This is a genomic window from Pseudarthrobacter sp. LMD1-1-1.1, from assembly GCF_040676255.1.
In the GTDB taxonomy this organism is placed as follows: domain Bacteria; phylum Actinomycetota; class Actinomycetes; order Actinomycetales; family Micrococcaceae; genus Arthrobacter.
Genome location: NZ_JBEGHP010000022.1, coordinates 456393 through 513248 on the forward strand (window position 1 = coordinate 456393; position 56856 = coordinate 513248).

Annotated in this window: 49 protein-coding genes, 6 tRNA genes and 1 pseudogene (2 of these 56 running past the window's edge); 26 read left to right on the forward strand and 30 right to left on the reverse strand. The window is 67.8% G+C overall.

Annotated features, from left to right (window positions below; translation table 11 throughout):
* The 3 genes from def to MRBLMD1_RS12655 form a co-directional block, all read right to left on the reverse strand.
* On the reverse strand, positions 1 to 526 hold the 5' portion of the coding sequence (gene def / locus MRBLMD1_RS12645) for a peptide deformylase (RefSeq protein ID WP_307489545.1). Its footprint begins 77 nt before the window's first position; 526 of the gene's 603 nt are visible here — the first part of the coding sequence; its start codon is at positions 524 to 526; its stop codon lies off the left edge, out of view.
* 77 nt (positions 527 to 603) lie between these two features.
* Positions 604 to 1458: a cytochrome gene (locus MRBLMD1_RS12650; protein ID WP_159632145.1), complete on the reverse strand. Its 855-nt coding sequence runs from the start codon at positions 1456 to 1458 to the stop codon at positions 604 to 606.
* A 104-nt stretch (positions 1459 to 1562) separates the two neighbouring features.
* Positions 1563 to 1634: transfer RNA gene (locus MRBLMD1_RS12655), tRNA-Val, on the reverse strand.
* A 360-nt stretch (positions 1635 to 1994) separates the two neighbouring features.
* On the opposite strand from MRBLMD1_RS12655, the gene MRBLMD1_RS12660 reads away from it, so the two are divergent.
* The 7 genes from MRBLMD1_RS12660 (at position 1995) to MRBLMD1_RS12690 (ending at position 4303) form a co-directional block, all read left to right on the forward strand.
* Positions 1995 to 2067, forward strand: a tRNA-Gly gene (locus MRBLMD1_RS12660).
* Between the two features lie 47 nt (positions 2068 to 2114).
* A tRNA-Cys gene (locus MRBLMD1_RS12665) sits at positions 2115 to 2185 on the forward strand.
* A gap of 37 nt (positions 2186 to 2222) precedes the next feature.
* Positions 2223 to 2294: transfer RNA gene (locus MRBLMD1_RS12670), tRNA-Val, on the forward strand.
* 57 nt (positions 2295 to 2351) lie between these two features.
* Positions 2352 to 2424 (forward strand) — tRNA-Gly (locus MRBLMD1_RS12675).
* Positions 2425 to 2457: 33 nt separating this feature from the next.
* Positions 2458 to 2529, forward strand: a tRNA-Val gene (locus tag MRBLMD1_RS12680).
* A 148-nt stretch (positions 2530 to 2677) separates the two neighbouring features.
* Positions 2678 to 2941, forward strand: coding sequence for an antitoxin (locus MRBLMD1_RS12685; protein WP_159632146.1), 264 nt, complete (start codon positions 2678 to 2680; stop codon positions 2939 to 2941).
* 141 nt (positions 2942 to 3082) lie between these two features.
* Positions 3083 to 4303, forward strand: coding sequence for a benzoate/H(+) symporter BenE family transporter (locus MRBLMD1_RS12690; RefSeq protein WP_364400094.1), 1221 nt, complete (start codon positions 3083 to 3085; stop codon positions 4301 to 4303).
* On the opposite strand, the gene zapE is transcribed toward MRBLMD1_RS12690, so the two are convergent.
* Positions 4300 to 5337, reverse strand: a complete 1038-nt coding sequence (gene zapE, locus MRBLMD1_RS12695; protein ID WP_364400097.1) for a cell division protein ZapE — start codon at positions 5335 to 5337, stop codon at positions 4300 to 4302. The two genes, MRBLMD1_RS12690 and zapE, sit on opposite strands and share 4 nt — an antisense overlap.
* Before the next feature lie 215 nt (positions 5338 to 5552).
* Here zapE and MRBLMD1_RS12700 point away from each other — a divergent pair, with 215 nt between their 5' ends.
* Genes MRBLMD1_RS12700 through ybaK form a run of 3 tightly spaced genes read left to right on the forward strand, consistent with a single transcriptional unit; the run spans position 5553 to position 7483 of the window.
* On the forward strand, positions 5553 to 6479 hold the full coding sequence (locus MRBLMD1_RS12700) for a sulfurtransferase (RefSeq protein ID WP_159632149.1): 927 nt from the start codon (positions 5553 to 5555) through the stop codon (positions 6477 to 6479).
* Positions 6480 to 6507: 28 nt separating this feature from the next.
* Entirely contained in the window at positions 6508 to 6960 is a 453-nt protein-coding gene (locus tag MRBLMD1_RS12705) for a SufE family protein (protein WP_159632150.1), read from the forward strand.
* A gap of 10 nt (positions 6961 to 6970) precedes the next feature.
* Positions 6971 to 7483: a Cys-tRNA(Pro) deacylase gene (ybaK, locus tag MRBLMD1_RS12710; protein ID WP_275181235.1), complete on the forward strand. Its 513-nt coding sequence runs from the start codon at positions 6971 to 6973 to the stop codon at positions 7481 to 7483.
* A gap of 24 nt (positions 7484 to 7507) precedes the next feature.
* Here the strand turns inward: ybaK and MRBLMD1_RS12715 are convergent, their stop codons facing one another.
* The 4 genes from MRBLMD1_RS12715 to MRBLMD1_RS12730 all read right to left on the reverse strand — a co-directional run bounded on the left by MRBLMD1_RS12715 (position 7508) and on the right by MRBLMD1_RS12730 (position 13136).
* Complete coding sequence (locus MRBLMD1_RS12715) at positions 7508 to 9283, reverse strand: multicopper oxidase family protein (RefSeq protein ID WP_364400100.1); 1776 nt, start codon at positions 9281 to 9283, stop codon at positions 7508 to 7510.
* Between the two features lie 72 nt (positions 9284 to 9355).
* Positions 9356 to 10240 (reverse strand): SDR family oxidoreductase, encoded by an 885-nt coding sequence (locus MRBLMD1_RS12720; protein WP_364400103.1) that lies wholly within the window; start codon positions 10238 to 10240, stop codon positions 9356 to 9358.
* Between the two features lie 36 nt (positions 10241 to 10276).
* Positions 10277 to 11851 carry a succinic semialdehyde dehydrogenase gene (locus MRBLMD1_RS12725; RefSeq protein WP_364400106.1) on the reverse strand — a complete coding sequence of 525 codons (1575 nt, stop codon included), beginning with the start codon at positions 11849 to 11851 and terminating at the stop codon, positions 10277 to 10279.
* Between the two features lies 1 nt (position 11852).
* Positions 11853 to 13136, reverse strand: coding sequence for an alpha/beta hydrolase family protein (locus MRBLMD1_RS12730; protein ID WP_224025726.1), 1284 nt, complete (start codon positions 13134 to 13136; stop codon positions 11853 to 11855).
* Between the two features lie 233 nt (positions 13137 to 13369).
* Here MRBLMD1_RS12730 and MRBLMD1_RS12735 point away from each other — a divergent pair, with 233 nt between their 5' ends.
* From MRBLMD1_RS12735 to MRBLMD1_RS12775, 9 genes are all read left to right on the forward strand, one after another.
* Positions 13370 to 13861 (forward strand): hypothetical protein, encoded by a 492-nt coding sequence (locus MRBLMD1_RS12735; protein WP_159632156.1) that lies wholly within the window; start codon positions 13370 to 13372, stop codon positions 13859 to 13861.
* Positions 13862 to 13875: 14 nt separating this feature from the next.
* Complete coding sequence (msrB, locus tag MRBLMD1_RS12740; RefSeq protein WP_364400110.1) at positions 13876 to 14394, forward strand: peptide-methionine (R)-S-oxide reductase MsrB; 519 nt, start codon at positions 13876 to 13878, stop codon at positions 14392 to 14394.
* A gap of 201 nt (positions 14395 to 14595) precedes the next feature.
* Complete coding sequence (locus MRBLMD1_RS12745) at positions 14596 to 15963, forward strand: DUF6421 family protein (protein WP_414703689.1); 1368 nt, start codon at positions 14596 to 14598, stop codon at positions 15961 to 15963.
* A complete protein-coding gene (locus tag MRBLMD1_RS12750) occupies positions 15960 to 16709 on the forward strand; it encodes an SDR family NAD(P)-dependent oxidoreductase (protein WP_364400113.1) in 750 nt (249 codons plus the stop codon). Before MRBLMD1_RS12745 ends, MRBLMD1_RS12750 begins: the two co-directional genes overlap by 4 nt.
* Before the next feature lie 42 nt (positions 16710 to 16751).
* Positions 16752 to 17849 carry a threonine aldolase family protein gene (locus tag MRBLMD1_RS12755; RefSeq protein ID WP_159635552.1) on the forward strand — a complete coding sequence of 366 codons (1098 nt, stop codon included), beginning with the start codon at positions 16752 to 16754 and terminating at the stop codon, positions 17847 to 17849.
* 58 nt (positions 17850 to 17907) lie between these two features.
* Positions 17908 to 18600 (forward strand): DUF3000 domain-containing protein, encoded by a 693-nt coding sequence (locus MRBLMD1_RS12760; protein WP_307489570.1) that lies wholly within the window; start codon positions 17908 to 17910, stop codon positions 18598 to 18600.
* 12 nt (positions 18601 to 18612) lie between these two features.
* Positions 18613 to 19947 carry an HRDC domain-containing protein gene (locus MRBLMD1_RS12765; protein WP_364400116.1) on the forward strand — a complete coding sequence of 445 codons (1335 nt, stop codon included), beginning with the start codon at positions 18613 to 18615 and terminating at the stop codon, positions 19945 to 19947.
* Between the two features lie 121 nt (positions 19948 to 20068).
* On the forward strand, positions 20069 to 21346 hold the full coding sequence (locus MRBLMD1_RS12770) for a thiolase family protein (protein WP_159632162.1): 1278 nt from the start codon (positions 20069 to 20071) through the stop codon (positions 21344 to 21346).
* On the forward strand, positions 21343 to 23508 hold the full coding sequence (locus MRBLMD1_RS12775) for a 3-hydroxyacyl-CoA dehydrogenase NAD-binding domain-containing protein (protein ID WP_364400121.1): 2166 nt from the start codon (positions 21343 to 21345) through the stop codon (positions 23506 to 23508). Before MRBLMD1_RS12770 ends, MRBLMD1_RS12775 begins: the two co-directional genes overlap by 4 nt.
* Before the next feature lie 12 nt (positions 23509 to 23520).
* Here MRBLMD1_RS12775 and MRBLMD1_RS12780 read toward each other — a convergent pair whose 3' ends face one another.
* From MRBLMD1_RS12780 to MRBLMD1_RS12830, 11 genes are all read right to left on the reverse strand, one after another.
* A complete protein-coding gene (locus MRBLMD1_RS12780; protein ID WP_364400123.1) occupies positions 23521 to 25092 on the reverse strand; it encodes an ABC transporter ATP-binding protein in 1572 nt (523 codons plus the stop codon).
* 4 nt (positions 25093 to 25096) lie between these two features.
* The gene (locus MRBLMD1_RS12785) at positions 25097 to 25879 is read right to left on the reverse strand and encodes an energy-coupling factor transporter transmembrane component T (RefSeq protein ID WP_364400126.1); all 783 of its coding nucleotides are present in this window, start codon (positions 25877 to 25879) and stop codon (positions 25097 to 25099) included.
* A gap of 10 nt (positions 25880 to 25889) precedes the next feature.
* Positions 25890 to 26786 (reverse strand): ECF transporter S component, encoded by an 897-nt coding sequence (locus MRBLMD1_RS12790; protein WP_224025720.1) that lies wholly within the window; start codon positions 26784 to 26786, stop codon positions 25890 to 25892.
* A gap of 186 nt (positions 26787 to 26972) precedes the next feature.
* Complete coding sequence (locus tag MRBLMD1_RS12795) at positions 26973 to 27998, reverse strand: nucleoside hydrolase (protein ID WP_364400130.1); 1026 nt, start codon at positions 27996 to 27998, stop codon at positions 26973 to 26975.
* Between the two features lie 6 nt (positions 27999 to 28004).
* Positions 28005 to 28982 carry an aldo/keto reductase gene (locus MRBLMD1_RS12800; RefSeq protein WP_364400133.1) on the reverse strand — a complete coding sequence of 326 codons (978 nt, stop codon included), beginning with the start codon at positions 28980 to 28982 and terminating at the stop codon, positions 28005 to 28007.
* Positions 28983 to 28991: 9 nt separating this feature from the next.
* Positions 28992 to 29552, reverse strand: coding sequence for a hypothetical protein (locus MRBLMD1_RS12805; protein WP_224025717.1), 561 nt, complete (start codon positions 29550 to 29552; stop codon positions 28992 to 28994).
* A complete protein-coding gene (locus MRBLMD1_RS12810; protein ID WP_364400137.1) occupies positions 29549 to 30169 on the reverse strand; it encodes a DUF402 domain-containing protein in 621 nt (206 codons plus the stop codon). Before MRBLMD1_RS12810 ends, MRBLMD1_RS12805 begins: the two co-directional genes overlap by 4 nt.
* Positions 30166 to 32139 carry a 1-deoxy-D-xylulose-5-phosphate synthase gene (gene dxs, locus MRBLMD1_RS12815; RefSeq protein WP_364400140.1) on the reverse strand — a complete coding sequence of 658 codons (1974 nt, stop codon included), beginning with the start codon at positions 32137 to 32139 and terminating at the stop codon, positions 30166 to 30168. Before dxs ends, MRBLMD1_RS12810 begins: the two co-directional genes overlap by 4 nt.
* Before the next feature lie 129 nt (positions 32140 to 32268).
* Entirely contained in the window at positions 32269 to 35094 is a 2826-nt protein-coding gene (locus MRBLMD1_RS12820) for an aconitate hydratase (RefSeq protein WP_159632171.1), read from the reverse strand.
* A 166-nt stretch (positions 35095 to 35260) separates the two neighbouring features.
* Entirely contained in the window at positions 35261 to 36622 is a 1362-nt protein-coding gene (locus MRBLMD1_RS12825) for a class I SAM-dependent RNA methyltransferase (RefSeq protein WP_364400443.1), read from the reverse strand.
* Positions 36623 to 36663: 41 nt separating this feature from the next.
* The gene (locus MRBLMD1_RS12830; RefSeq protein ID WP_307489585.1) at positions 36664 to 38640 is read right to left on the reverse strand and encodes an APC family permease; all 1977 of its coding nucleotides are present in this window, start codon (positions 38638 to 38640) and stop codon (positions 36664 to 36666) included.
* 118 nt (positions 38641 to 38758) lie between these two features.
* Between MRBLMD1_RS12830 and MRBLMD1_RS12835 the strand changes: the two genes are divergently transcribed.
* Together MRBLMD1_RS12835 and MRBLMD1_RS12840 are read left to right on the forward strand one after the other, a co-directional pair.
* Positions 38759 to 39433 carry a potassium channel family protein gene (locus tag MRBLMD1_RS12835; protein ID WP_159632173.1) on the forward strand — a complete coding sequence of 225 codons (675 nt, stop codon included), beginning with the start codon at positions 38759 to 38761 and terminating at the stop codon, positions 39431 to 39433.
* Positions 39430 to 40188, forward strand: a complete 759-nt coding sequence (locus MRBLMD1_RS12840) for a potassium channel family protein (protein WP_364400144.1) — start codon at positions 39430 to 39432, stop codon at positions 40186 to 40188. The genes MRBLMD1_RS12835 and MRBLMD1_RS12840 overlap by 4 nt, the downstream gene beginning before the upstream one ends.
* A gap of 24 nt (positions 40189 to 40212) precedes the next feature.
* Here MRBLMD1_RS12840 and MRBLMD1_RS12845 read toward each other — a convergent pair whose 3' ends face one another.
* The 4 genes from MRBLMD1_RS12845 to dut form a co-directional block, all read right to left on the reverse strand.
* Positions 40213 to 40986: a DUF3159 domain-containing protein gene (locus tag MRBLMD1_RS12845; RefSeq protein WP_364400147.1), complete on the reverse strand. Its 774-nt coding sequence runs from the start codon at positions 40984 to 40986 to the stop codon at positions 40213 to 40215.
* Positions 40983 to 41234, reverse strand: a complete 252-nt coding sequence (locus MRBLMD1_RS12850; protein ID WP_307489592.1) for a hypothetical protein — start codon at positions 41232 to 41234, stop codon at positions 40983 to 40985. The genes MRBLMD1_RS12845 and MRBLMD1_RS12850 overlap by 4 nt, the downstream gene beginning before the upstream one ends.
* Before the next feature lie 100 nt (positions 41235 to 41334).
* Positions 41335 to 42048: a DUF3710 domain-containing protein gene (locus MRBLMD1_RS12855; protein ID WP_224025713.1), complete on the reverse strand. Its 714-nt coding sequence runs from the start codon at positions 42046 to 42048 to the stop codon at positions 41335 to 41337.
* A 107-nt stretch (positions 42049 to 42155) separates the two neighbouring features.
* Positions 42156 to 42674: a dUTP diphosphatase gene (gene dut / locus MRBLMD1_RS12860; RefSeq protein WP_364400151.1), complete on the reverse strand. Its 519-nt coding sequence runs from the start codon at positions 42672 to 42674 to the stop codon at positions 42156 to 42158.
* 116 nt (positions 42675 to 42790) lie between these two features.
* On the opposite strand from dut, the gene MRBLMD1_RS12865 reads away from it, so the two are divergent.
* The 3 genes from MRBLMD1_RS12865 to MRBLMD1_RS12875 all read left to right on the forward strand — a co-directional run bounded on the left by MRBLMD1_RS12865 (position 42791) and on the right by MRBLMD1_RS12875 (position 45452).
* On the forward strand, positions 42791 to 43279 hold the full coding sequence (locus tag MRBLMD1_RS12865; protein ID WP_159632178.1) for a DUF3093 domain-containing protein: 489 nt from the start codon (positions 42791 to 42793) through the stop codon (positions 43277 to 43279).
* 129 nt (positions 43280 to 43408) lie between these two features.
* Positions 43409 to 44740 (forward strand): septation protein SepH, encoded by a 1332-nt coding sequence (gene sepH, locus MRBLMD1_RS12870; RefSeq protein WP_364400154.1) that lies wholly within the window; start codon positions 43409 to 43411, stop codon positions 44738 to 44740.
* Positions 44741 to 44864: 124 nt separating this feature from the next.
* A complete protein-coding gene (locus tag MRBLMD1_RS12875; RefSeq protein WP_364400157.1) occupies positions 44865 to 45452 on the forward strand; it encodes a dihydrofolate reductase family protein in 588 nt (195 codons plus the stop codon).
* 44 nt (positions 45453 to 45496) lie between these two features.
* On the opposite strand, the gene MRBLMD1_RS12880 is transcribed toward MRBLMD1_RS12875, so the two are convergent.
* The 5 genes from MRBLMD1_RS12880 to MRBLMD1_RS12900 form a co-directional block, all read right to left on the reverse strand.
* Positions 45497 to 46981: an HNH endonuclease signature motif containing protein gene (locus MRBLMD1_RS12880; protein WP_364400159.1), complete on the reverse strand. Its 1485-nt coding sequence runs from the start codon at positions 46979 to 46981 to the stop codon at positions 45497 to 45499.
* Between the two features lie 109 nt (positions 46982 to 47090).
* Positions 47091 to 47831, reverse strand: coding sequence for a thymidine kinase (locus MRBLMD1_RS12885; RefSeq protein WP_224025707.1), 741 nt, complete (start codon positions 47829 to 47831; stop codon positions 47091 to 47093).
* Positions 47824 to 49050 (reverse strand): alkaline phosphatase family protein, encoded by a 1227-nt coding sequence (locus MRBLMD1_RS12890; RefSeq protein WP_364400162.1) that lies wholly within the window; start codon positions 49048 to 49050, stop codon positions 47824 to 47826. The genes MRBLMD1_RS12885 and MRBLMD1_RS12890 overlap by 8 nt, the downstream gene beginning before the upstream one ends.
* Positions 49050 to 49793, reverse strand: coding sequence for a DUF5998 family protein (locus tag MRBLMD1_RS12895; protein ID WP_159632184.1), 744 nt, complete (start codon positions 49791 to 49793; stop codon positions 49050 to 49052). Before MRBLMD1_RS12895 ends, MRBLMD1_RS12890 begins: the two co-directional genes overlap by 1 nt.
* 41 nt (positions 49794 to 49834) lie before the next feature.
* Positions 49835 to 52519, reverse strand: a complete 2685-nt coding sequence (locus MRBLMD1_RS12900) for a GNAT family N-acetyltransferase (RefSeq protein WP_364400165.1) — start codon at positions 52517 to 52519, stop codon at positions 49835 to 49837.
* A gap of 76 nt (positions 52520 to 52595) precedes the next feature.
* Between MRBLMD1_RS12900 and MRBLMD1_RS12905 the strand changes: the two genes are divergently transcribed.
* Positions 52596 to 55118 (forward strand): DNA gyrase/topoisomerase IV subunit A, encoded by a 2523-nt coding sequence (locus MRBLMD1_RS12905; RefSeq protein ID WP_364400168.1) that lies wholly within the window; start codon positions 52596 to 52598, stop codon positions 55116 to 55118.
* Between the two features lie 147 nt (positions 55119 to 55265).
* Here the strand turns inward: MRBLMD1_RS12905 and MRBLMD1_RS12910 are convergent.
* A pseudogene (locus MRBLMD1_RS12910) lies at positions 55266 to 55445 on the reverse strand (ATP-binding cassette domain-containing protein); the annotation flags it as partial.
* Between the two features lie 69 nt (positions 55446 to 55514).
* On the opposite strand from MRBLMD1_RS12910, the gene MRBLMD1_RS12915 reads away from it, so the two are divergent.
* On the forward strand, positions 55515 to 56033 hold the full coding sequence (locus MRBLMD1_RS12915) for a DinB family protein (protein WP_364400170.1): 519 nt from the start codon (positions 55515 to 55517) through the stop codon (positions 56031 to 56033).
* 55 nt (positions 56034 to 56088) lie between these two features.
* Here the strand turns inward: MRBLMD1_RS12915 and cydD are convergent, their stop codons facing one another.
* Positions 56089 to 56856, reverse strand: partial view of a thiol reductant ABC exporter subunit CydD gene (gene cydD / locus MRBLMD1_RS12920; RefSeq protein WP_364400173.1) — the 3' end only. It continues 2715 nt past the right edge of the window; 768 of the gene's 3483 nt are visible here — the last part of the coding sequence; its start codon lies off the right edge, out of view — the gene reads right to left on this strand; its stop codon occupies positions 56089 to 56091.

The following is a 56856-nucleotide window of genomic DNA, read 5'->3' on the forward strand; positions in this document are numbered from 1 at the left end:
TCTTGGCGCGTTTGGCTGTGGTCCGTCCGGCGACGGCGTCGTAATTGGCGTTGCGGATGGACCTCAGCGCCGCCTTCCGGTCCTCGCCCTCGAGGCGGTCCGTGTAAAGGATGCCGTCCAGGTGGTCGTTTTCGTGCTGGAAGCAGCGCGCCAGCATCCCCTCGCCGTCAATGGTGACCGGGTTGCCGTGCATGTCAACGCCGGTGACACGGGTGGCGCGGAAACGGCGGACCGGGAAGCCCAGGCCCGGGATGGACAGGCAGCCCTCCACGTGGTCCGGCTGGTAGTCCTCGCTGTTCTCCAGGACAGGATTGATGATGTGGCCCTCGACGCCGTCGATCCGGTAGGTGAAAATGCGCTTGCTGACGCCGATCTGGGGAGCGGCAAGGCCGGCTCCTTCCACGTCCTCCATGGTCTCGGTCATGTCGGCGACCAGTTTGGCAAGGTCGGGTCCGAATTCCGTCACGGGATCGGCAACTGTGCGCAGCACAGGATCGCCGATGATGCGGATATTCAGAATAGCCATGCGCTGGGTGTCCTCACGGTTGGCGGGAAAGTGAACCTGTCCAGTTTAGGTGCAGTCTCTTCACGTGCACCGTCGCCTTAGGCAGTACGGGCCAGGGGCGGGGGTGCGATGGGCAGCAGCGCAGTGCCCGCGCCGATGGTGTCCGCGGAAAGTTCCCAGACGCGGCGCAGGGCGCAGAACTTCCACCAGTGGTGCTTGAGGACCTCAGGGTTGGCCCGGACGGGGCGGACCTCCGTTTCGCCGATGGCAACCGCCAACAGGACCGGGTCCTCACCGTACTTCCAAGGCTCCCAGGTCCCCGCCTCCGGATCCACGAGGCTTTCTTCCGCCTTCATGCCGGCAACCAGCTGCATCACCACCTTGTCATCCAGGGGCTTGACCTGACCGTCCCGGGTTGTGCCCTTGGTCTTGTAGTCGATCAGGCAGATGCGTCCGTTGATCCTGGCCACGAGGTCAAGGGTTCCGGCGTATCCCACCGAGTTGTTCCAGACCGTGATTTCCGGGGCGATGGGCTCCACGCGGAAGAGTTCCCACCATTCGTCGAAGCGCACGGCGAAAGCCTCCTCCCCGTTGGCGGCCAGGGCGTCGCGGGCTTCCTTCATGGAATGGGGGCGTCCGAGCGCCCGGAGGGCCACCTGCTCGCAGTAGTTATGTACGCGGTCCCCACGCCTGGCGGCGTCGTCCCGGTACGTTTCGGCCGCCTTTGCCGCACGGTTGATGGCCTGCTTGATTTTGGCCGGGCTCCCCAGGCAGTCGGAGAGCAGCGGATCGTTGGCCAGGCTGCTCGCACCCATATAGCCGAACCAGCCATCGAGGCCGTGCGGCTGCTGGCTGATCACCGTGGTGATGGAAGGAACCGAGAACTGCTCAGACGTTGACCGTGCGTACATCCGGCCGTATTCGGTGGCGTGGGCAAGAAGCGGATCAGTCATACAAAAGACTCTTTCACAGGGGGCCGACAAAATCTCCGGCGGCAGGAGCCGCACGCAAAAAAGGTCCGTTTCCGCTGCTGATGAGCGGAAACGGACCTCTGCGGTGGGCGATACTGGGTTCGAACCAGTGACCTCTTCGGTGTGAACGAAGCGCGCTACCACTGCGCCAATCGCCCCGATGCATTTGAATGCTAGCCCACGTCTGCCCCAATTGAAAAATCGGCCGGCGCCACACGCAAAGGCGCGCTGAAAGGGGGTCCCGCAGCAACGTCCGCCCCCGCCCGCGCCTGCACGAAAGCAGCGCATCACCTGCAGGAAAGCAGCACCTCAGGCAGTACAAGGTGGGGCGGCCGTACTCACCCTGGCCGGAATTACACGCCTGTAACTCGAAAATTCCGCGGTATTCCGCGGTTGTTCGGGCCATGCGGGCCGGCCGCGCCGGGGCGATTTGGAGTTTCCCGGAACCTCCTATATTGTTTTTACTCGTTGGAACGCGAGGAAATGCCGGAAACGGCAAGGAATCAAGCCCCCAAAATGCGGACGTAGCTCAGCTGGTAGAGCACCACCTTGCCAAGGTGGATGTCGCGAGTTCGAATCTCGTCGTCCGCTCGCAGGACACTGTCACAGCAAACATTCTTCGGAATTGACGCTAACACGGTGGGTTGGCCGAGAGGCGAGGCAGCGGCCTGCAAAGCCGTATACACGGGTTCGAATCCCGTACCCACCTCGGTGAAAACCATGGTTTCCGGGTTTCCGGATGCAATGGGCGATTGGCGCAGCGGTAGCGCGCTTCCCTGACACGGAAGAGGTCACTGGTTCGATCCCAGTATCGCCCACTCGGCAAGGCAACTTGCCGGCAGAACCGCCGGATTTTCCGGAACAATCTGCACAATGCGGACGTAGCTCAGCTGGTAGAGCACCACCTTGCCAAGGTGGATGTCGCGAGTTCGAATCTCGTCGTCCGCTCTCTTATATCCCATAAGCCGGTCTTCCGGTTCCGGGCGATTGGCGCAGCGGTAGCGCGCTTCCCTGACACGGAAGAGGTCACTGGTTCGATCCCAGTATCGCCCACACACGAACAGCAGCTCTCCGGAGCTGCTTTTTCCGTTTAAGCCGCATCCGCTGCTGGCGAACGTGATTCCCTTGGCACGCCTCCCGGGCCCGGATAGGATCGAATGCGCGAGGAGCGACCTGGCTCCGCGATAGAAGGGAGGTGCCCGTGGGTTTGATTGACGATCTAAAGGGCAAGGCTCAGGGTCTCATCCGCGGCAACGAGCAGGCCATCAAGGACGGCATCACCAAGGCCGGCGATTTCGTCGACACCAGGACCGGCGGCAAGTACGCAGGCCACGTCGACAAGATCCAGGATGGCGCTTCCAAGCTCGTTGACAAGAACGGCACCCCGGGGCAGGAACCTGCCGCCGAGCAGGTTCCCCCGGCAGCTCCTGGAAATCCGGTTCCGCCGGTTGACAGGGCTCCGTAAAGGATTTGGCCAGGGCTTTGCCCGGCACGTCAAGGAGGTGCGGGTCCCGCCGGGAGGCGGCACCCGCACCTTTGGCGTTTAACGGCGACATTCGCCGCCCCGGATTGCCGGTTGCCAAACCCGGGCCGGTAACCTGCCGGTATGCCCAAGTCCCCCGCACCCACCACGGCAACCAAGCCCGGACTGGCCCGGACCGATTCCCGGCCGGTGGTCGCAGGGATCGTCACCGCGCTGGTGGGCTTCACCTCATCCTTTGCCGTGGTCCTGGCCGGACTCAAGGCAGTCGGCGCTGATCCTGCCCAGGCTGCGTCCGGCCTCCTGGCCGTAACGCTCACCGTCGGACTCGGCGTGCTGGTGCTCGCCTGGCGTTCGAGGGTCCCGGTGACACTGGCCTGGTCAACGCCGGGCGCAGCACTGCTTGCGTCATCGGGAGTGCCCGACGGCGGGTGGCCGGCCGCCGTCGGAGCCTTCCTCGGTGCGGGCCTGCTGCTGGCCATGACCGGCCTGGTGCCGGCGCTTGGCAGGCTGATGGCGCGTATCCCGCCCTCCCTGGCCCAGGCCATGCTGGCCGGTGTCCTGCTCCAGCTCTGCCTGGCACCCTTCAAGGCCCTCGGCTCCGCCCCGGCGTTTGCAGCGCCGGTGATCTTGTGCTGGCTGCTGATGATGAAGTTCGCCCCGCGCTGGGCGGTGCCGGCAGCCCTGCTGGCCGCCTTGGGCGTGATCGGAATAACCCTGGTATCTGCCGGAACCCCTGTTGAACCGGCAGGCCTGGTCCCGGCACTGGCTTGGACCACACCCGCGTTCAGCCTCCAGGCGATGGCGGCCCTTGCGCTCCCGTTGTTCGTGGTGACGATGGCCTCGCAAAACATTCCCGGGGTGGCCGTGCTGAGGTCTTTTGGATATGAGGCACCGTGGCGCCCGGCGATGCTCGTCACGGGGGCGGGAACTGTTGCTGGGGCCCCGTTCGGCGGCCACGCCATCAATCTCGCGGCGCTCAGTGCTGCCCTTGCCGCCGGCGAGGAAGCCGGCGGGGACCGGAGCAGGAGGTGGATCGCGGGCTTCACGTCCGGCCTGGCCTACCTGGTGCTGGCTGCGTTCTCGGCCGCCCTGGTGTCGGTTGTCAGCAAAGCGCCGGCCGGGATGCTTGAAGCCGTTGCCGGGCTGGCACTGCTCGGCACCCTCGCCTCGGCGACCTCGGCAGCCCTGGCGGACCCGGACGACCGGATTGCTCCGGCCGTTACGTTCCTGATGGCCGCGTCCGGCCTGGCGTTCGCCGGGATCGGCTCTGCTTTCTGGGCGCTGCTGGCCGGACTGCTGGTCCGGCTGGCGTTGCGGCCCCGGCCCGGGAAGAAGTCCGCCTAGGAGGGCTCGTGGTTCTGGCCTTCACGGGCAAGCGCAGTGAGGCGGGAGACGGCGCGGAAGTACTTCTTCATGTAACCGCCGGACATCATCTCTTCGGTGAACAGCTTGTCGAAGGGGACGCCGCTGGCCAGGATCGGCACGTCCTTGTCGTAGAGCCGGTCTGCAAGGACCACGAACCGCAGCGCTACAGCCTGTTCCGTGATGGTTCCCACGTTGCGCCACACCACGCCGTCAATGCCGTGGATCAGCTGGCGGTAGCGGCTGGGGTGCACGCCGGCCAGGTGGTGGATGAGGGTGGAGAACTCATCCTGGGCCACGGTCTTCCCGTCGAATTCCGCCTTCATGTGCGCGTTGAGCTCGCTGTTCTTCAGCGGCGCCGGTGCAGCCGGGAGGCCACGGTGCCGGAAGTCCTCGCCGTCGATGCGGATCACGTCGAACTGGTCCGCCAGGACCTGGATTTCGCGCTGGAAGTCCACAGCGGCGAACCGGCCATCGCCCAGGGAGCCGGGCAGCGTGTTGGACGTGGCAGCAAGTTTGACCCCGGCGTCAGCCAGCTCACGCATGAGACGGGACATCAGGACGGTGTCGCCGGGATCGTCCAGTTCGAATTCGTCGATGCACACGAGCTGGTAGCTGCTCAGCGCGTCCACCGTTTTGCGGAAGGAAAGGGCGCCCACCAGGTTGGTGTACTCCACGAACGTACCGAAGGCCTTGGGGCCTGGCGACGCGTGCCACAGGGAGGCGAGCAGGTGGGTCTTGCCCACGCCGAAGCCGCCGTCCAGGTAGATTCCCGCCCTGGATTCGTCCTTCTTGCCGAACAGCTTCTTGAAAAGCCCGCCTCCGTTGCCCGACCCCACGCCGTCGGCAAATCCCTCCAGGGCACGCACGGCGGCGGCCTGGCTGGGCTGCTTCGGGTCGGGGCGGTAGCTCGAAAAGGAAACCTCCCCAAACCGGGGCGAGGGGTAGAAGCCCTTAAGGAGTTCGTCCACCGATACTGCCGGAGTGCGGGCGGCAAGCTGTTCGATCTGTACCAAGGTGGTCCGTTCTGCTGGTGGTTGGTCCCCAGAAAGGATACCGGCAATGCGGGCCCTACCCGGGCGGGACGGCGGCCTCACGCCCCAGGGCGTGATGAAGGCAACATTTCGCCCTATTAACGGAATACGGACAACCCCACGGGCGCTGGTTAGTGTGGGAACAGGTTCCAATGCATGTTCCGCGGTTTCCCGTGCTCTTAGTGAAAGGCCAAGCCATGCCCTACCCGGTTGAACAGAATGAGAAGTTCGCAGCCTATGCCCACCCGGAGCGGCTGGTCTCCACTGAGTGGCTTGCTGCCGCCGTTGAAAGCGGTGCCGTGGCCCGCGGCGAACTCGTCGTGGTGGAGTCCGACGAGGACGTGCTCCTGTACGAAACCGGCCATATCCCCGGCGCCGTCAAGATCGACTGGCACACGGACCTGAACGACGACGTGGCCCGCGACTACGTTGACGGTGCCGCCTTCGCTGAACTCGCGGCGTCGAAGGGCATTTCCCGCGACAGCACCGTGGTGATCTACGGCGACAAGTCCAACTGGTGGGCCGCCTACGCCCTCTGGGTCTTCACGCTGTTCGGCCACCAGGACGTCCGGCTGCTGGACGGCGGCCGGGACAAGTGGGTTGCCGAAGGCCGCGAATTGACCAGGGACCGGCCAGCTCCCGCTCCCGGAAACTACCCGGTGGTGGAGCGTGAGGACGCCCCGATCCGCGCCTTCAAGGATGACGTCCTGGCCCACCTGGGCACCGGTCCCCTGATCGATGTCCGCTCCCCCGAGGAGTACACCGGTCAGCGCACCCACATGCCGGCCTACCCGGAGGAGGGTGCCCTCCGCGGTGGCCACATCCCCACTGCAGCGTCCATCCCGTGGGCACGCGCCGCTGCCGCCGACGGCACCTTCCGCAGCAGGGAGGAACTGGAAGCCATCTACCTCGGCGAGGCCGGCCTGGCCGAAGGCGACGACGTCGTGGCGTACTGCCGCATCGGCGAGCGGTCCAGCCACACCTGGTTCGCCCTGAAGTACCTCCTGGGCTTTGAGACCGTCCGCAACTACGACGGATCCTGGACCGAGTGGGGCAACGCCGTGCGCGTCCCGATCGTCAAGGGCGCCGAGCGGGGTTCCGTTCCCGTCGCCGTCGGAGCCTGACCCCGCTCCCCCGCGTAGACTTGGAACGATGACTACTCAAGCTTTGCCTTCCGCCCTGGCGGCGATCGTGGACGATTTCCAGGCCCTGTCCGAACCCGAGAGGCTGCAGCTGCTGCTGGAGTTCTCGGAAGGACTGCCGGAACTCCCGGACCGGCTCAAGGACCACCCCGAACTCCTGGAGCAGGTGGTGGAATGCCAGTCGCCGCTGTTCCTCACCGTTGAGACGGGAACCAACGACGACGGCGCCGTCCGCCTGTTCTTCAAGGCACCGCCCGAGGCGCCCACCACGCGCGGTTTCGCCGGGGTGCTGCACGAGGGCCTGGACGGTTTGACAGCGGACGAGATCCTGTCGGTGCCGGACGACATGCCGGAGCTGCTGGGACTCACCCGCGCCATCACCCCGCTGCGCATGCGGGGCATGACCGCCATGCTGGGCAGGATCAAGCGCAAGGTTGCCGCAGCATCCCGCAGCCAGGCCTGACCCCGGCGTCATGGCACGCAGGAACAACTCCCAGGGAACCCCGGCCACAGCGGCCCTGACCGCGGCCGGGGTTCCCTTTGTGCTGCATCCGTATACCCATGACCCCTCGGCGGCGAGTTACGGTGTGGAGGCAGCCGAGGCTTTGGGGATCGATCCGTCCCGCGTCTTCAAGACCCTGATGGTGGACGTGGAGGGCAGGCTCGCGGTGGGCATTGTTCCCGTCAGCGGAACCCTGGACCTGAAGGCAATGGCCATGGCGCTGGGGGCCAAGAAGGCCGCCATGGCAGATCCCGCGGCAGCACAGCGCCGCACCGGCTATGTCCTCGGCGGCATCTCCCCGCTCGGCCAGCGCCAGCCTTCCCCCACGGTGCTGGATTCCAGCGCCCTGGCACTGGAGACCCTGCTGGTCTCGGGCGGCCGGCGGGGCCTGGACATTGAGCTGGCGCCGGCTGACCTGGTCCGGCTGACAGACGCCGTCACGGCTCCCATCGGCTCCCTGGCCGCAGGCAACCTCCGGGCTTAGCCGCAGCCGGGGTGGTTCATCCCGCTACTCGATGATGTACCGCTGCATCATCTCGTTGTCCTCGTGCTCCAGGATGTGATAGTGCCAGACGTACTCGCCTCTGAAGGATGAGCCGATGGCCAGTGGGGCTCCATCCGCCGCCCCTGCCCCGAACGGAACACGGATCCTGGTGACTTCCCCGGGCATGGCAATGACCGTGTCCTTCCAGCCCTGCTCATGTGCCGGCGCCCCTTTGGGGCGTCCGATCAGGAAGGGCCGGACCGGAACGGCGCTGCCGCGGCCTGGCGTCACCAGGCCGGTCCCTGGGTCTACATAGCCGGTGGCTGCCAGGTACCCGTCGACGTCGAATTTTTGCCGGTCGCGGACCTGGAACTGGGTGAAGTGCACATGGATCGGGTGGGCATCCCCCGTGGTATTGATTAGTTCCCATTCTTCGAGGCTGTCGCTCCGGACCCGGAGAATGTCTTCGCTCTCGAATTTTCGGTTGTTCAGGAGCGCCATGAGGGGAACCCCGGCGGCGTTGGCCACTTCCACCAGTGCCATGGGCCTAATGGCCTCCGGGGTCCTGGCCACCAGATCGGTGATGGAACAGTCCCGGAGGCTGCCAGGCATCGGCGCTGTGTATCCGGCCTGGGATGTCACAGTGAACTGCATGATTTGCGGCAGCGGGAGTCCCCCGAGCTGGATGGTGGCGGGGCCGTCCGGGTAGGGGACGCGGGCACTGTTGGCCAGAACAACCCGTGTGCCGGGCTTGTGTCCGGCGAAATCGATCACGATATCCGCCCGCTCGCCCGGTCCCATGAGCAGCCTGTTCAGCCTGACCGGTACGTTGAGCAGGCCGCCGTCCGTTCCTATTTGGAAGAAGGCGAGCGCCGCGCCATCCACTGTGAACTTGAGGTCGTAGAACCGGGCATTGGAGCCGTTGAACATGCGGAGCCGGTACTTCCCCCGGGCCACGTCGAGATTCGGCCGGCACTTGCCGTTGACTGTTGCCGCGTCGCCGAAGAACTCCGGCGCCCAAGGACGCGGTGTTCCGCCGGCAGTGGAAAGGTCCGGGTTCGGCGGGTACGCAAGCGTGCCGTCGGGGTTGAACATCTTGTCCTGGATGATCAGCGGAACTTCATAGGGCGGCGGGGGCAGGTGGGTACCGTCGCCGGTATCTATTCCTGATCCACCTGAGTCCCGCAACAGGTAGCCGCCGGCCAGCCCCGCATAGACATTCAACCGCGTAATGCCGAGCGCGTGGTCGTGGTACCAGAGACCGGCCGCGTCCTGGTCGTTGCCATACCTGTATGTGTAGGAAGCGCCGGGCCTGAATGCCTGCTCGGGACCGCCGTCGAACTCTGGCCTGGTGTTGCCTCCGTGGAGGTGCACGGACGTCCTGGGCGCTGCAGCATCGTTGCTGCCGGGAGGAACGAGCTCCGCGTCGACGGCGTAGCCAAGGGGATGCCGTTCGATCCCGTTATGGACGGTGAGGCTGAATGGGGTTCCTTTCCGGGCGACGATGACCGGGCCCAAATATGTACGGGAGGAGGTCCCGTCCTGGTACGCCAGGGTGTCGGCCACACCCATGCCGGCCTGGAAGCGGTGCTGGGCGTTTCGCATCCAGAGAGACGCAGTGCCGCCGGCACTCATGTCCAGGACGCCGAGTTCGGCCAGCGTTGGAAGCTGCTCGGTGAATTGGCCGGCCTGTCCTGGCGTGGCAATTGCCCGCCCGCTTCCCGGTCCATACGGCTGCGTCGCAACGGCCGCACCGGCTGCGGCGCCGGCTTGCAGGAGTTGCCGCCTTGTCAGATACATTGTGGGCCCCATTTCAATTGCCTTGATGGTTCCCCCCTTGCAGCCGACGGTAGGCAGCTCCCTTTGTCAGCGCTAGGGCCGAGTGTCCCCTTCCGGTGAAAGGGCCGGGACGTGCCCTGGGCCTTCCCGGACCGGCTCCCCCGCGCGGCTGCCGGGACGGCCCGTGAAGTGGTCCATGGTGCGGTTGACGCCCAGCACATCCATGAGCCGGTCAAAGACGCCGACCGGCAGAATCCGCAGGACCGGAAGCAGGTTCACCAGGGGCGGCAGGACCAGTTTCCGGCGGCCGGCCTCGATCGCGTCAAGGACTTCAGCGGCCACGTCCTCCTCCTCAAGGATGGGGAGGAGCCGGGGCCAAAGGGTCTGGACGCCGTCGAACATCCCCGTGTTGATGTAGTAGGGGCAGACCACCAGCGTGTTGACCCCGGTCTGGTCCGCCCGGAGCTCGGCCCGCAGTGACTCGGTGAAACCGAACGCGGCGAATTTGCTGGCGGAGTAGTCCGTCTGCCGGGCGACGCCCACCATCCCCGCAGCACTGGCAATGGTGACCACGGTGCCGTGCCCCCGCTCTGCCATCCCGCCGAGGAAGGCGCGGGTCACCCAGTACAGGGCCATGACGTTGACGTGCATGGTGCGTTCGATGGCCTCATCCGTCGCATCAAGGAGCCGGTGCCCGCTGACCACCCCGGCGTTGTTCACCAGCACATCCACCGGCCCGGTCCTCGCTGCGGCGGCCTTGACCGCCTCCCGGTCCGTGACATCCACGGCGTGGGCTTCAGCCTGCGCGCCGGCGGCCCGGATTTCGTCGCGGACCGCAGCTCCCGCTGCCGCGTCCACATCCCAGATCACCACCCGGCTCCCGCGCCGGGCGGCGCCGAGTGCCAGGCGGCGGCCCAGCCCGCTTCCCCCTCCCGTGACCAACAGTGTTGCACCGGAAAGTCGTGTTCCTTTGGCCATCTCAGTTCTCCTCGGGTGTTGGCACAGGCTGTGTCCTCAGCGGTTTCGGGGAAGGCGGCCCATCAAGGTGATGGCCCCTTTCATGATCCGTGCGTAGGCATGGTTGGACATTCCGGGGGCGGGGGCCACCCGGAGCAGCCGCTGCACGGCGATGGTCTGCGGTTCCGTGTACTTGAGGATGCCTTCCCGGCCGTGGCGGCGGCCCGCGCCGGAGTCCTTCATGCCGCCGATCGGTGCATCGTGCGAGGCCCAGGTGGCCGCATAGCCCTCGTTGACGTTGACGGTCCCTGTCTGGAGCCTGCGGGCCACCGCTTCGCCGCGGCGGGCGGACCAGACGCTGGCGTTGAGCCCGAAGTCGGAGTCATTGGCCAGGGCTACGGCGGCGTCGTCGTCGGCCGCGCGGTAGACGGCAACCACCGGCCCGAACGTCTCTTCCCGGGCGACGAGCATCTCATCCGTAACCCCGGCCAGGACGGTGGGTTCATAGAACAGCGGACCCAGGTCCGGACGGCGCCGTCCTCCGGCCAGGAGTTGGGCGCCTTTTGCGAGCGCATCCTGGACGTGGCGGTCCACCCGCTCCACCTGTGCCGTACTGATAAGGGACCCCATGCCAATGTCCCAGTCCGGTCCGGACCCCATCCGGATGTTCTTCACCTTGGCTGTAAACGCCGCCAGGAACCGGTCATAAAGGTCGGCATGGACGTAGATCCGCTCAATGCTGACGCACAGCTGCCCGGAGTTGGAGAAGCAGGCGTGCACCGCGCCGGCGGCCGCCTTGCCCGCGTCCGCATCCGCGAGCACCAGCATCGGGTTCTTGCCGCCCAGTTCGGCGGAGAAGCCGATCAGCCGCTCAGCGCACTGCCTGGCGACGGTCTTGCCGGTCCTGGAGGATCCCGTGAACATCAGGAAGTCCACCCGCCCGATCAAGGCAGGCCCTATCTCCGTGCCCGGTCCCGTGACGATCCGGAACAGGTCAGCCGGAAGGCCCGCCTCCCGCAGGAGCCTGAGCATCAGCAGGGCCGTGAAGGGCGTCTGCGAGTCAGGCTTCAGGACGATGCCGTTGCCCGCCAGCAGGGCCGGGATGGCGTCCGAAACCGCGAGGGTCAAGGGATAGTTCCAGGGGCTGATGACACCCACAACCCCCTTGGGTATCCGGTATTCCGTGGTGCGCGTGAGGACCGGGGCCGCGCCCTTCCGGCGGCGCGGGCGGAGGTACCGGTCAGCTGTCCGCTCGTAATAGCCGGCCGTCAGGACCACGTCCGCGAACTCCTCGAAGGCGCTCAGCCTGGACTTGCCGCTCTCCGCCTGGACCAGGTCAAGGACGTCCTGCTCGCTGTCCAGGAGCAGCGCCAGGAACCGCCGGATCACCGCGCGGCGTTCGGCGATTGGCTGGGCTGCCCACTGCCGCTGCGCCATGCGTGCGGTTTCGACGGCGGCATGGACGTCGTCCGGGGTGCATACGGGCACTTCCCCCACCACTGTGCCATCGAAGGGCGCGTGCGAGGCCTGCGCCGGCCGTCCGGGGCCCGACGACGCCACCAGCCCGGCAAGCTCCGCCGCCAGCTCCCTGCCGCGGCCGGTCACAGTTCCTGCCGGGCGTGCTTTCGCCATGTCAGCCACCCGCCTGCGTGGGCTGGGCCGGAGATTCCCCCATGCGTCCAGGGGTCACGCCGGAGCCGGGATTGAGGCGCGGAGCGAGCTGCTGGCGCAGCCAGGCCTTCACCAGCCGTTCCCAGCGTTCGGGGTCCACATTCCATTCCTTCGTATGCCGTGCGTGGTTGAACGTCTCGAACGTCACCATCTCCGGGTTCCGCTCGGCCAGCAGGGCGGACGGCCCGTACGGTACGTACTCGTCGTCGACGCTGTGGATGATCAGTGTTGGCGTCCGCAGCTCGACGGCCCGGGACACCCAGTCCATGACTTTCAGGTCCACGGGCGCTGAGAGGCCCGTGAGCCTGCGCCCCAGCGGGTGGCCCAGCATCAGCTGGCCGTACCTGCCCACCAGCGACGGAATCCGGTTCAGCTGCGCATGGTGGGCCAGCACTGTTACCCAGTCGATGACCGGTGCGTCCAGCACCATCGCCCTGATCAGGTGGCGGTGGCGGGAGAGATCGGCAGTCTGCAGGCAAATGGCCCCACCCATGGACCAGCCGAACAGGACAACTTCCTCGGCACCGTTGGCCAGCGCGTACCCGATGGCAGCCTCGATGTCCTGCCACTCCGTCGAGCCCAGGCCGTAGCGGCCGTCATCGGCTGACGGTGCCAGCCCGTCATTACGGTAGGACACCAGCAGGCTGGTCAGGCCCAGTTCCAGCGCCGGTCCCACCGCCCGCAGCGCTTCCTGCCGGGTGGCACCGCGCCCGTGCACCATGATGGCCCAGGTCCGGGCAGTTCCCTTTGCCCGGACCAGCCAGGCGGGAGCTTCGCCGCGCTCAACGGGAATCAGGACGTCCTCGGCAGGGATGCCGACGGCGGCCGGGTCCGGGTAGGTGGCACCGCTCCACCATCCCCAGCGGGCCGTGGAGAGATCCCCGCTGTACACGGCTTCGACCTCGCGCAGCACAGTCCGCTCGGCGGGAGAGTAGGACACGATGCGTCCGATCCGTGCGTGCCCTTTGCCGCCGTCGAAGAAGAACCCGTAGACGCCGTCCACCGTGGTGTCGTCGTTCGCGGCCAGGATCACCTGCAGCTTCTGCCCGTCCCGGATCACCGCCAGGACTTCCTTGTCGGCCGCCCGTTGCCGTGCCGGAGTGATGACCCGCCGCGCGAAATACACGGCGAGCGCAGAGGAACCCGCTCCCAGCAGGCCCGCCACCGAGCCGCCGGCGATGGCGCCGCCAACGGCCCATTTGGCCCCCGGCGACACCCCAACGGATTCCCTGGTGGATGCAGTCATTGCAGGGCGCGCTCGCCGGAAAGGTGCCATGGGACTATTCTTACCGGCCCTGCCGCAGATACCCGCATTCCAGCACCCGGGCGGCACGGCGACGCCGGGCCGGCCCGGGAGGGACCCGGGCCGCGGTGCAGCTCAGGGGCCGGTGCAGTTCAAGGGCCCACACAGTTCAAGGGCCCACGCAGTCCCAGGGCAGGTGCAGTGCGGGGGCCAGCGGGCGGGACTAGGCTAAGGCCATGAGTGATCCCATCGTCATCCTGACTGAAGAACCCCTGGGCGCGGACGACCGCGTTAACATCGAACGGCTCGTGGATGGTGCGGACAGCCGCCTGCTGGTCCTGGTCCCGGCCAATACCGAGCGGCACCTGCTGGTGGACTTCCTTGAGAACCTGTCCATGCTGGACGTTGCCAAGGCTTTCCGCGAGCTCGCCGCCCGCAACCCTGATGCCGCCACCGAACGGGCGCACGCCGACGAAACCCTGGCGGCCTCCCTGGCGGCGCTCGAGGGACTGGGCTCCGGCGTGACCGGCCAGGTGGTGGACGGCAAGGCCGTTGACAGCCTGGTGGCCAAGGTCCGCGAAACCGGCGCTTCCCAGGCCGTAGTGATCACGCGGCCGCATGCCGTGGCCGATACGTTCCACACTGACTGGGCCAACAAGGCCCAGGACCAACTCGGTGTCCCCGTGCTTCACCTGTACGCGGGTTCGGGATTTATCGGCGACTCCTAAGCGTTGGGAAAGCTATGAGCATCTTTGGAAACAGCATCTTCGGCAATAAGGCACCGGGCGTTGGCCCCGGAACGCAGCATGGCAGCGCACAGGAGGCTGCGGACAGCGAGGCCGCAGTCCAGAAAAGTGATGCCCAGTGGCGGGAGGAACTGACTCCGGAGGAATACCACGTCCTGCGCCAGGCGGGGACGGAACGGCCATACACCGGCGAATATTGGGACACGCACACGGAGGGCGTGTACCAGTGCCGCGCGTGCGGCGCTGAACTGTTCACCAGCAAGGAGAAGTTCGATTCACACTGCGGCTGGCCCTCCTTCTGGGCCCCTCTGACTGAGGGCAAAGTGCGCTACATCCATGACCGCACCCTGGGCATGGACAGGATCGAAGTGCGGTGCGCCTCCTGCGACTCGCACCTGGGCCATGTGTTCGAGGGTGAGGGCCACGGAACGCCCACCGACCAGCGCTACTGCATCAACTCGGTCTCCCTCCGGCTCGTGGCCAAAGAGGCAGCCGGCGACGGACCCCAGGGCTAAGTGATAAGCACCACGGGAAGTCCCCGCAACCCGTCCAAAAAGACCGGCCCCCAGCTGTTCCCACAGCCGGGGGCCGGTCTCGTTCCTCCCCAGCCGGGCCATAGGCTAAGAATTTCTTATTCAACAACCCTTCGGGCATAAGGCCTGCTGGTTGCTTGTTACGCTCACCAGAGAAGCAAGCAACCAGAAAGGCAGCCGACGATGACAGAGACCCTGACCAGCGCCGTCACCGGTATTTCCGCGCAGAACGAAAATTGGCTGCGGCTCAAGGGCGCAGCCACCGCCCTGCAGGCCCTCCAGGTCCAGGACGGTTCCGTCCCCGAGCCCGCGGACCACACGGCGGCAGCCCGGTCCGTGGAAACCATCGTGGAGGCCCTCACGGCGCTGGCCCCTGCCTTCCCCCACGACGCGGAGTACCTTGAGGCCGCCTGCGCTGATTTCCGGGCATGGGCCGCGGGCGGGTTCGCCGTCCCGGACTTCCTGTCGTCCCTGCTGGCGTTCCAGCCGCAGCAGCAGCGCATTGACGGCCTGCAGCACCTGGTGGTGTTCCCCATGTACACCCAGAACGGCAGCAGCAACCGGCTGGTTGAGGCGGTGCTGGTCGAAGTGATCTGGCCTGAGTTCATCGCGGGACTGGAAGCCGGGGAGTATTCCAACAAGCTGTTCGTCCCCATCCGCTTCGTCGATTTCACGCCCGGCTACGACACCAACTCGGCCGTCCTCTTCCCCGAGACGGTAGCGGTCAGCCAGACCCCCACCTTCACCTGGGGCGCCATCTTCGCCGACCGCGAAGCTGCCCGGTTCCGCCGCGTGCTCAAGGCGGCCGCGGAGATCACCTCCCTGGAGCTCCCGGAGGGCGCGGCCGAACTGCTCGCTGACCAGGACCTCACCGAGGCCACCTTCGTCATGTGGGACCTGATCCACGACCGGACGCACATGCGCGGCGACCTGCCCTTCGATCCCTTCATGATCAAGCAGCGGATGCCCTACTTCCTGTACTCGCTCGAGGAGCTGCGCTGCGACCTCACCGCATTCCGCGAGTCCGTCCGGATCGAAAAGGACGACGACGCCGACCCCGAGGCCCGGCGGCACGCCAAGCTCGTGCAGTACGCCATCATCTTCGACCGCATCTTCCGCTTCGCCATCACCGGCAGCCGGGTCCGCAACTATGACGGCCTGGGTGGCCAGCTCCTTTTCGCCTGGCTGCACCAGCAGCACGTACTGCACTGGACGGACACACGGCTTACCATCGACTGGGATGAGGTGGCGGACGCTGTGATCGCCCTGGGAGCCAGCATCGATGACCTGTACTGGCGCTCCATCGACCGGCCCAAGACCGCCCACTGGCTGGCGGCCTACCAGCTGGTGTCCGCAACCGTCACCCCCAACCCGGCCTCCGTGTGGGCCAAGGGGCCGGACGCGCTTCCACTGGCGGGAACACCCCGCGGCCTCACGGACCAGGTCCTGGACGACGAATTCCCGCTGTCCATGTTCTACGAGGCATTGGAGAAGAAGATGCGCCCCGTCATCGAATCAACCGCCGGCATCACCGGCCGCTCCGCCCTGTGACCGGTTCCGGCACTGCCGCGGCTGCCCCCAGCGTCACCGGGGCCCTTACGGTCCTGGTGGCCGGCGGCAGCGGCGCGTCCGGCGTCGCCGTTGCGCGCGCACTGGCTGCGGCAGGGCACCGCGTCGCCACCGCGGGCTCGGACCGGGCCAGGATCGGGGCGGCGGCGGAAAAGGCGGGCGACGGCGTCACCCCCTTCACGTGCGACCTCGCCGACCCCGACGGCGTCCGGCAGCTTCGGGCGGAGGTCAGCGCCGCCGTCGGGCCCGTTGACGCCGTGATCCACCTGGTGGGTGGCTGGCGCGGGGCCAAGGGCATCGCCGACCAATCCGACGACGACTGGGACTTCCTGGAGCGCGGGGCCATCACCACACTGCGCAACGTCTCCCGCGTCTTCTTCGACGACATCGCCGCATCTCCGGCCGGCAGGTTTGCCATGGTGTCCTCCACCGCCCTGGACAAACCAACCGCCGCGGTGGCCAGTTACATTGCAGCGAAGGCCGCCGCGGAAGCCTGGACCATGGCCATGGCGGATGGCTTCCGCCGCGCCGCCGGGGACGGCGGACACCTGGCTGCTGCCACCATCCTGGTGGTCAAGGCACTCGTTGACGACGAACTGCGCCGCGCGCACCCCGAGCGGAAATTCCCGGGGGCCACGGACGTGGCTGACCTGGCCGCCGCCGTCGTACGGCTTTTCGGCACGCCGTCCACCGAACTCAACGGGGTCCGCCTCCGGCTGGCGGGCTGATCCCGCCGTGACTGTACCTACACTGAAAGCGTGAGCAACCCTATGACGACAACAGCAGAAACACGCTCGACGCTGCGGCTGCACGACCCCAGCGTGCGCGGCTTTGCCTCCGACAACTACTCCGGCGTCCACCCCGAGGTGCTGGCAGCCCTGGCTGCAGCCAACGAGGGGCACCAGGTTTCCTACGGCGAGGACCTCTACACCGCACGGCTGCAGGAACTGATGGTTGAACACTTCGGCCCGGGCATCGAATGCTTCCCGGTCTTCAACGGGACCGGCGCCAATGTCCTTTCGCTGCAGTCCCTGCTCCCCCGCTGGGGCGCCGTGGTGTGCGCTTCCACCGCCCACATCAACATGGATGAGAACGGGGCACCCGAGCGCATCGGCGGCATGAAGCTGCTGCAGGTCCCCACCCCGGACGGCAAGCTGACCCCGGAGCTGATCGACAGGGAGGCCTGGGGCTGGGGCGACGAGCACCGTGCGCAGCCGCTGGCCGTCTCCATCACCCAGACCACTGAACTGGGCACCTGCTACACCCCGGAGGAAGTGCGGGCCATCGCCGACCATGTCCACGCAAAGGGCATGAAACTGCACATGGACGGGGCACGGCTGGCCAACGCCGCCGCCCACCTGGACCTCCCCCTGCGGGCCTTCACCAGGGACGCCGGCGTGGACATCCTCTCTTTCGGCGGGACCAAGAACGGACTGCTCTTCGGCGAGGTCGTGGTGGCGCTGAACCCTGAGGCCGCCCACGGCCTGGTGTACCTGCGCAAGATGAACATGCAGCTGGCATCCAAGATGAGGTTCATGTCCGCCCAGTTCATCGCCCTGCTCGAAGACGGCCTCTGGCTGCGCTCCGCCTCGCATGCCAACGCCATGGCCTCCCGGCTGAGGGACGCCGTCGACACCATTGAGGGCGTCCGCCCCACCCAGAAGACGGAATCCAACGGCGTCTTTGCCATCCTTCCACCCGGCGTGGCGGACCGGCTGCGCAGTTCCTTCCGCTTCTACGACTGGGACGAGGCAGCCGGGGAAGTCCGCTGGATGTGCTCCTTCGACACCACCGAGGAGGATGTGGATGCCTTTGCCGCCGCGATCCGCCATGAACTGCGGGATTACCGGGACGGCCAGGCAGGGTGACCGTCCGTTGACGGCGAGCCTTCCTGCCCCGCCCCGCCCGGCCCCGTAATCTGCCAAGGTGAACGCACTTGACCAGGTTCCCCCGGATTTCCTCCACGCCTTGGGAACCCTCAGGAAAGCCCGGTGCCGCAAGGAATTGCACCTGGCCGAAATCCCTGCCCCTGCGCGGCTGGCTCCGTTCGCCGTCGCACTCGGTGCCGAAGTCATGGCCCCCGGCACAGGCAGCCTTTCCACGCCCGTCCACGGACCGGCGGCACTGGCTTTCGCAGCAGCATCCGGGACCACCGCCGCAGGAGCTGCGGACGACGATGAGACGGAACTCGCCACCGGACGGTTCATCCTGCTGCACGATCCGGACGGCTCAGCGGTCTGGGACGGCGAGTTCCGCATCGTGACCTACATCCGGGCCGAACTGGAACCGGAAATGGGCAACGACCAGATGCTGGGAACCGTGGCATGGACGTGGCTGGTCGAAGCGCTGGAGAACCACAAGGCCGCTTACAGGGCAGCCGGCGGCACAGCCACCCGCGTCCTGTCCGAAAGCTTCGGCACCCTGGCCGGGCGCCCGGGTTCCATCGACATCGAGCTCCGGGCCTCCTGGACGCCGGATTCCTCCGATGTCCAGGCACACCTGGAAGCCTGGTCCGACATGGTCTGCACGTTCGCGGGCCTGCCGCCCCTGCCCGACGGTGTGACGGCCCTTCCGCCCCGGCGCCGCGGCCAGCAGAACGGTTATGGGGCAGCCCGGTAAACTGGGGGCATCATGACCCCAAACATTCCGGAAAACACCACAGCCGGCGTCCCGGCTGCTGCTGCCGCACCCCACATCACGGTGGAGGGCTTTGACAGCCCCATCCCCGAAATCATCGATCTCGACGCACCCCGGGACGGCGTTCCCCTGGTCATCGAAACCCAGTCCGGCCTGGAGCGCTGCGCCGCCGCCATTGCCGCCGGCACCGGCCCCGCAGGCGTTGACGCCGAACGCGCCTCCGGGTTCCGCTATGGCCAGCGGGCCTTCCTGGTCCAGATCCGGCGCGAAGGTGCCGGGACCTGGCTGATCGATCCCGAACCCTTCGGAAACCTGGACATCATCAATGACGCCCTGCGTGGCGTCGAATGGATCCTGCACGCCGCCAGCCAGGACCTGCCCTGCCTGTCCGAACTCGGGATGTGGCCGGACAAGCTCTTCGACACCGAACTGGCCGCACGCCTGGCCGGGCTTCCCCGCGTGGGGCTGGCAGCTGTGATCGAACAGCTCCTGGGATTCGGGCTCGCCAAGGAACACTCGGCCGCCGACTGGTCCACCCGCCCCCTGCCGGAGCCGTGGCTGCGCTACGCCGCCCTGGATGTGGAGGTCCTCACGGAACTGCGCGAGGAACTCAATGAACTGCTCCAGGCGGACGGGAAGCTGGAGTACGCCGAGCAGGAATTTGCCGCCATCCTCGAAGCCGGCGTCGCTCCGCCCCGGGTGGACCCCTGGCGGAAGACCTCCGGCCTGCACCAGATCCGGGACCGCCGCCAACTGGCCGCTGTCCGCGAGTTGTGGCTGGAACGCGATTCCCTGGCGCAAAAACGCGACGTGGCACCGGGCAGGCTCATTCCGGACTCCGCCCTGGTAGCGGCGGCGAAGGCCATGCCCGCCACCGTCCCGCAACTGCTCAGCACCAAGGGGTTCCACGGCCGCGCGGCCCAGCGCGAAGCTCCACGGTGGCTGCGCTGCATCGCCGCAGCACGGGACCTGGAGGAACTGCCGCCCCTGCACCTGCCCACTAACGCCCCGCCACCGCCGAGGGTCTGGGCGGACCGCGATCCCGAAGCCGCCGCCAGGCTGGCCACTGCCCGGCCCCTCCTCCAGGCCAAGGCAGAGGAACTGAACCTGCCGCTGGAGAACCTGTTGACGCCCGACTACCTGCGGCGCGTGGCGTGGCGGCCTCCAGCAATCGTTACCGAAGATTCCATTGCCGCTGAGCTGCGGGCGCTCGGGGCCCGCGGGTGGCAGGTGGAACTCAGTGCACCGCTGATCGCCGGCGCATTCCTGAACCCGCAGCCGCTGCCGCCCAAGGAAGCCAAACCTGTCGCCGCGGCCGGCGGCCAGTAACTGTCCCGCACCACCCCTTGCAGGCTAAGTTACTCACGAGTAACATCGGTGTGACCGACGCCAGGCTGCTGCCGCCCTCCGGCATGCACCCGGCGCGCCACATCTCGATGAGGAGTTACACGTGAGCCAGCACGGAAGCGGCGCATCCACGCGCACTGTCCGCGACGTCGTCTTTGTGGACGGCATCCGCACACCCTTCGGCAGGGCCGGCGAGAAGGGAATCTACGCCGGGACCCGGGCCGACGACCTGATCGTGAAATGCATCCGCGGCCTGCTGCGCCGCAACCCGTCGCTGCCGGCGGAGCGGATCGATGAGGTTGCCATCGCCGCGACCACCCAGACCGGCGACCAGGGCCTCACCCTCGGCAGGACCGCCGCGCTGCTGGCCGGCCTGCCGCGCACGGTTCCCGGCTTCGCCATCGACCGCATGTGCGCCGGCGCCATGACCGCTGTTACCACCACGGCCGGCAGCATCGGCTTCGGCGCCTACGACGTCGTCATCGCCGGCGGTGTGGAACACATGGGCCACCACCCGATGGGCTCGGGCGCCGATCCCAACCCACGGTTCATGTCCGAACGGCTGGTGGACCCGGCAGCCCTGAACATGGGAAACACCGCCGAGAACCTGCATGACCGCTTCCCCGCCATCACCAAGGAGCGCACCGATGCCTATGCGGTGGCCTCCCAGGACAAGCTGGCAGCCGCCTACCGGGACGGCATGATCCAGCCCGACCTGGTTCCCGTTGCCGCCCGGAAGCCCGGCGAGGGCTGGACTGTCCACAGCAAGGACGAACCGCCGCGCCCCGGCACCACCCTGGACGACCTCGCCGGCCTGCGCACCCCGTTCCGTGCCCATGGCCGGGTCACCGCCGGTAACGCCGCCGGACTGAACGACGGCGCAACCGCCGCCGTCCTGGCGTCCTCGGAAGCCGCCGCCGAACTGGGCCTGCCCGTCAAGATGCGGCTGGTCAGCTACGCCTATGCCGGGGTGGAGCCGGAGGTCATGGGCATCGGCCCTGTCCCGGCCACCGAGAAGGCGCTGAAGAACGCCGGCCTGGGCATCGAGGACATCGGCCTGTTCGAAATCAACGAGGCATTCGCCGTCCAGGTTTTGAGCTTCCTTGACCACTACGGCATCTCCGACGACGACCCCCGGGTCAACCGCTACGGCGGTGCCATCGCCGTGGGCCACCCCCTGGCGTCCTCCGGCGTCCGGCTGATGATCCAGCTGGCCCGCCAGTTCGAGGAAGATCCGTCGGTCCGCTACGGGATGACCACCATGTGCGTGGGCCTGGGCATGGGCGGCACCGTGATCTGGGAGAACCCGCACCACCCCGACTACAGTGGAACTCCCGCCGGGGACACCGCTGCTACCGCTTCCGAAGGAGCCATGGCATGAGCGCCGCAGATTTCCGCACGTTGGCGGACCTCTTCCCCAACGAAACCGTGACCCACTCCTACGTCCAGGACATCGCCCTGCCGGGAACTGCAGGGAAGCCCAGCCCGGGCACCTTTGCCCTGGTCACCCTGGACAACGACTTTGACCACACCAAGCCCACCACCCTTGGCCCCAACACTTTGGTGGAGCTCGGCACGGTGCTGGAAGGCCTGCGTGACCGTGCCGCCCGCGGGGAAATCGTGGGCGTGGGCGTCACCGGCAAGCCGCACTACCTGGTGGCCGGAGCCGACCTTTCCGCCGTGAAGTCCCTGGAAAAGCGCGAGCACGGACTCTGGATGGCGCAGCTGGGCCACGACGTCTATGCCACCCTGGCCAACCTGGGCGTCCCCAGCTTCGCCTTCATCAACGGCGCCGCCCTGGGCGGCGGCCTGGAGATCGCCCTGCAGTCCACCTACCGGACGGTGTCAACAGGTGCCGGCGCCCTGGCGCTGCCGGAAGCCTTCCTGGGCCTGGTGCCCGGCTGGGGCGGCGTGTACATCCTTCCCCGCCTGGTGGGCCCCGAAAACGCCGTCAAGGTGATGATCGAGAACCCGCTGAGCAACAACCGGACCCTTTCCGGTGCCCAGGCGTTCGGTCTCGGAATCGCGGACGCGCTCTTCGAACCTGCCGACTTCGTGGAGCAGTCGCTGGCCTGGGCCGCGGGCGTCATCTCCGGCGACGTGGTCCCGGAGCGGCCCAACGCCGTCGATCCCTCCTCCCCTGACGCTGCGGCCCGCTGGACCGCTGCCGTGGATGCCGGCCGGAAGTTCGTGGAAGGCAAGACGTCCAACGCTTCCCCTGCCCCTGCCAAGGTCCTGGACATCCTCGAGGCGAACCGCACCATGACCGCTGCGGAGTCAGCCGCTCTGGAGTGTGAAACCCTCGCCGGGCTCATGCAGACGGACGAGTTCCGCTCCACCGTCTACGCTTTCCTCGACCTGGTACAGAAGCGCGGCAAGCGCCCCGCCGGCGCTCCGGACCGCAAGCTGGCCCGGCCCGTCACCAAGGTGGGCGTGGTGGGCGCGGGCCTGATGGCCGGCCAGCTGGCACTCCTCTTCGCGCGGCAGCTGAAGGTGCCGGTGGTCCTGACCGACATCGACCAGGCCCGGGTGGACAAGGGCGTGGGCTATGTCCATGGCGAGGTGGACAAACTGCTGGCGAAGAAGCGCGTCAGCCAGGACGCTGCCAACCGCACCAAGGCGCTGGTGACGGGCTCGGTGTCAAAGGAAGCCTTCGCGGATGCCGACTTCGTGATTGAGGCCGTCTTTGAGGAACTTCACATCAAGAAGCAGGTCTTCGCCGAACTGGAGGGCATCGTGTCGCCGGAGTGCATCCTGGCCACCAACACGTCCTCCCTCTCGGTGACGGAGATGGCCGCGGACCTGCAGCACCCGGAGCGGCTGGTGGGCTTCCACTTCTTCAATCCGGTGGCCGTCATGCCGCTGCTGGAGATCGTCCGCGCCCCGCGGACAGACGATGCCGTGCTCGCCACCGCCTTCGAACTGGCCAAGGCCCTGAAGAAGACCGGCGTGCTGGTCAAGGATGCGGCCGCGTTCGTGGTCAACCGCATCCTGCTGCGGCTGATGGGCGAAGTGACGGCTGCCTTCGACGAGGGCACCCCCGCGGAGGTGGCGGACGCTGCGCTGCGGCCCATGGGGCTGCCCATGACACCGTTCACGCTGCTGGCCATGGTGGGCCTGCCCGTGGCGCAGCATGTCCAGGAGTCCTTGAACGCCGCTTTCGGCGACCGCTTCCCGGTTTCCGACAACCTCAAGAAGCTCATCGACAACAACGTCAAGGCACTGTGGGAGACCGCCCCGGACGGTTCCCGGGCCATCCCCCAGTCCACGCTTGAGCTGATGTCCTTTGGCTCCAGCCCGTCCACCGCGGAGCAGGTGCTGCGCCGCGTCCAGGATGCCCTGGCAGAGGAAATCGGCCTCATGCTGGACGAGGGCGTCGTGGCCGGCGCCGAGGACATCGACCTGTGCATGATCCTGGGCGCTGGCTGGCCCATGTTCCTGGGCGGCATTACGCCGTACCTGGACCGGGTGGGCGCATCGGAGCGGGTCAACGGCAAGCGCTTCCTGGCGCCCGGCGTCGCGTCGAGCAAGTCCCGGGACTAGGCGTACCGGCGGTCAGGCCGGTACCAGCCGGCCGCCGTCGAGCGCCAGGATGCGGTGCGCCGCCGCGCGTGCATAGCCCAGTTCATGGGTGACCAGCACGACGGCGGCGCCCGCCTCCGCTGCCGACCGTACGGTTGTATCGAGCAGCGCGAGTCCGTCGCCGTCCAGCGCCACCGTCGGTTCGTCCAGCGCCAGGACGGCAGGCCGGCGGGCCAGGACGGTGGCCAGGGCCAACAGTCGCTGGGCGGACGCCGGCAGCTCGGCAGGATGTTCCTGGGCCGCACCTTCCAGGCCGACAGCCTCCAGCGCCGCGGCGGCGTAATCGGCCGCCATCGCCGGACTGAACAGGCGGTCCAGCCCGAACCCGACTTCCCGCAGCACCGTGCGTTCGAACAGCTGCTCACGGGGCTGCTGCAAGAGCAGGCCGACGGACGCCGCCGTTTTTCCCACCGGAGCTCCCGCGATGTCGCCGCCGCGGACCAGGACAGTGCCTGCGGTGGGACGGAGCAGGCCGTTGAAGTGCCTCAGGAGCGTTGATTTCCCTGCACCGTTGGGGCCGGTGACAGCTACGATTTCCCCCGGATGGACTGACAGGTTGATGTCCTGGAGCACCATTGCGCGGCGGTCCGGCCCCGGCTCCTGCCGTCGACGCCTGCGGCGGCGTTCGGCCACTTCAGGGTATCCAAAGGACACCCCCCGCAGCTCCAGCGCCGCGGGGCCGGCAGGTAACTCCTCCTCCACCCGGCGGCTGGAGGGCCGGGGCGCGGGGCTCGAAGCGGTTTCCAGGTCGAGGCGCCTGATGGCCGGTGGCAGGAGCCCGGAGCCGGACCTGGGCGCGGCAGGAGGCCCGCCGGAGGTGAGCGTGCCGTCCGCCAGCACCAGCCACGTGCCGGCCTCCAGCAGCAGCGGGTCAACCGCCTGGCTGAGGATCACGACGGCGGTGCCTTGTTTGAGGAGGTCCCGGACCAACGCGGCCAGTTCGTTGGCCCCTGCCGCGTCCAGGGAGGCGAAGGGCTCGTCCATGACCAGCACCGGAGGTCCGGGGATGATCGCGCAGCCGATGGCCAGCCGCCGCAGCTGGCCGCCGGACAGCCGGGCAGGGTCCTGGTTCAACTGGCCGGCGAGCCCCAGGAGCGCAGCGGTTCGCTCCACGGCGGCTTTCATCCCGGCACGGTCCATGCCGGTGTTTTCCAGACCGAATGCGAGTTCCTCGGCCACCGTGGCCCGGACGGTGGACAGGACGCCGGCAGGGTCCTGGGGCACGAAACCCACCTGCCGGCCCCACTGGGCGGGATCGATCCGGGGGTCCCCGGTGCCGCCGTCGAAGTCCAGCCGTGTGCCGGCCAGCTCAAGGAATCCCGCCAGCCTGCCGTGGCCGCCCGGTGCCAGCCAGCCGGACAGCAACCGGCCCAGCGTGGACTTGCCACTCCCGGATGCGCCGAGGATGGCCGTGAAGGAGCCCGGCGCAACGGAAACAGCCAGGTCATGAAGGGCGGGGGCATGCCCGTCGTGGAAGGTAAAGTTCCGGATCCCGGCAGCCAGCACGGGGCTGTCCAGGGGGACGGCGCGGCTGGCAGAAGCCATGCGTTCAGGCACCGGACTGCACCACCCGGAGAATCAGTGCGGCCAGTGCCGCCACCACCAGGACGGCCCGCACTGCCCGCTGGGCGGTGGAATCGGGCACTTCCCGGTAGGTAGTCCGTGGTCCGGGGTTGCCCAGTCCACGAGCTTCCAGGGCAGCAGCCCGGGTCCCTGCATCATCGATCAGGGACAGGACCAGGGGAACCGCCTGCAGCCGGAATGCGGCCACCCTGGACAGCAGCCCGCGGGTGATGACCAGGCCGCGCGATTCCTGCGCCTCCCGGATCCGGCGCGCCCGGCCGGCAATGGCCGGCAGCAGGGTCAGGGTGGAGGCCAGGACGAAAGCGAACCGGCCCTGCACGCCGCGGGCCGACAAGGCCGCCACGAGGTCCGGGACGCTGACACTGAAGGAAAACAGCAGCAGGGCCAGGACCACCGCGGCGAGCTGCAGGATGCGATGCACGGCAAACTGCAGGCCCTCTGCCGTGATGCGGGCAGGTCCCCACTCGGCCAGCACGGTCCTTCCTTCCGGGAAGAAGAGGCCGTGCAGCACCAGCAATGAAAGGCCGAGGGGGACCAGGACTGCCGCGGCAGCCGGCACAACCCGGCGGGCCGTGCCGCCCGCCAGGGACAGGCCAAGGCAGGCTGCAGCCACGGTGCCTGAGAGCACCCAGTTTGCTGCCGCCGTCGTCATGACCGCGGTGCTGGCGGCAGCGACAAGTGAGGTCAGCGGATTGATCCGCTCCCGCCTGGCCGGGGCGGCGGTCCTGCCCGCCGGGGATGCTGTCACGGTGCTTGGGTCAGCCGTTCAGCGCTGAATCGCTGGCCGGTCCCGACGCAGTACCCGGTGCCTGCTTCGAACCGTCGGCGTGCGCACCCGTCTGCGGCGCCGGGGCCGGGCTGCTGCCGGCGAGCACCCGGTGGCGGCGGATGAAGGGGAACTGCTGGCGCGTCCGGCGCGGCAGCGCGTAGACCAGGACGGCCACGATGGTGAACACGATGGCCTTGTCCATGGGGTCGGACAGGAGTGCCTGCTTGGTGATGGCGGCCAGGAGGGTGTCCCCCATGGCCCGGAAGGCACTGACGATGGCGCCGGTGGCCACGCCCGACGTTCCGCCGAAGACGAAGGCTGCCACGGGGGCGGACACGACGCCTGCGATGATCCCGGTGACGAAGCCGGCAACCGGGGCAAGGTAGAAGCGGCGGAAGAGGCCGTAGCGTGCCGCGAGGCCGGCCAGGCAGCCGATGAGCGCGGCGCCTGCGGCGAACGGCAGCACGGTGGGGTTGAAGAAGGACCAGACGATGCTGCTGAGCGCGCCGGTGGCGGCGCCGGCGGCCGGGCCGGCCAGGACGGCGATCAGCACCGTGCCGATGGCGTCGAGGTAGAAGGGAACCAGGGTGCTGCCGACAAACTGGCCCAGCATGATGTTCAGGACCAGCGCCACCGGGATCAGCACCAGGGTGGAGGCGGGAAGCGTGGGCAGCACGGCGACGATCAGCAGGACCGCTCCTGCCAGGAAACCGGTGAGGGCGATCAGGGCCGATGCGCTGCCCGGACCCCCGGTGATGTCTGCGGGCTGATTAAGGACCAGGAAGACGTACGTGGCGGCAATGGCCAGGGCGCCGAGGATCTCCAGCAGCCGGCGGCGGGCCGCGGGGCGTTCCTGGGACGGAAGCGTCAAAGAGGGCGATGACATGGGGAATGTTCCTTTGGGGTGCTGGCAGTGGCCCGGCAGTACCGGGCCGGGATGTGGCTGCCTATGTCACCTCGGCAGCAGCCGGCGGCAACTGCGCCGGGCCGGTCCGGAGCCCATTCTACCGGCCATCCTCCGGCAGCGTCCCGGGCAGGATGTTCCTGCCGCGCCGGCCGTGGATCGCCTGCCTCACCCCGTCTTCCGGGCCAGGCGCCCCACGGCGGACACCAGCTCACCGAACGCCTGCTCCGGGTTGTTGGCGGACACGATCCGGGCATTCGGGGGTGCGCCCCAAAGCCCGCGAAAGTCTGCCACGGTTGTTCCCATGAGGAGCCCCGATTCCGTTTCGACGTCCACCGTGGCCGGGCGCGCGGCGTACTCAAGGGTGCCGGCGGCCACCCCGGCGGCAAAGAAGTCATGGACGTGGGCTAGGTAGCCCTGGTCATAGAGCCGGTGGAACTCGAAGTAGAAGCGCAGGGCGTCCGAAAGGTGCCTGATAAGGGTGTTGTCGGAAGTGCTGCGGCGGCCCTCAGGGTCTTCCGGGAGTACCAGCTCCGAAACGGCGGCGCCCGCAGCCCGGGCCAGCGCCCTGACGTGAGCCGGGTGCATTTCCATGCGTTCTGTGGTGTCCAGCGAGCAGACGATGGGCAGTTTCTCCAGCGGCCGGCCGCGGTAGGCGGCGTAGACCTCCCTGGCGGCGTGCGGATCCACGTGGGTGTTCCACTCGGCGGTGGGTGTGGTGTTGCCCTGGTGGTAGAAGGCGCCGCCCATGATTACCACTTTGGCCAGGAGATCGGGAAGTTCCGGTTCCTGCCGCAGGGCCAAAGCGAAGTTGGTGAGCGGAGCGGTAATGAGCGCGGTCAACTCCCCCGGCCTGGCCCTGGCGTGCTCGATCCACAGGTCCACTGCATTCTGCGGACTGGGTTGGCCTGATGGTTCAGGCAGCACCGCGTAGCCGATTCCCTGCGGCCCATGCGTTTCCGGGGTCGTGATCAGGGGGATGGACAGGGGCTTCCGGGCACCCACCGCCACCTGCACTCCAGGGCGCCCGCACAGCTCCAGCAGGGCGAGCGTGTTGCGCGCCACCTGGTCGGCGTCGACGTTGCCCGGGGTGGCCGTGACCGCCACGAACTCCGTGTCCGGGAGGGCGGCAAGATAGGCGAGGGCCAGGGCATCGTCGATGCCGGTATCGACGTCCAGGAGGTAGGCGGGCACGGTCGCCTAGAAGAGCGCGACCTTGGGCACGGCGGGGAAGATCCCGTCAAGGGCGGCCAGGTCCTCCGGGGTGGGGACCCAGTCCGCCGCTTCCGCGTTTTGCTGGACCTGTTCCGGCCTGGTGGCGCCGGCGATGACGCTGGCCACCGAGGGCTGGGCGGCGAGCCAGGAGAAGGCCACCTCGATCTCGGTCAGGCCGCGCTCCTTCGCGAAGGCGCTGTACCTTCCCAGCTGGTCCCAGTCGGCGTCGTCCACCATGTTGGTGCGGGTGTGGCTGAGCCGGGATCCTTCCGGAGCGTGGCCCGGCGAATACTTGCCGGTCAGCAGGCCGTTGGCCAGCGGGAAGTATGGCAGGACGCCCAGGCCGAATTCCTCCGCCGCCGGGGTCACCTCCAGTTCGGCGCGCCGGTCCAGGAGGTTGTAGTGGTTTTGCGAGGAGATGAACCGTGCGGTGCCCAGTTCGCGGGCCACGTATTCCGCTTGAGCGATCTGCCAGCCGGAGCGGTTGGAGTGGCCGATGTAGCGGACTTTGCCGCTGCGGACCAGGGTGTCCAGCGCGGACAGGGTTTCGTCGATGGGCGTGAGCGGATCGGGGGTGTGGAACTGGTAAAGGTCTATCCAGTCGGTACCGAGCCGCCGCAGCGAGGCCTCCACCGACTGGATGATGTACCGCCGGGAACCACGGGCGCCGAAGTCCGGGCCGTTGGCGCCCTTGGCATCCATCCCGAATTTGGTGGCAACCACCACGTCACCGCGCCGGCTGCCGAGGGCCTTGCCCAGCATGGTTTCGCTGAGTCCCGGTTCCCTGCCGTAGTTGTCTGCCACATCGAACAGCGTGATGCCGGAGTCGATGGCGGCGTTGACCACCGCGTCCGTGGCGTCCTGCGACTCCGTGGCGGTGTTGGCGCGGCCCAGGTTGTTGCAGCCCAGGCCAACGGTGGAGACGGTGAGGCCTGATTTTCCAACGCGGCGGTAACTGGTCACGGGGGTCTCCTAGAGGCTGAAGCTGCTGGCGGTCTTGGCGGAGTGCTTGAGCTTGTACTGGTCGGGGTCGCTGAACGGGGCGGCGGCGATGCTGAGCTTGGTGAAGTCGAGGTCCTCGCCGCGGGCGCACACCTTGATGGCGTTGACTGCCTTGTTGACGTCCGGGCACAGGCAGAAGATGTTCAGCTTGTAGTCGGTGAATTCGGACCGCTCAACCGTTCCCAGGCCGCGCCAGGCCAGGTGGCTGATGAGGGCGTCCTTGGCCTTTTGCTCAAGGCGGCGGTCCCGGTCGGTGCCTTCCCTGGTCTTGAGGGCGAACTGTGCCACTACCCAGAACTGCTCCTCGTTGGGGATCTCCGCGTAGCCGTCCTCCGCGCATTGTGCGGCAAAGGCGTCCAGGAGGCCTTCTGCAGCACCGGCATCGGGGACGTCGGTTTCCTCGGTCTTGCTCTGGTGCCCCACGGCGCCGAAGTTCATCACGAACTGGGAGTACTCCTCGTCGAACCAGGCTTCCCGGAACTGGAGGGCGCCCTCGTCGTCGCGTTTGTAGACCCTGACAATGCCGCTCATGTGGTGCGTCCTTTGGTAAACCATTCAACGTCGGTGCCGTCGAAAGGCGCGTGCTGTGCCTTGACGGCGTGGTAGAGCCCGTCCGCCGCGGCCTGGATGTCCTTGATCAGACGGTGGGGGTAGTGCATGGAGACGCTGTGTTCCGCGAACTCGTCCTGGTCGTCGATGAAGACGCCGCGGTCGGCGGTGCGGATGACGTCCAGGTCCATGTCGATGACATGGAACTCGGTTACCGCCGGCCGGATGTGTGTCCACTCGTGGCCCACGGCGAGGTCGATGTAGACCCGCACTCCGCCGGGGTTGGCGGAGTCGTAGAACGTGGCCACCCAGTCACCCTGGCGCGGCACCAGCAGGACAGCGTCCGAACGGGTGTAGAACGCGGCGCCGGGCCGGGAACAGAACTCGTTGGTGCCCTGGAAGATCCACCACCCGTGCTGGTCCTCGCCCACGTACCGCCCCGGCACCACCCAGTGGGCTTTGCCGTTCCATTTGCGGTTCCTGGACACCACCAGCTGGCCCGGCTCCAGCCCGTTGGGAACGCGTGTGGTGGTGGTGTGCAGGACCGGTCCGGACTCCCCCGCCGGCCCGGGGTACTTCAGTTCGTCCTCGTCCCTCACAGGATCGGAAGGCTGCCGGTGGTGGGGTGCTGCTGCCCGGGGAGGGGCCGCGCAAAGGGAACCTTCGTTCCCAGGACCTGTGCGACGACGTCGTGCGTGATCTGCTGGGCGGTCAGCCCAACGCGCTCCAGCACCTGGTTGCGGGTGCCGTGGTCGAGGAACTCCACCGGCAGGCCCACCTCGTTCAGGGCGGTGTCGACGCCCGCGGCACGCATCTCCTGCCGGATACGCGAGCCGACGCCGCCTGCGCGGACGCCGTCTTCGATGCAGATCACCAGGCGGTGGTGTGAGGCCAGCGCAATGATGGAACGGCGGACGGGAAGGACCCAGCGGGGATCCACCACGGTGGTGCTGATGCCCTGCGCGCCAAGCCGGTTGGAAACGTCCAGGGCCAGTTCGGCCATGGCGCCCACGCTGACGATCAGCACGTCGTTTTCCGTGGAGCCTGAAGGCCTGCGGGCCAGGATGTCCACGCCGTCGCTGAGCCGTTCCAGGGCCTCGACGGCGGGGCCAACGGATCCCTTGGAGAAGCGGACGACGCTGGGGGCATCGCTGATGGCAACGGCTTCTCGCAGCTCCTCGCGGAGCCGGGTGGCGTCGCGGGGCGCGGCAAGGTGCAGTCCGGGGACGATCTGGACCATGGCCATGTCCCACATGCCGTGGTGGCTGGCGCCGTCCGGGCCGGTAACGCCGGCCCGGTCAAGGACGATCGTGACGCCGGCCTTGTGGAGGGCGACGTCCATGAGGAGCTGGTCGAATGCCCGGTTCAGGAAGGTGGCGTACACCGCCACCACCGGATGCAGTCCGCCGAAAGCCATGCCCGCAGCTGCGGTGAGCGCATGCTGTTCCGCGATGCCGACGTCGATGACGCGCTTGGGATGCTTGGCCGCGAATTTGTGCAGGCCCACCGGGATCAGCATGGCCCCTGTGATGCCCACGATGTCGTCGCGTTCGTCGGCGATGGCGGCGATCTCGTCCGCGAACACGGAGGTCCAGGACTGGGCGCCGCCGGCGCCGGTGGGCTCGCCCGTTTCGGGGTCGATGATGCCGACAGCGTGGAACTGGTCCGCTTCATGGGCCCGGGCCGGAGCGTAGCCGTGGCCCTTTTCCGTCATGGCGTGGACGATCACGGGGCCGCCGTAGTTCCGGGCAGTGGAGAGCGCGTGCTCCATGGCCTGGAGGTTATGGCCGTCCACCGGGCCGATGTACTTCATGCCGAGGTCCTCGAACATGCCCTGCGGCGCCCACCAGTCCTTGATGCCCTTTTTCACGGCGTGCAGGCTCTTGTAGGTGAACTGCCCCACAGGGCCGCCGTCCTGGAGCTTCTTCTTCCACCAGTCAAGCGCGCCCTCGTATGCGGGAGCGGCGCGGAAGGAGTCGATGGTGGGGCGCAGGGAGGCAAGGTAGTCCGCGAAGCCGCCCACCGTGGGGGCGTAGGACCGGCCGTTGTCGTTGACCACGATGACCACGCGGCGTTTCTTGTCAGCCGCGATATTGTTGATGGCTTCCCAGGCCATGCCGCCGGTGAGGGCACCATCGCCGATGATGGCCACCACATGCCGGTCGCCTTCGCCGGTGAGCTGGCGGGCCCGGGAAATGCCGTCGGCCCAGGACAGGGACGACGACGCGTGGGAGCTTTCCACAATGTCGTGTTCCGATTCGGCCCTGTCCGGGTAGCCGGAGAGCCCGCCTTCCTGGCGGAGCGTGCTGAAGTCCTGGCGTCCGGTGAGCAGCTTGTGGACGTAGGACTGGTGCCCTGTGTCAAAGACGATGCTGTCGCGGGGGGATTCGAAGATGCGGTGCACGGCCAGCGTCAGTTCCACGACGCCGAGGTTGGGCCCGAGGTGGCCGCCCGTCTGGGAGACGTTCGTGATCAGGAAATCCCTGATCTCCGAAGCCAGCTGTTCCAGCTGTTCCTCGGTCAACTCGTTCAGGTCCTGCGGATTCCGGATGGTGTCCAAGATTCCCAATGACCCCTCCTTCGGGTGGTAGACGTGCCGTTTAACTCTAACGCCTTGGTGTGAATGCAAAGCCGAAGCCCCGGCTGGTCGGTGACCGGCCGGGGCTTCGGGGAGGTTGGTGCCTGGGCGGCAGTTCCGCTAGTTGGCGGAAATCTGGCGCAGCACGTACTGCAGGATGCCGCCGTTGCGGTAGTAGTCCGCTTCGCCCGGGGTGTCGATGCGGAGCACCGCGTCGAAGGACTTCGAGGAGCCGTCCTCTGCGGTGGCGGTGACCTTCAGGGTCTTGGGCGTGCTGCCCTCGTTGAGGGCGGTGACGCCCTCCACCGAGAAGGTTTCCGTGCCGGTCAGGCCCAGGCTGGCAGCGTTCTCGCCGGCCGGGTACTGCAGCGGCAGGACGCCCATGCCGATGAGGTTGGAGCGGTGGATGCGCTCGTAGCTCTCGGCGATGACGGCCTTGACGCCCAGCAGTGCGGTGCCCTTGGCAGCCCAGTCGCGCGATGACCCGGAACCGTATTCCTTGCCTGCCAGGACCACCAGCGGGGTGCCGGCTGCCTGGTAGTTCTGCGCGGCGTCGTAGACGTATGCCTGCGGGCCGTCAGCCTGGGTGAAGTCGCGGGTGAAGCCACCCTCAACGCCGTCCAGGAGCTGGTTCTTGATACGGATGTTCGCGAACGTGCCGCGGATCATCACTTCGTGGTTGCCACGGCGCGAACCGTAGGAGTTGAAGTCCTTGCGCTCCACGCCGTTGGCCAGCAGGTACTGGCCGGCCGGGGTGTCGGACTTGAAGGAACCGGCCGGGGAGATGTGGTCGGTGGTGACGGAGTCGCCGAGCTTCAGGAGCACGCGAGCGCCCGAGATGTCCTTGACGGGCTCCGGCTGGGCCTTCATGCCCTCGAAGTACGGGGGCTTCCGGACGTAGGTGGAGTTCTGGTCCCAGGCGAAGGTGTCGCCGGCGGGGGTGTCCAGTGCCTTCCAGCGGTCGTCGCCCTCGAAGACGCCCTCGTAGCCCTTGGCGAACATGTCCTTGTCGATCGACGAGTCGATGACCTGCTGGACCTCAACCGGGTTGGGCCAGATGTCCTTCAGGAAGACGTCGTTGCCGGCCTCGTCCTTGCCGAGCGGGTCGGCCTCGAAGTCGAAGTCCATGGAACCGGCCAGGGCGTAGGCGATGACCAGCGGCGGGGACGCCAGGTAGTTCATCTTCACGTCCGGGTTGATGCGGCCTTCGAAGTTGCGGTTGCCGGACAGGACGGCGCTGACGGCGAGGTCGTTGGCCTGGATGGCCTCGGAGATCTCTGCTTCCAGCGGGCCCGAGTTGCCGATGCAGGTGGCGCAGCCGTAGCCCACGATGTAGAAGCCGAGCTTCTCCAGGTACGGGGTCAGGCCGGACTTCTCGTAGTAGTCGGTGACTACCTTGGAGCCGGGGGCGACGGAGGTCTTGACCCACGGCTTGGCGGTGAGGCCCTTTTCGACGGCGTTGCGCGCCAGCACGGCGGCGGCGAGCATGACCGAGGGGTTGGACGTGTTGGTGCAGGACGTGATGGACGCAATGGTTACCGCGCCGTGGTCCAGCTCAAACTCGCGGCCGTCAGCCATCTTTACGGGCACCGGGTTGGAGATCCGCCCGGCGCCGCCATGCGCTGCGGAGTACTTCGGCGGTTCGCGGTCGGTGTCCGAGATATGGGTCGCTCCGCCCGTGAAGGACGGCGCGTCCGAAGCCGGGAAGCTCTCCTCGAGGGACTCGTCCAGGGTGCCCGCGTTCGCGTCGTGCGAGACGTAGTTGAGCAGGTCGTGGCGGAACTCGTCCTTGGCCTCGGTCAGCTCGATGCGGTCCTGCGGGCGCTTGGGGCCGGCGATCGACGGAACAACCGTGGACAGGTCCAGTTCCAGGTACTCGGAGAACTTGATGTCGCGGGAAGGATCGTGCCACAGGCCCTGTTCCTTGGCGTAGGACTCCACGAGGGCAACGTTCTGCTCGGACCGGCCGGTGAGGCGCAGGTAGTCCAGGGTCACGTCGTCGATGGGGAACATGGCGGCGGTGGAGCCGAACTCGGGGCTCATGTTGCCGATGGTGGCGCGGTTGGCCAGCGGCACGGCCGCGACGCCCTCACCGTAGAACTCCACGAACTTGCCCACCACGCCGTGCTTGCGCAGCATTTCGGTGATGGTCAGCACCACGTCGGTTGCGGTGGCGCCGGCGGGGATGCTGCCGCTGAGCTTGAAGCCCACGACGCGCGGGATGAGCATGGAGACGGGCTGGCCAAGCATTGCTGCCTCGGCTTCGATGCCGCCCACGCCCCAGCCCAGCACGCCCAGGCCGTTGACCATGGTGGTGTGCGAGTCGGTGCCAACGCAGGTGTCGGGGTAGGCGCGCAGTGCACCGTCCACTTCGCGGGTCATGACGGTGCGGGCCAGGTATTCAATGTTGACCTGGTGCACGATGCCGGTTCCCGGGGGGACCACCTTGAAGTCGTCAAATGCGGTCTGGCCCCAGCGCAGGAACTGGTAGCGCTCACCGTTGCGCTGGTATTCGATCTCCATGTTGCGCTCCAGTGCGCCGGAGTTGCCGAAGGCGTCGATCTGGACGGAGTGGTCGATGACCATTTCGGCCGGTGCCAGCGGGTTGACCCGCTTGGGATCGCCACCCAGGTCCTTGACGGCTTCACGCATGGTGGCCAGGTCGACCACGCAGGGAACACCGGTGAAGTCCTGCATGATCACGCGCGCCGGCGTGAACTGGATTTCTGTATCGGGTTCCGCATTCGGATCCCAGCCTGCCAAAGCGCGAACGTGATCGGCAGTGATGTTCGCGCCGTCCTCGGTCCTCAGCAGGTTTTCAAGCAATACCTTGAGGCTGAACGGAAGGTTTTCTGCACCTTCAACGGAGTTCAACCGGAAAATTTCGTACTCGGTTCCGGCTACATTAAGTTTGCCTTTTGAACCGAAGCTGTCCACAGTGCTCATCGCAGGACTCCTCTCGCAACAGTTTCATCTTTGTCGCGCGGTTGACCGCCTGCTAGTTAGGAAGCCCTAAGTAGTTCCAGGGCCCGAAAATTTGCACACGGCCGGCCGAGAATTCGGGCGCGACGTGGGACTACTACGGCCATCGTAGTCGAAAACCGTGGCGGCATCATGGAGCCGGAGTCAGCAGTGCCACTGTCTCGAGGTGGTGGGTGTGGGGGTACAGGTCGAAGGCCCGCAGCCCGGCGAGCTCCCACCCGGAGCGTCGGAAGTAACCGAGGTCACGCGCGAACGACGCCGGATCGCAGGACACATAGGCAATGGCCCGGGGCTGCGACGCGACGAGTTGGCCGACAACGGCTTTCCCGGCTCCGGCGCGGGGAGGGTCGAGGACCAGGGCGTCGAAGTTCCGCGGTTTCTGGCGCAGGACCCGCTCCACGCGCCCCTGGACCACCTCCACCTGCGGTGCGGAGTGCAGGTTCTTCCGGGCATCCCGGCTTGCCCCCGGCGCCCCTTCAACCGAGAGGACGGACCCCGTCTCCCCTACGGCATCAGCCAGCACGGCGGTGAAGAGCCCGGCGCCCGCGTAGAGGTCGGCGACCACGGCTCCGGGGTTCAGGAAGTCACCCTGCCGGAGGAATTCTGTGACAGCCCCCACAAGGGTCCCGGGCGCGTCGCGGTGTATCTGCCAGAAACCCTCGCCGGTCACCCGGTATTCATGTCCGGCGGCGGTTTCCTGCACCCAGGTGCGTCCCCGGAGCTGCGTGACGGTTCCGGCCAGCGGATCGAAGGCTGCCACCGATGCGTCCGCCGGCAGGGCCGCGGCGATCGCCCGCAGCCGCTTGTCCTTGGTGCCCGGCGCGGGGGCCAGGAGCACCAGGGGCCGGGAACCGTTGGCCGGCGCGGCCACCTCAACCCGTTCGATGCCCTGCAGGTCCAGGTCCCACAGGCGCAGGGTGTTGATGGCTTCGCTTGCCAGGGGCATCTCCCGCACCGCAACGATGTGGTTGGAGCGGTGGGCGTGCATCCCGAGCCTGCCGCCCGGGGTGACCGAAAAACTCGCCCGCGTGCGCCACCCCAGGCCGGTGCCGCCGTCGTCCGCTTCCCCTACGCGTTCGACCCCGCCGGTCCATACGGACGGCACCTGGTCGAAGCCGGCCAGCCGGGTGAGCTGTTCTGCCACGACGTCCGCTTTCAGGCTGCGCTGCCGGGCCAGGGTCATGTGCCCGAACTCGGCCCCGCCCACCGGCGGGTGGCCGTGGCCCCAGACGCGCAGGGAATCGGCCACGTGCCAGAAGTGTTCCACCCGGTCCGGCGATGCTTCCAGCACCTCGATGACATCGGCCCGCCAGAACTTGGCGCCGTCCGCGGCGTCGGTGAGCCTGACGCGGACTTTCTCCCCCGGAATGGCGTGCCGGACAAAGACCACGCGGCCCTCATGGCGCGCCACGCAGTGCCCGCCGTGGGCCACCGGACCGACGTCGAGGACGGCCTCCTCACCGGTGTGGCCGGTTTCATCCCCTGCAGGCAGGGAAGTATCTGATGCCGGCAAAGCGGCGGAAGGGTTGGCGGTCACTGGACATCCTGGAGGTTCTTGGCTTCTTCGGAGGATTTGAGCTGCCAGGGAACGCTGGCCACCATGACTCCCGGTTCAAAGTGCAGCCGGGTCTTGATGCGGAGGGCGGTCTGGTTGTGAACCAACTGCTCCCACCACTTGCCCACCACGTACTCGGGGATGTAGACCACCACCAGGTCCCGCGGGGAATCCAGGCGCATCTGCTTGACGTAGTCCATGATGGGCGTGACGGTCTCGCGGTACGGGCTGGCGAGCACGGTCAGCGGCACCGGGATCTCAAGTTTTTCCCAGTCCGCGATGGTGTGTGCGGTCTCGTCCGGGTCGATGTCCACGGTGATGGCGTCCAGCCGGGAGGGGCGGGATGCCCGCGCGTAGGCCAGGGCCCGCAGCACCGGCTTGCGGACGTGGGAGACCAGCAGGACGGCGTGGACCCTGGTGGGCAGGGCGCGCGGTGAGGAGTCCTCGTCCACCGCAAGTTCCTTGGCGACGTTGTCGTAGTGGGCCCGGATGCTCCACATGATCAGGAAGAGGATGAACATGGCCAGCAGGGCAATCCAGGCGCCCTGCTGGAACTTGGTGATGAGGACGATGACCAGCACCAGTCCGGTCATACCGAAACCGATGCTGTTGATGGTCCGGGACTTAATCATCTTCCGCCGGACGGCCTTGTCCTTGGCCAGTTTCAGCTCGCGCCCCCAGTGCCGGATCATGCCGAGCTGGCTGAGCGTGAAGGAGATGAAGACGCCCACGATGTACAGCTGGATCAGCTTGGTGACGTCGGCATCGAAGGAGATGATCAGGATCAGCGCACCTGCCGCGAGGGCCAGCACGCCGTTGCTGAACGCAAGCCTGTCGCCGCGGGTCCGGAGCTGGCGGGGCAGGTAGCCGTCCTGGGCGAGGATGGAGCCCAGGACCGGGAAGCCGTTGAAGGCGGTGTTGGAAGCAAACACCAGGATGACGCCGGTGGCAGCCACCACGATATAGAAGGGTATGCTGCCGGCGCCGAAGATCGTCTGCGCAATCTGGCTGATGGCCGGGTTCTGGATGTAGCCCTCAGGCAGCGGGCTGCCGTTCAGCAGGAATTCCTTGGCGGGGTCCAGCACAATGTGGACCTTGGTGGCGTTGGCCAGGTAGATGATGCCCGCCAGCATGGCGGCGCCGATCACGCCCAGGAGCAGCAGGGTGGTGGCAGCGTTCTTGCTCTTGGGGTGCCGGAAGTTGGGAACGCCGTTGCTGATGGCTTCGACGCCGGTCAAGGCCGCGGCGCCCGATGAGAAGGCCCGCAGCAGCAGGAAGGCGCCTGCCAGGCCCACCAGGCCCTGGTCGAAGCCTTCCGCGGGAACAATGGTGAATGCAGCCGACGGCGCCTCGCCCAACTGCCCCGTGGCGGCCTGGAACATGCCCACCGCGGTCATGCCGAGGATGGACGCCATGAAGATGTAGGTGGGGACGGCGAAGACGCTGCCCGCTTCCTTGATGCCGCGCAGGTTCACCAGGGCCAGGATGACGACGCCGATGGTGGCGATGACGGCCTGCTCGCCGTGCAGCGAGGGCACAGCCGTGGTCAGGTACGCCGCGGCGGAGGACATCGACACGGCGACGGTCAGGACGTAGTCCACCAGGAGGGCAGACGCCACCGTCAGGCCGGCGTACTTGCCCATGTTCTCGTTGGCGATCTCGTAGTCGCCGCCGCCTGACGGGTACGCGTGCACGTTCTGCCGGTAGGAGGCCACCACGGTCAGCAGGACCACCATCACCGCCAGGCCGACCCATGGCGAGATCGCCACGGCGCTGACACCGGCCAGTGCCAGGGTGAGCAGGATCTCGTCCGGTGCGTAGGCTACGGACGAGAGGGCGTCGGACGCAAAGATCGGCAATGCGATCTTCTTGGGAAGCAGGGTGTGGGCCAGTCGGTCATTCCGGAAGGGCCTGCCCACCAGCACGCGTTTGACGGCGTTCAGTATTGTCAACACCCCACAAAGCTAGTCTGATTCGCGGACGATGTCATGACGGGCCGCTGCCAGGCCTAACAAGGGCCATGCCGGTAGAGTTCTAGCTGCACGATCCTGACTTAGATACAAAGGAGATACGGTGGCGCATTTCGTGATCATGGGATGTGGCCGGGTGGGGGCAACGCTGGCGCACACGCTGGAGGATGCCGGTCATTCCGTGGCCATCATCGACCAGGATGACCGCGCGTTCCGCCGGCTCCGCCAGGGCTTCACTGGCCGGAAGGTGACCGGTGTGGGCTTTGACCGCGAGACCCTCAAGCAGGCAGGAGTTGGCGAGGCCTACGCCTTCGCCGCCGTTTCCAGCGGTGACAACTCAAACATCCTGGCCACCCGGGTTGCCCGCGAGACCTTCCACGTTCCGCATGTCGTCGCCAGGATCTACGATCCGGGTCGCGCCGAAATCTACCAGCGCCTGGGCATCCCCACGGTGGCCGCCGTCCGCTGGAGCGCGGACCAGGTGCTGCGCCGCATCCTTCCCGAACAACATCTCGCCGGTGATTTCCGTGAGCCCTCGGGCCGGCTGGTCCTGGCTGAACTGGACCTGGACGCCGGCTGGATCGGGCACCGGATCAGCAGCATTGAGAAAGCCGCCGATGTCCGCGTGGCCTACGTCACCCGCTTTGGCGAGGGCCTGCTGCCTGGCGCCGGAACGGCGTACCAGGACGGTGACACCGTGCACGCCATGCTGCAGGTGGACCGCAGCGCCCAGATCGCCCAGATCCTCGCCAAAGCCCCCGCCAAGGAGTATCAGTGAAAGTCGTTATCGTCGGCGCCGGCAGCGTCGGATCATCCATCGCCAGGGAATTGCTGGCGCATAAGCACGAGATCCTCCTGATCGACCTCAAGCCCGAGGTGATCGGCCGCAGCGGCCTGCGGGGCGCCCACTGGCTGGTGGGCGACGCGTGCGAGCTCTCCACGCTGCAGGGCGCCAAGGTGGAGGACGCCGACGTCGTGGTCTCCGCAACGGGCGATGACAAAGTGAACCTGGTGGTGTCCCTGCTGGCGAAGACCGAGTTCGGTGTTGGCCGCACCGTGGGCCGGGTGAACAACCCGAAGAATGACTGGATGTTCAATGACTCCTGGGGTGTTGACGTGGCCGTTAATACCCCGCAGCTGATGACCGCCCTCGTGGAGGAGGCAGTGGAGATCGGTGACCTGGTCCGCCTGCTGACGCTGCAGACCGGGGTGGCGTCCCTGGTGGAATTCACCGTGCCCCACGACTCCCACGTCATCGGCATGACCGTGGGAGACATCCACTGGCCGGAGGACGCCACCCTGGTGGCCATCCTGCGGGACCAGGCGCCGATTACGCCCAGCAGGGACGACGTCATCGACGGCGGGGACGAACTCTTCTTCGTCACCACCATTGCCGCCGAGGACGGACTGCGGGAGCTGCTCTCCTCCGCCCCGGGCAGCATCGACCCCGGGGAACAGCCCACGGGCAACGGCCAGCCGGCCACCGCGGGCGGCCACGGCCATGCTTTGGACGACGACGGCTTCGACGGCTAGGCCGGCCGCCGCGGAGCCTGGGCGTCAGGCCGTACGGTCTGCGCCGGCTTCAGCGTCGGCCGGAGCAGGCCGGGTTACCAGCCACGCAACCCAGATCCCGAGGATGTACAGGGGCGCGCCCATGATGAGGCGGGTGGTGGCGAGTGCGGCGAGGCCGTCGGTGCCCATGAGGTAAAGGGGCACCTGCACGATGAGCCGGAGCGCCAGGACGGCGACAATGATCCACGTGCCCAGCCGGTATGCCTTGACCCTGGCCGGCTCCTTGCGCCACTCCACGCCCTCATTGCGGATGAAACCGAAGAGGAGGCCCGCCACGGGCCACTTGACGGCAATGGAAAGGACCATCGCCAGGATGTAGGCGCCGTTGGTGAAGAAGCCGGGAAGGTAGAAGTCCTCCGCCTTTCCGGTGGTGTTGGCCAGCCAGGCGGAAATGCCGACGCCGGCCACTCCCGCCAGCGCCTGGGTCAGGGGGCGCCGCTGCACCAGCCGGACCACGGTGAACACAGCTGCCGACGCCAGGGCGGCCACCAGGGACAGGGTGAGCTCGCGGGTGATGGTGAAGGCCACCAGGAAGACAAGGCCGGGAACGATGCTCTCCGCAATGCCCTGCACTCCGCCGGCGCTCCGCAGGACGTCCACGCGTCCGTCGTGGGTGCGGTGGAGTCCGGCCTTTGCAGCGTACTCGGCGGCGAGGCCGGCAACCGGGGACGGACCTGGAGCCTGAGGGCCGCCCTGCTGCTGCCCGTTCCTGCCGGGGTTCTCAGGTCCGGTGGGCTTTTCAGGCTGGTGCGCGGTCATTCGTTCTCCTGGCGGGACAGTATCTCGTAGCGGGGATTGAATATGGTGGGCATGTCCTTGCCGCGGGCCAGCATCCCCTCGACCCGGATTTCCGCACCTGCTTCGATGCCCGGCACCCGGCGGCGGCCCAGCCAGACGACGCGGAGCCGCGGTGGCCGGCCCTGTCCCGGAGCGGCCGGACGTGCGGCGTCGTCCTCCGAAACGATGGCGCTGAATTCGGCAGTCCGGTCCGCAGGTACAAACGTCACGGAGTCAATGTGCCCCTGGCACGTGACGCGGCCCCGGTCGGGCAGTTGGCCCAGTGGCGTGACGCCACGCGTTGACTGCGTGGCTCCGTCCTGCGGGGACTCAGCCGATCTGGGTAATTTCGGGACCACGTTCGGGCTCCTCCAGGGTGGGTGCGGCGGGCGGAGGAGTGGCTGAAGCGTCCTTGGGCAGCCTGAGCTGCAGAAGATCGCGCGGCGGCATGGGGCTGTCCCCGCGGACCACCACCACCTGCCGGAACAGGGCCTCGAGCGGTTCCGCGGCGGGGCGTTCCAGCGCCGCGGGTCCACCCAGGACGCCGCGCAGGAACCAGCGGGGGCCGTCGACGCCGATGAAGCGGGCCACCCGGTAGCCCTGGCTGCCGTCCGGAAGTCCGGCGGGCAGCTTGGCCACCAGTTCGGTGCCGAAAGCGCCTTCAACCTCTTCAACCTGGCCGCCCTGCGCGCCGACTGACTGGCCGATCTGTTCGCGGATCTCATCCCAGAGCGTCTCTGTCTTGGGGGCGGCGAAGGCCTGCAGCTGGAGGCTGGAGCCGTTGAGGTCCAGGGTGACTGCCACTACCCGCTGCGTTGCCTCTTCCACCTCGAGGCGGAGCTGAAGGCCCTCGCTCGGTGTGATGAGCAGGGCGCCGAGGTCAACAAAGCCGTCGCGGCTGCTGATTTCGGACTCGTCGAAGGGGCCGTCCTGGCGGCGGGCGGCAGTGCCCGGTTCGCCTTCTCCGGCCTCCGCGATCGTCAGCTCGTCGGCCGGCTGCGCCGGCTCTTCATTCTTTGCTTTCCTGCCGAGCCCAAAGACCATGGGTGACTCCTTAATCCTGAAAATGTGCCAGTTCTGAATGGTGCCGGTGGGAACTGCGGAGGTCCCGCCGCCGTGCGTGCTGGCGTGGCAGCGGGTGCGTCCTGGTGTCAGGCTCCGGGAACGTTGAAACCGCCGGTGGAGCCAAAGCCGCCCGTGCCGCGCACGGAACCGCTCAACTCGCTGACAGGAATGAACTGGGCGTACTCCACCCGCTGGATGACCATTTGGGCAATTCTATCGCCGCGGCGCAGCTCAATCGGCTGGGATGAGTCGGTGTTCAGCAGGGTCACCGAGATCTCGCCCCGGTAGCCCGCATCGACGGTGCCGGGCGCGTTGACGATCGTGAGGCCGTGCTTGGTGGCCAGGCCGGAGCGGGGGTGGATCAGCGCCACGAACCCATCAGGAAGTGCGATGGCGACGCCGGTGGGGACCAGTTTGCGCTCCCCCGGCAGCAGGACCACGTCCTCGCGGGCACGGAGGTCTGCGCCGGCGTCGCCCGGATGTGCGTAGGACGGCGCTTCCAGCTCCGGATCCAGCATTTTCAACTGGACCTGCAGGGTGGGGGCAGCGGGGGCGGGTGATGCTGCGTCCGGGACAAGGTCTACCGTGGCGGGATGATCAGTCACAGTCACTCACTCTAACCCGCGCCCCCGAATCAGTCCTAAGGAGCCCGCGGCCAAGGCGCCGGCCGGGAGGCTTGCCTCAAGGTGAAATAGCGGGCCAAAGGTGGAAAGCTTGGGCTATGCCCGAATCAAGCTCGCCCGCGTCCGTTCCCAGCACCCCCTCCACTGGCGGACCGGTTATTTACCGGGAGAAGCTGTGGCCCAACGCCTGGATCTGGGTTATCGCAGCCGGTGTCTCCGCGGCCGGCATCCTGGTCTTCGCCCCCATCAGCATGGCGGCGGGCTACACCGCGGCACTGGTGCTCCTGGCCATCATCACGGTCCTCCTGGTCCTTTCCACGCCTTCCATCACGGTGACGCCGGACGCGCTCACTGTTGGACGGGCCACCATCGAACGCCGCTTTGTGGGCGGTGTGCAGCAGTTCACGTCCGGCGAAGCGACGGCGGAGCGCGGCACCCGGCTGAACGGGCTGGCCTACCTTTGCATCCGCGGCTGGATCGATCCGGTGGTGAAGATCGAAATCACTGACCCGGCCGACCGGACCCCCTACTGGCTGGCCTCGACCCGCCACCCTGACCAACTGACGGCAGCCCTGGCCCGCCGCTGACACTGCCGTTACTCCCCGCCCGGGCCCTGATCCGGCGGAAAATCACGGCGCGCCCTGCCTCTTGAGCCAAATCCGCACCGCCGGGTGGCAGAGTTTCGGTTGATAGTAATGCCAGGGTGGAGGATTTGTATGCAGGATCTACGGCTTGTAGGCGTGCACGACGACGGGACGCATCTCCTGTTGAGCGGGGCCGGCGGCGAGATGTTCCAGCTGCCGATCGATGAGGCCCTCAGGACGGCCAGCCGGTCCACGGCGAAACCGAGGACGGAGCGGCCTGCCGTTCCCATGTCCCCCAGGGATATCCAGGCCCGGATCCGTGCGGGTGCAACCGCTGCCGACGTCGCGGAGTTGTCCGGGATGCCGCTGGCCAAGGTGGAGCGCTACGAGGGCCCGGTGCTGGCGGAGCGCGAGTACGTTGCGCAGCAGGCACGGAAGGTTGAAGTCGCGGCACCCTCCCCCGGCCACGACGTCTACCGGTCCGCGTTCGGCGACAACCCGGCCACGCTGGGCGACATGGTGGCGCACCGGCTTTCGGCCCACGGCATCGACCCAGGCACTGTGGAATGGGACTCGTGGCGGCGCCAGGACGGCACCTGGACTGTCTCGGCAAGCTTTGAGGCCAAACCCGGCGGGACCTCCGGAATCGGGGAAGAGCCGCCCGCGCTGTGGACCTTCAACCCCGGCCGCAAATCGCTGCAGAACACCAACCGCTGGGCACAGCAGCTGAGCGAACTCGAGCCTTTGGACGGCCCCGTTCCCGCGCGCCGCCTCACGGCGGTTTCCGACCGCCCCTTCGATTTTGAGACTGACGCGGACTCCTCCAAGGCATCCTCTGGGGGTCAGGGTCCTGCGCAGGACGCCGCAAAGGAATCCGACGGCCTTCTGGACATGCTCCGGTCGCGGCGCGGCCAGCGGCTGGGTGTGGACGAAGATTCGGACGACGCCCTGGCGCTGCTCCTGGCCCATGGCGTCCCGGCTGCCCACCCGCGGCCTTCCGAGGTAGCCGCCGAGGCCGCTCCTGAGCCGGAATCGGAGGACCCCGAATCCCAGGACGGGCCGCAGGACGCACCGGCCGCCCAGGGGGATTCGTTCATCCGGCGCCGTGATGCAAGGCCGTCAATGTTGTCCCGGCTGAGCCTGCTCCCGCCGCACCGGGATGGCAACGATGACGCCCTGCGGCTTCACGACGGCGTCAGTACCGACACCCGGGAAATCACCATTGCGGCGTCCCCGCAGAAGCCGTCCGGTTCCGCGCCTGCTGCCGGGTCCGGTAACTCCGGCGGCGCCGGGCTGGATGAGCTGCTGGGCAGCAATCCCCGCCGCCCGGCACCCAAGCAGAACGATGCATCCCCCTCTACCGGGCAGTTGCCCGAGACCGAGGCGCCGGAACGGCCTGCCCGGCCCAAGCGTTCCAGCGTCCCGTCCTGGGACGAGATCGTCTTCGGCACACGGAGCGACTAAAGGCTCTCTCCCGGCACTTTCAGGGGTAGTTCCTCCAACTGCTGCATGCTAGGCTCCCCGCACACCATCGGTCAGAAGCTGCACCTACCCCTGGAGGTTCGCTGTGCCGGACACCACCTGCCACATGTCAATGTCCCTGGACGGGTTCGTCGCCGGGCCTGACCAAAGCCGCGAGAACCCGCTGGGCAAGCGGGGGCTTGAACTCCACGGCTGGCACATCGGCGATCCCCGTGCCAACGAGGCCAACGGGATCGCGGCTGATTGGCTGATGCGCCCGCGGGGCGCCTACGTGATGGGCCGGAACATGTTTGGTCCCGTCCGCGGGGACTGGGACGAGGACTGGAGAGGATGGTGGGGCCCCGAGCCGCCGTACCATGCGCCGGTGTTCGTCCTTACCCATTTCCCGCATGAGCCGATCCAGATGGAGGGCGGGACAACCTTCCACTTTGTCACCGACGGCTTCGATGCGGCGTACGCGGCGGCGGTCGAGGCGGCCGGGGGCAAGGGAGTGGATATCGCCGGCGGAGCATCCACCGTCCGCCAAGCGCTGGCCGCCGGCGTGATCGACGAGCTCACCCTGGACATCGCTCCGGTTTTACTCGGTTCGGGTGAACGGATTTTTGACGGCATTGAATCATTTGGCTTCGAACCCGTCGAGGTACTCCACTCTCCCTTGGCCACGCACATCCGCTACCGCCGGACGGCCCAGTAGCAGTCAGCGCTGCTCAACCCGGCCGTGCGCCGCACATGGGCGCATCACACGGCAAGGTGCTGGAGGAGGGCATCTTCCAGAAGGCTCCGTTCTCCAGGCTTGTTGCGGGCCTCGGGCAAGAACCCTGACGGCCATCCCGGAGGCCATTGGGCAGGTTCCCAGTCCTGGTGTTCGCTCAGGTAATGCCGGCCGGTGGGTGAGGTCCAGCCGGGTGGTTCGTTTTTCGTGGCGGGGGTGGGTTTCCAGGCGGTGGTGTGGCGGAGTTTGTGGTGTTTCGGGCAGGGCTGTCCCAGGTTGCTGATTCCGGTGGTGCCGCCGTTGGCCCAGGCGAGGATGTGGTCGGCGTCGTTGTCCAGGGAGTTGTTGCTGCAGCCCGGGAACGGGCATTTGCAGTCCCGCATCCGCAGCCAGGACCGCATCGCGCCGGTGACCCGGTAGCTTGTCCGGCCGATCTCCAACGGTGCCCCGTCCCGAGGATCCACCAGCACCCGGTAGAACGAGCCAGCACCGCCAGCGACGAGCCGCCGGGCCATTGACGGCGGGATGGGGCCGCACCCATCCAGCACCGCCGGTTCATCCGTCACGCCCATCAGCGAGAACACCGGAACCGTGACCAGCACCTGCGCACGGATCGGCGACTGCACACCGTCCCGGACGGCACCCTCACCCTCGGTGACGCTACTGCTGGAACTGCCGCGGGTTTCGCCGTCGTTCGTGGTGCCATTGGTGAGGATCGCGTCGGTGAAGGTGTCGGCCCGGAGTTGGGGCATGCTGCGGGGCTCGTCCGGTCCCTGCATGCCCCGGGCGGCCGCGGTGAGCCGGTTCCACCCGGCCAGGGCCTGGTCCGCGGGCAGGTACGCGGACAGCCAGGCCATCCCGTCCTGGTCCGGCCGGAACTCCACCCGCCGCTCCGCCACCCCTTTGGCGTGGCGTTTTTCGATGGACCCGGCCTGGTGGCGTTCCCGCCAGGTCCGGGCCTTGGCCTTGAACCGGTGCGCCGGCAACTGCCCCACCGGGCACCCCCGCGCCGGGTCCGGGGCGTCCGGGTCAAGGAAATGCGCTTCCAACGCCGCAGCCCCCGCACCATCCAGGCACGCTGTTTCGTCCGCCATCACCACCGCGTGGCTCCAGGAGATCACCCCGGCCTGCAACGCCTCCAACGTCCGCGGCAACGTCGCCGTGACCGCGTGCGAGGTGACCAGGAACGACGACGCAGCCCGCGGACCCAGGGCCAGCACACACCCGATCTCCGCCGCGACCGCCATCTCCTGCGCCCGCACCGGAACATCCGGCCCCGCAACAGCAGCGGCGCTCTCCACATACCCAACGGCAGCCTTGGCCTTCACCGCAGCGATCCCGGCCTCCACCTCACGGGACCCGGCCAGAATCTCCAGGCAACCATCCGCCAAACCACCCAGAGGGTCAGCCGCAGAAAAAGGCACCGCACCGGCCCCATCCACCTCAGCATTCAGCACAGCAAGGGCAGCCTTGATCTCCCCGAACGCCCTCGCCACCGCTGCCTTCCCCATAAACCCATCACGACAAAGGGGTCTGACAAACAGAGGGGCCGCAAGGAAGCGCTTCTGCTTCCCGGAATGGAGGTGCCGGTGCGGGAGTTCGGATGCGTGCGCGGAAGCGTCAGCCCTGCCGGCCTGTCCCCCGGCCCTCGCCGGGTCCACCGGAGCCGTGCCAAAGGCAGGCATCGACGTCGAACGGCAGCAACTGGTCCTGCTGTGCCATCAGGGATGCGCCGTGAGCCGTCACCCGCCTCATGAAGTGTCGCCGGCACAAGGTTTCGTACCCCACCACCGGAACATGCCCTGCCTCGGGGGCAGCGGCTTCCACCACCATGTCCACGTCGCCCACCACCACCTGCGCACCTTCGGTGACCATGACGCCGTCGACCGTCCTGGCATTGTGGGTGGCGCGGCGGCCGCACCAGCACAGCGCCTCCACCTGGAGCACCTGCACCCGGTCGGCGAGCTCGATCAGGCGCTGCGAGCCAGGGAACAGCCTGGTGCGGAAATCAGCGGTGATGCCGAACGCGAAGACGTCGACGTCGATCTCGTCCACCACTTTGGCCAGCTGCTCCACCTGTTCGGGCGTGTAGAACTGTGCTTCGTCGCAGATCAGGTAGTCCACACGCTGCCCCTGGGTGCGGCGGATCATGACTTCCTCCCAGAAGTCGGTGCTGTCCAGCACCTCCACGGCGTCCGTCTCCAGACCCAGGCGGCTGGAGATCCGGGACTCACCGGCGCGGTCGTTGCGGCTGAACCGGACACCGCCGCGGCCGCGGGCCCGGTGGTTGTAGTCCATCTGCAGGGCCAGGGTGGACTTTCCGCAGTCCATGGTGCCGGAGAAAAAGATGAGCTCAGCCACGCCGGCGGTTCCTTCCTTCGGCCGTGAAGCAGAGCAGCGGGACCTCCCGCTCAGCCTTGGTCAGCGAGCCGTGCTGGCCCACCACCTCCATGGCAGTCGGCCGCATGCGCCGGCCATCGTAAAGCGCGACGGCGTCCCGCGCCGCGATCATGACGTCACCGATCCTGCCTTCAACAGCGGGCCGGACATCCTTGCCGAAAAGGCCCCCGGCTACGGCTTCACCGCGCGTGAAACCCCAGATCCGGTCGCCGAACCGCGCCTTCCAGGCCGCCAGCAGCCGCTCCGCGCCGCCGTCCGACAGAGGCGTTTCTTCAAGGTACAGGTGGACCATCCGTGGTTCACCTGCCGTGTGCCGGACGCCCTCCACCAGGGCGGGGTCCGTGGAGAAATCGATCCGCTGCGGTTCGGCCACGTCCAGCATCCCGTGGTCTGCCGTGAGCAGGATGGTGGTGCCGGCGGGAAGGGTGGAGTTGAGCCGCTTGACGGTGGCATCGAGCTCTTCCAGCTGGTGTTCCCACTGCTCGGAGCGGCAGCCGTAGCGGTGGCCGGCCTTGTCCAGGTCGTTGACGTAGAAATACATGAGGGACGGGCCTGGTGCTGCCATGGCTTCGGCCGCGGCGGCGGTCCGGGCATGGGCGGTTGTCCCCGGAATGAACCTGCCGCCCCGGAGTGCGGCCCGGGTCATGGGCGAGCCGTCGAACTGGGAGAGGCTGACGGTGCTGACGTCCACCTGTCCGGCGATCCGTTCGAACACGGTAGGGAACGGCTGCCAGGCCGACGGGTCTACGCCCGGATCCCAGTTCCCCAGCAGGTTGACCACCTTGTCCTGGTCAGGGTCCAGGACGTCGTAGCCCACCATGCCGTGCTGGCCGGCAGGAAGCCCGGTCCCAAAGCTGGACAGGGCAGCAGCGGTGGTGGAAGGGAAGGCGGAGTCCAGCCACACCGGGACGTCGCCCTGCCCGGCTTGAAGCACAGAGCGCAGGAACGGGGTGTGGGCGGATTTCTGCTTGAGGAGGTTACGGCCCAGTCCGTCCGCGAGGACCACGCAGACCCGTGAGGCAGCAGGGAATCCGAGGGTATTGGCAAAACCTTCCACCCCAAGGCTTGCGGCTGCACTGGTCAGCACTTCAGCGATGGAACGATGCCCGTAGGCGGGAGCAGGCGGAAGGTCGGGGGTGCGTCCGGAGGCTTGTGCGGCGTGGTGGCGGTCTTCCGGCATCAGCGCTGCTGGTGCCCGCGGCTGAGCCGGTTGCCGAACACTCCGGAGCGCGGCCGCGGCGCCATGGACTGGGCGTGGGATACGGGGGCGGCGGAACCGGTGTTGACGGCGCGCAGGGCCCGGGCAAACAGTTTGGCGTCCTGCACGGCCTGCAGCCCGTCAGCTTCCGCGCTGATCCGGAGCACGATGTCCTCCTGCGCGATGGTTCCGGTGTAGCCGTGGTCCGCTTCGCACTGCGGATCGCCGCAGCTGGCCGGCCCCATGTCCAGCCGCTGGCCGCCGGACCATGCGATGGACAGGGTCAGTTCCCGGACCGGGTCGGAAGGCTTGTAGTTCTGCGGCTGCGCGTACATGTAGCTGAGGACCACCGACCTGATCTGGGACACGGGAACGGACTCCGTGGAGATCTGGGCGACGATCTGCTCCCCCGCCTCATCCAGCTGCTGGTCGTCCACATGGGTGATGACCAGCATGTCCGCGGTGAGGACCAGGACGGTGATGTGGCGGCGCACTTCTGCCCGGTCGAAGTGCGTTTCCAGGTGCACCAGGTGCGCCACGCAGTCCCGGCCATCCAGTGCGTCATCGACAACATCGGACACCAGGCGGGGGTAGAACCCGGCCTTCTGCAGCGCGTCCTCCAGGCTCTGGCCCTGGACTCCGTGGTTGTGTGAGCTGTGCTGGCGGACTGCCTGGTTTTCGTTTCCGGGCGTTTCGGGCGCCGACGCGGGAGGCTGGAAGCTCATGCCCCCATTTTCACAGATCGGCCGGTCACTTGCTAACCGCCTCAGCCCAGCATGGCCCGGCGGGCGCTGTCCGTGCGCTGCGCGGCGTTGCCGATCCGCACGTCCGCGGCGAGGATGGTGGCCCCGGAGGTGCCGCACAGGACAGGGTTGAATTCCACCAGCGCGATCTCCGGATGGTTGTCCTTCATCCATGCCAGCCTGCCCGCGAGGTCCTCCAGCGCCTGCACGTCCACGGCCGGCAGGCCCTGGTAGCCGAAGAGCTTCCGGGACGCCCTGGGCGCCCGGATGAAGTCGTGGACGTCCGCCGCGGAGAGCGGCGGAACCCGGTGGGACCAGTCGTCCAGGAGGTTGACGGCGTCACCGGCGAGGCCGAACGAGATGACCGGGCCCAGCAGGGGGTCCTCGATGGCCCGGAACGTGCACGCCTGTCCCACGGGAGCCATGGCCTGGACTTCGAGGGCCGGATCTCCGTAGGCAGCGAGCGCACGCCGCATCTGCAGCACATTCAGGCGCAGCGATTCGGCGTCCTCGATGCCAAGCCGCACGCCGCCGAGGTCCAACCGGTGGCGGAGGGCAGGTTCGGTGGTCTTCAGAACCACCGGCCAGCCCAGTGAGTCGGCGGCGGCGACCGCCTCATCCGGAGTGGTAAACGGCGCCGAGGGCAGGACGGAAATACCGTAGTGCCCCAGCAGGGAGGCGGTTGCCGCCGGGTCCAGCTGTTTGAGCTGTTCGCCCGTGACTTCCCGCAGCAGTTCATCGATCTCAGCCGCGGCCTGCCGCGGGTCGCAGCCGGCGGGCTCCACGAAGTGCCCCTGGTCGCGGGCGGCCCATTCCGCGTACCGGACCACCGCGGCGAGGGCGGCCACCGCGGCCCCGGGGTTTGAGAAGCAGGGGACGGTGCAGCCCCCGGTTCCCAGCAGGCCCTCCACGTTGATGGCAGGGTCCAGGATTCCGGTGAAGGCTGCCACCACCGGTTTCCCTGCGGTTGCGGAGCATTCCGCGAGGACCTGGGCCACTGCGTCGACCGTCAGCCCGCGGGCAGGCAGGAGTGCGGCGACGGCGGCATGGACGGCGTCCGAGGCAAGGGCATCAAGGAGGGCCTTCCGGAGCAGGGGCAGGGCCACCGATTGGCCGGCGTCCAGGTCGAGCCCGGAAACCACCTGCGCCACTCCCAGCCCGTGCGCCGCAGCGCTGTCCGCCACCACGTTGCCCAGCGCCTGGGAGTTGCTGAAGATGGCGACGTCGGGCCCGGCCGGGAGCGGCCTTCCCGACACGACCTGTGCCACGTCCACCAGCTGTTCAACGGTCTCCACCCGGATCACGCCGGACTGGCGCAGCATGGCATCCAGCGCTCCAGCCGGCGCCTGCGTGGTGCGGACGGCATGGCCTGGTGGCAGGCGCAGCCCCATGGTGTCGGATTTGGCCACGATGACCGGCTTGGTGCGTGCCAGCCGTCGTGCGATGCGGGAGAACTTGCGCGGGTTGCCGATCGATTCGAGGTACAGGCCCACGGCGGAGGTGTCGGCGTCGTCCTCCCAGTACTGCATCATGTCGTTGCCCGAAACGTCCGCCCGGTTGCCCGCCGAGAGCAGGCTGGACAGCCCCAGCCGGCGCCGGCTGGAGGCGGCATACAGCGAGACGCCGATGGCCGCCGACTGGCTGAACAGGCCCAGGCTGCCGCGCAGCGGCATGGTGGGCGCCATGGAGGCGTTCAGTGAGACGTCGGGGTGGGTGTTGGCGATGCCCAGCGACGCCGGCCCGATCACCCGCATCCCGTTCGCCCTGGCCTGCCGCACCAGGGCGCGCTGCCGCTGGAGCCCGCGTTCGCCGTCGTCCGCGAAGCCTGCGGAGGCGATCACCACGCCTTTGACGCCCGCGGCCGCGCACTCTTCCACCACGCCGGCAACTTCCTCGTAGGGCACGGCGATGATGGCCAGCTGCACGGGCTGGGGAACTTCGGATAGCTTGCCGTAGGACATCATGCCCGCCAGTTCCAGCGCCTCCGGGTTGATGGCGTAGACCGGGCCGTGGAAACCGCCCTCGATGATGTGCTCCAGCAGCTGGTACCCCACGGTCCCCCACCGGCGGCTGGCCCCGATGACGGCAACGGACGACGGCGCCAGCAGCTCCCGGACGCTCCTCGCCTCCGCGCGGTGCTCGCGGGATTCCATCACGGCACGGGATTTTTCGGTGGGGTCGACGTTGAACTCAAGGCTGACGACGCCGTCGTCGAAATGCCGCTTGACGTCGTAGCCGGCGTCGGAGAAGACCATCAGCATCTTGCGGTTCTCCGGCAGGACCTCGGCGGTGAACTTCCGGATGCCGTTTTCGTGCGCCGCGGCGGCCAGGTGCTCCAGCAGGATGGACCCGATGCCCCTCCCCTGGTGGGCGTCGGCGATGTTGAAGGCGACCTCCGCCTCGGTGGGATCGGTCAGCCGGTCATACCGGCCGATGCCGATGATTTCGCCGCCAATGGTGATGACGAACGCCACCCGGTCCTTGTAGTCCACCTCGGTGAACCGCTTGAGCTCCTTGGCGGACAGCCTGGCCTTGAACGCAAAGAAGCGCATGTAGATTGAATTCTGCGACTGCCCGGTATGGAAGGCCTGGACGGCGTCCGCGTCCGACGGGTGGATGGGCCGCAGATGCGCTGTCCCGCCGTCCCGCAGGACGACATCGGCTTCCCAATGTTCCGGATATTCGCCGTCCCCGGGCTGATCCACCATAGGCTTAGCCTAGCCAAAAACTATCGCAGCACACCCTATGGCTGCGCAGTAACCGCAGAAGGATCCACCAAACCCCATGGCCCGCCGGCAAAGTTCAAAACCCATCGTGGACGACAGCTACACGGAAAACATCGTCGATATCGACGTGACGTCCGAAATGCAGGGCTCCTTCCTGGAGTACGCGTACTCGGTGATCTACTCCCGGGCCCTGCCGGATGCGCGCGACGGGCTCAAGCCGGTACAGCGCCGCATCCTGTACATGATGAGCGACATGGGCCTGCGCCCTGACCGCGGCCACGTCAAGAGCGCCCGCGTGGTGGGCGAGGTCATGGGCAAGCTGCACCCGCACGGCGACGCCGCCATCTACGACGCCATGGTCCGCATGGCGCAGGACTTTTCGCTGCGCCTGCCGCTGATCGACGGGCACGGCAACTTCGGCTCGCTCGACGACGGCCCGGCAGCACCGCGGTACACCGAGGCCAGGCTGGCGGCGGCCGCCCTCACGCTCACCAACCACCTGGACGAAGACGTGGTGGACTTCGTCCCCAACTACGACAACCAGCTGACCCAGCCGGACGTCCTGCCCGCCGCCTTCCCCAACCTGCTGGTCAACGGCGCCACCGGCATCGCCGTCGGCATGGCCACCAACATGGCCCCGCACAACCTGGTGGAGGTCATCTCCGCCGCCCGGCACCTGATCGCCAACCCCGACGCCACCCTGGATGACCTCATGCGGTTCGTCCCGGGCCCGGACCTGCCCAGCGGCGGCCGGATCGTGGGCCTGGACGGCATCCGCGACGCGTACGCCACCGGCCGCGGATCCTTCAAGACCCGCGCCAAGGTGGAGGTCGAACAGCTCTCCGCACGCCGCACCGGCCTGGTGGTCACCGAACTGCCGTACATGGTGGGCCCGGAAAAGGTGATCGAGAAGATCAAGGATGCCGTCAACGCCAAGAAGCTGACCGGCATCAGCGACATCGTGGACCTGACGGACCGGAAGCACGGGCTGCGGCTGGTCATCGAGCTGAAGAACGGCTTCAACCCGAACGCGGTCCTGCAGCAGCTCTACCGCTACACGCCGATGGAGGACTCCTTCGGCATCAACAACGTGACGCTGGTGGACGGCCAGCCGCAGACGCTGGGCCTGGTGGACCTGCTGTCCGTCTACGTCAACCACCGGATCAACGTGGTCCGCCGCCGGACCGTCTACCGCCTGGGCAAGAAGAAGGACCGCCTGCACCTGGTGGAGGGCCTCCTGATCGCCATCGTGGACATCGATGAGGTCATCCAGATCATCCGGTCCTCGGACGAGGCCGCGGCGGCCCGTGAGCGGCTGATGTCCATCTACGACCTCACCGAGGTCCAGGCCAACTACATCCTCGAACTGCGCCTGCGGCAGCTCACCAAGTACTCCCGGATCGAGCTGGAGAAGGAGCAGGACGAGCTGCGCCGCGAGATCGCGGAACTGCAGGCCATCCTGGACTCCGAGGAACTGCTCCGCACCGTGGTCTCCGACGAACTGGGCGCGATTGCCGAGGAACACGGCACCCCGCGCCGGACGGTCCTCCTGGAGTCCGAGGCCGTGTCCCCCACCGTCGCCGCTGCCGAGCTTGCCGGGGCGAAGAAGGGCAAGGCTGCGCCGCTGTCCCTGGAGATCGCTGACGACCCCTGCTGGGCCATCCTCACCGCCTCCGGTCAGGTGGCACGCACCAGCACCCAGGAACCGCTGGCCGAGGCAGGGCCCCGGAGCAGGCACGACGTGTACACCTCGGTGGTCAAGACGTCGGCCCGCGGCGAAATCGCGGCGGTCACCTCGCAGGGCCGGATGCTCAGGCTGCAGGTCATGGACATGCCGGTCCTGCCGCCCGTGGCCGGCCTGCCCAACCTGGCCGGCGGCGTGCCGGCCAAGGAGTTCCTGACCCTGGTGAAGGGTGAAACCCTGGTGGCGTTCGTGCGGCTGGATGAAGTCCTGGCCATCGGCACCGCGCAGGGCGTGGTGAAGCGGGTCCAGCCGGACTACCCGCTGAACCGGGAAGACTGGGAAGTCATCGCCCTGAAGGACAAGGACGTGGTGGTGGGAGTCGCTCCGGCCGGGGCCGATGACACCGAACTGGTGTTCCTCACCCGGGAAGCACAGCTGCTGAAGTTCCCCGCAGCCGTGGTCCGTCCCCAGGGCCGAACCGCCAGCGGCATGGCCGGGATCAAACTCGCCGCGGGCGACCAGGTGATCTTCTTTGGTGCCGTACAGCCCCAGGACGAGGCCGCCGTCGTAGTCACCATCGCCGGGACCAACGGCGCCCTCCCAGGCACCGCCCCGGGCACGGCCAAGGTCACCGCATTCTCCGAATATCCGGCCAAGGGGCGTGCCACTGCCGGGGTCCGGTCGCACCGGTTCCTCAAGGGCGAGGACATGCTCCTGCTGGCCTGGGCGGGCCACGGGCCGGCCAAGGCGTCCTCCGCCGGCGGAGTGGCCCGGTCACTGCCGCAGGAACACGGCCGCCGTGACGGCTCGGGCGTCCCGCTCTCCCAGGCCGTGGACGTGGTGGGGCCGGCCATGGCATGGATGGACGGCGGCGCAGCAGGGGACGCCGCGGAGTAGGGCCCGTCGCGGAGCAGGGCCCGTGGCGAAGCAGGGCTGCGGCCACCTCCGGCTCAGCCGGCTACGTCCCTGCGCCTGAACCCGGCGACGGCGAGCGCCACCAGCACCGCAATGGTGCCCGCGGCCACCAGCACACTGTCCCAGCATCCCCATCAGGAGCCGGATGGTGGTGGTCTTGCCTGCCCCGTTGGGGCCCAGGTATCCGAACACCTCGCCCGGTCCAATGGTGAGGGTCACGTCGTCGAGCGCTGTGTTCCGGCCGCACCGCTTCGTCAGGCCGGACAGCTGCACCATACTCTGCGCGCCCAGGCGCGCTTCCGGGCTCATGCGGCCACGCTGGCCGGGCCACTGCACCCGGCCCAGAGTCTTTTGGCCCGCACGGCTTAGACTGCTCCCATGCCTATCGTTCCTGATGAAAAGGACTGGACCTGGGTCCTGTCACGGCCCTGCCCGGAATGCAATTTCCATGCCTCCACGGCCACCCCTGCCACGGTTCCCGGAAGCATCGAAAGCATGATCCCCCGGTGGCTGGCCGTCCTCCGCCGGCCGGACGCGGCGGAGCGCCCCGACGGGCAGACGTGGTCGGCGCTGGAGTACGCGTGCCATGTGCGGGACGTCTTCACCCTTTTCAACCAGCGCCTGAACCTGATGCTCGCCGAGGATGGCGCCCGCTTCGCGGACTGGGACCAGGACCGGACAGCCCTTGAGAAGGACTACGCCAACGCCGATCCATCCGAGGTGGGCCCGGAACTGGCGGCGGAAGGTCACGAGGCCGCCGAGTCCTTCGCCGGCGTCCCGGAAGAGGACTGGGGCCGCAAGGGCCTGCGCAGCAACGGCTCGGAGTTCACCGTCCTGACGCCTTCACAGTATTTCCTGCACGACGTGGTCCATCACCTGCACGACGTCGACGGCTGACGTCCGGGGTCCGCCGGCCCCCGAAGCCGGCGCGGCGAAGCGCATCCGGCAACGCTCAGCGCGAGGGCGCCAGGGATCCCCGGGGCTGTCCGGCGGAGGTTGAAAGCTCCAGCCGGGCGTCGCCGGCGTGGATGTCAGCCGGGTTGTGCGTCACCAGCACCACGGTGCGGTCCCGCAGTCCGGCGCGCAGGTCGGCCAGCATGGCGGCCGCGGATCCGGCATCGAGGTGGGCGGTGGGTTCATCCAGCAGGATCACTTCCGCGCCCGTCAGCAGGGTCCGCGCTACCGCCAGGCGCTGGCGCTCGCCGCCGCTCAGGAAGGCACCGCCGGGCCCGATCCGGGTGTCCAGCCCCGCCGGCAGCCGGCCCACCAGCGCGGAGAGTCCGACGGCGGCCAGGACGGCCTCCAGGTCGTGGTCCCCTGCCGGAGTCGCGCCGTTGGTGGCGGGCCGTCCCAGCAGCAGGTTTCCCCGGATGGTGGAATCGAACAGGTGGGCTTCCTGGGGGCACCAGGCAGCCCGGCCGGTGACCAGGACCTGGCCGGATGCCGGTGGCAGGAAGCCCAGCAGCACCGAGAGCAGCGTGGATTTGCCGGAACCGGACGGTCCGGTGACCGCCAGCCAACGTCCCGGGACTGCCACGGCATCCACGCCGGAGAAGACCGGAGAGCCGCCCGGCCATGCCGCGGCCAGACCCACCAGTTCAACGCCTGGTGCATTCCCGGCCCTGGCGGGAACAGGCTGCAGGCCCTCGGGGGTTTCTCCGCCGCCAGGGGTCCGGCCTCCGTCAGGGATCCCGCCCCCGTCAAGGGCCCCGGACTCCCC

Excerpts from the sequence above, each read along its gene's own strand:
- MRBLMD1_RS12650 (WP_159632145.1), bottom strand. The coding sequence starts at position 1,458 with ATGACTGATCCGCTTCTTGCCCACGCCACCGAATACGGCCGGATGTAC.
- MRBLMD1_RS12715 (WP_364400100.1), bottom strand. The coding sequence starts at position 9,283 with ATGTATCTGACAAGGCGGCAACTCCTGCAAGCCGGCGCCGCAGCCGGT.
- MRBLMD1_RS12765 (WP_364400116.1), top strand. The coding sequence starts at position 18,613 with ATGACCCCAAACATTCCGGAAAACACCACAGCCGGCGTCCCGGCTGCT.
- MRBLMD1_RS12745 (WP_414703689.1), top strand. The coding sequence starts at position 14,596 with ATGACAGAGACCCTGACCAGCGCCGTCACCGGTATTTCCGCGCAGAAC.
- MRBLMD1_RS12875 (WP_364400157.1), top strand. The coding sequence starts at position 44,865 with ATGTCAATGTCCCTGGACGGGTTCGTCGCCGGGCCTGACCAAAGCCGC.
- MRBLMD1_RS12865 (WP_159632178.1), top strand. The coding sequence starts at position 42,791 with ATGCCCGAATCAAGCTCGCCCGCGTCCGTTCCCAGCACCCCCTCCACT.
- MRBLMD1_RS12690 (WP_364400094.1), top strand. The coding sequence starts at position 3,083 with ATGCCCAAGTCCCCCGCACCCACCACGGCAACCAAGCCCGGACTGGCC.
- MRBLMD1_RS12780 (WP_364400123.1), bottom strand. The coding sequence starts at position 25,092 with ATGGCTTCTGCCAGCCGCGCCGTCCCCCTGGACAGCCCCGTGCTGGCT.
- MRBLMD1_RS12895 (WP_159632184.1), bottom strand. The coding sequence starts at position 49,793 with ATGAGCTTCCAGCCTCCCGCGTCGGCGCCCGAAACGCCCGGAAACGAA.
- MRBLMD1_RS12900 (WP_364400165.1), bottom strand. The coding sequence starts at position 52,519 with ATGGTGGATCAGCCCGGGGACGGCGAATATCCGGAACATTGGGAAGCC.
- MRBLMD1_RS12725 (WP_364400106.1), bottom strand. The coding sequence starts at position 11,851 with ATGGCGAAAGCACGCCCGGCAGGAACTGTGACCGGCCGCGGCAGGGAG.
- MRBLMD1_RS12915 (WP_364400170.1), top strand. The coding sequence starts at position 55,515 with ATGCCTATCGTTCCTGATGAAAAGGACTGGACCTGGGTCCTGTCACGG.
- MRBLMD1_RS12700 (WP_159632149.1), top strand. The coding sequence starts at position 5,553 with ATGCCCTACCCGGTTGAACAGAATGAGAAGTTCGCAGCCTATGCCCAC.
- MRBLMD1_RS12880 (WP_364400159.1), bottom strand. The coding sequence starts at position 46,981 with ATGGGGAAGGCAGCGGTGGCGAGGGCGTTCGGGGAGATCAAGGCTGCC.
- sepH (WP_364400154.1), top strand. The coding sequence starts at position 43,409 with ATGCAGGATCTACGGCTTGTAGGCGTGCACGACGACGGGACGCATCTC.
- MRBLMD1_RS12820 (WP_159632171.1), bottom strand. The coding sequence starts at position 35,094 with ATGAGCACTGTGGACAGCTTCGGTTCAAAAGGCAAACTTAATGTAGCC.
- MRBLMD1_RS12705 (WP_159632150.1), top strand. The coding sequence starts at position 6,508 with ATGACTACTCAAGCTTTGCCTTCCGCCCTGGCGGCGATCGTGGACGAT.
- MRBLMD1_RS12790 (WP_224025720.1), bottom strand. The coding sequence starts at position 26,786 with ATGTCATCGCCCTCTTTGACGCTTCCGTCCCAGGAACGCCCCGCGGCC.
- MRBLMD1_RS12805 (WP_224025717.1), bottom strand. The coding sequence starts at position 29,552 with ATGAGCGGCATTGTCAGGGTCTACAAACGCGACGACGAGGGCGCCCTC.
- MRBLMD1_RS12735 (WP_159632156.1), top strand. The coding sequence starts at position 13,370 with ATGAGTGATCCCATCGTCATCCTGACTGAAGAACCCCTGGGCGCGGAC.
- MRBLMD1_RS12845 (WP_364400147.1), bottom strand. The coding sequence starts at position 40,986 with ATGACCGCGCACCAGCCTGAAAAGCCCACCGGACCTGAGAACCCCGGC.
- ybaK (WP_275181235.1), top strand. The coding sequence starts at position 6,971 with ATGGCACGCAGGAACAACTCCCAGGGAACCCCGGCCACAGCGGCCCTG.
- MRBLMD1_RS12905 (WP_364400168.1), top strand. The coding sequence starts at position 52,596 with ATGGCCCGCCGGCAAAGTTCAAAACCCATCGTGGACGACAGCTACACG.
- MRBLMD1_RS12855 (WP_224025713.1), bottom strand. The coding sequence starts at position 42,048 with ATGGTCTTTGGGCTCGGCAGGAAAGCAAAGAATGAAGAGCCGGCGCAG.
- MRBLMD1_RS12755 (WP_159635552.1), top strand. The coding sequence starts at position 16,752 with ATGACGACAACAGCAGAAACACGCTCGACGCTGCGGCTGCACGACCCC.
- MRBLMD1_RS12730 (WP_224025726.1), bottom strand. The coding sequence starts at position 13,136 with ATGACTGCATCCACCAGGGAATCCGTTGGGGTGTCGCCGGGGGCCAAA.
- MRBLMD1_RS12890 (WP_364400162.1), bottom strand. The coding sequence starts at position 49,050 with ATGCCGGAAGACCGCCACCACGCCGCACAAGCCTCCGGACGCACCCCC.
- MRBLMD1_RS12775 (WP_364400121.1), top strand. The coding sequence starts at position 21,343 with ATGAGCGCCGCAGATTTCCGCACGTTGGCGGACCTCTTCCCCAACGAA.
- MRBLMD1_RS12720 (WP_364400103.1), bottom strand. The coding sequence starts at position 10,240 with ATGGCCAAAGGAACACGACTTTCCGGTGCAACACTGTTGGTCACGGGA.
- msrB (WP_364400110.1), top strand. The coding sequence starts at position 13,876 with ATGAGCATCTTTGGAAACAGCATCTTCGGCAATAAGGCACCGGGCGTT.